The following is a 56953-nucleotide window of genomic DNA, read 5'->3' on the forward strand; positions in this document are numbered from 1 at the left end:
ATAATTCAAGTGAATTTGTTTGAAAGAAGAACTTTAAAAGCTTTATTTTCACCCGATAAAATACCCATAAAACAAGAGGAAGCTCATTTGAGCTTCCTCTTGTGAAAAATTGTGGGACAGCAATGGCGCCGTAGCGCTCTTTTTAAAGCTAAAACCTAAACTTTTGACTTAGTAATCAAAACTGAAGTGTTCTGCTGCCAGTGAAGTCATGGTTTTGGATGGATTCACCATTGCTTCAGCATGGCCTTGGGCACGTGGCAATAAACGCTCAAAGTAGAAATCAGCAGTTTTAATTTTCGCTTTGTAGAACTCTGGAACTTCTGCACCATCACCAGCAACCAGTTTCGCTGAAGCCACTGCAGCTTGTTGTGCCCAGAAGTAAGCCATCATTACATAGCCTGAGAACATCAGGAAGTCCACAGAAGCAGAGGATACGATGTCACGGTCTTTACGTGCTGCCAGCATGATACGTACAGTTAACGCATTCCACTGTGCACATAGCTTGGTCAGGTCCCAGGCAAAACGGCGCATGTATTTATTGCGTGCATGCTGTCCACAGAATTTCAGAATTTCAGCGGTGTAATCACGAATCACTTTACCTTTAGAGGTTAGCAGGACCTTACGACCAATCAGGTCAAGTGCCTGAACGCCAGTCGTTCCTTCGTACAGGGTAGAGATACGTGAATCACGAACGATTTGCTCCATGCCCCATTCTTTGATGTAACCATGACCACCAAATACTTGCATACCGTGGTTCGCTGCTTCATAACCCATTTCAGTCAGGAAGCCTTTCAGAATAGGGGTATAGAAACCTAAGTGATCATCCTGCTGTTCAAATTCAGCAGTATCACCACGCAGCAGGGCATCATTCATGTTATCTGCGATTTGTGCTGCATGATAGATCATGGCACGACCACCTTCAGCAATCGCTTTCTGGGTCAACAGCATACGGCGCACATCGGCATGGTGGATGATCGCATCCGCCACTTTTTCTGGATCTTTTTTACCAGACAGGGCACGCATCGACATACGTTCTTTGGCATATGGCAATGCACCCTGGAACGATAGTTCTGCATGACAGATACCTTGGATTGCGGTACCAATACGCGCGGTATTCATGAAGGTAAACATGGCATGCAAGCCTTTGTTTGGCTCGCCAATTAAATAACCCACTGCATTATCAAAGTTCAGTACAGCGGTTGCAGAGGCACGGATCCCCATCTTGTGTTCAATCGAACCACAGTTCACGGCATTACGTTCACCGATGCCGCCATCTTCAGTGGCAATGAATTTCGGTACGATAAACAGGGAAATGCCTTTGGTGCCTTGTGGTGCATCTGGAAGACGTGCCAAAACGATGTGTACGATGTTTTCAGTTAAATCGTGTTCACCCGCAGAAATGAAGATTTTAGTACCAGAAATCGCATAAGTACCATCAGCTTGTGGTTCTGCTTTAGTTTTTACCTGACCCAGATCGGTACCGCATTGTGGCTCAGTCAGGCACATGGTTCCTGACCAGGTACCTGCAACCAGATGCGGTAAATAGGTATTTTTCTGTTCATCAGTACCATACTGGATGATGGTATTGATACAGCCCACGCTCAAACCTGGATACATCTGGAAAGACCAGTTTGCTGTACCCATCATTTCGGATTTGATCAGGTTTAAAGACATCGGCAGGTTTTGACCGCCAAATTCTTCAGGATAAGACAGACCTTGCCAGCCACCTTGCACGAACTGATCATAAGCTTCCTTGAAGCCTTTAGGTGTGCGTACTTCGCCATTTTCAAAATGACAGCCTTCTGCATCGCCGGTCTGGTTCAGTGGAGAAAGTACATTTTCACAGAAATCTGCCGCACCTTCTAGAATCATGTCTACCGTATCTGCATCGGCATATTCGCCATTTGACAGTTTTTGGTAATGTGCAGGGTAATCAAGCACTTCATTCATTAAGAAGCGAATATCACGTAAAGGAGCTTTATATGCTGGCATGCGTTTAATCCTGATTAAAATAGTTTTGGATTATCTGTATCGATTCTATGATTATTCACATTGGGGATAAAAAAACATTGATAAAGACAACAAATAAAAATGTCAGAAAAGCGAATCGAGAAGATCAGACAAGTTTAAAGATTAAATAACGGAACTCTCCATCTTTAAATAAGGCACTTATATTGAAAAATGCTTATCTGTCTGGACTTTAATCAATATTTAGGGAGATTGTCTAGGGGTATTTTTGTATGAATTGTACACGAATGTTAGGGTCTAATCATTGGATAAATCATGTCATTAAATCCAATTTAATTTTATTATTTTTAATGAAAGGAAAAGAGTGAACGGATTAATGGCTAACCCGTTCACCTGAAAAATATTCAGAATTAAAGAAAATCTTTCAACTCAGGTTTTACTCCGTTCCAGATATAGAAAGATTCAATGGCCTGACCGACTAGCATGCCGAAACCTTCAGAAGTAGGGACGCCACGGGCTTGGGCTTGATCCAGAAAAGTGGACGGTTTGCCATAGGCCATTTCATAGGCATGTTTAAACTGTAGAGCTTCAGGTAGTACCAGCGCATCACCACTAAGACTGGCAGAAGTCGCATTAATTACAATATCAAACTCACCGGCTAAATCAGTTAAGGCAATGGCTTGTAACTCCGCTTGAGGCACAGCGTCTTTTAGATCGGCAACCAGTTGTTCTGTACGTGACAAGGTACGGTTAGCAATAACAATCTTCTTCACACCGGCCTGTAGCAATGGATAGATCACGCCGCGAGTCGCGCCACCAGCACCAATAATCAGGATGTCGGTATTTTCCAGAGTCCAGTCAAGAGCACGAATAGCCTCGACTAAGCCTTGTCCGTCAGTATTGTCACCATGCAGAATGCCATCTTTCATCCATAGGGTATTAACGGCTTTGGCGATTTTGGCACGTTCGGTAAGGACTTGGCATTGGGCAAAGGCCTGTTCTTTGAAGGGCACAGTCACATTCATGCCAATACCGCCCTGAGCAAAAAATTCCTGGATATTGGCTGTGAAACCATCCAGTGGGGCAAGGCGTTTGGTATAGGTCAGATTGACCCCGGTTTTGGCAGCGAAAGCCTGATGCAGTTCAGGAGAGCGTGATTGTTCGATGGGGTTGCCAATGACGGCAAATTGCTTGCTCATTTCACCATGTCCATGTGCGGAAATGGCCATTAATATACGTGAAAATGCAGGAGGGCTAAAGCCTGTCAGCAGTGAAAAGCAGGCTAAAGATTAAAGGTTTAGGAACTGCAAATCTCAATAATATGTTCGACAAATAGCAAGGCCATACTAAATAAGGTTCCGGCAATCGTGAGGACACTCACAGAAATGGCAACTACATCTAAAATCAGGTTATGACTGATAACAGCGGTACTAATCGCACTAATACCAAGCGCCAGAAATAGCCAAAAGGCCAACGTAGCAGGATTAAGGTGAAGCTTAAACATTGTTATTTTTACCTAGCAGAATTTATCTTTATCAGAGTCAAGATCAAGGAGTAGATCCTGAAATATCTTTCTGAATTGCAGTATAGAGGATTTATCCATTAAAAAAGCCCTCTATCTGAGGGCAATTTGTATTTAAATATTTTCTGAGGGCAATTTGTATTTAAATATTTTGATTGCTTTATTTTGTTTTTAATTCTGTTAACCAGTCATGCGGTTTAAGGTAGTAATCGGTCAAACGTTTTTCTGGTGATCCTTCAGCCCATTCTGGGCGGTATAACCAGCCGGTAAGAGGTGGCAGGCTGACTAGAATCGATTCAATCCGGCCGCCCGTCTGCAGGCCAAACAGTGTGCCACGGTCATATACCAGATTGTATTCCACATAACGGCCACGACGGTACAGCTGGAAATCACGTTGTGCTTCAGTATAAGACTTGTCTTGGTTACGCTGGAAAATTGGCAGAATGGCCTCTAAATAGCCATTGCCTACAGCCTGCATATACTGAAAACAGGTTTCAAAATCCCATTGATTCAGGTCATCAAAGAATAGACCGCCGACACCGCGCTGCTCATCACGATGTTTTAGATAGAAATAATCATCACACCATTTTTTATGTTCTGGATAAACCTCTTCGCCAAAAGGTGCACACAGGTCATATGCTGTCTGGTGCCATGACAGCACATCTTCATCATTTGGATAGAAAGGGGTGAGGTCAAAACCGCCACCAAACCACCAGATTGGATCCTGACCTTCTTTTTCCGCCACAAATAAACGTACATTGGCATGTGAGGTCGGGACATTCGGATTTTTAGGATGGATAACCAAAGATACACCCATGGCTTGAGCTTTAGCTCCGGCTATATTCGGATGGCGTTCAGTGGCAGAAGCGGGCAGTTTGGAAATATTGATGTGAGAGAACATCACACCGCCTTTTTCAATCACCATACCATTTTGCAGCACGCGTGAACGGCCGCCGCCACCTTCAGGACGTTCCCAGTCATCAATCACAAATTCGGCTGTACCGCCACCGGCACGTTCCTGCTGTTCCAGCGCGGCACAAATCCGGGCTTGCAGGTCGAGGAGAAAATCGCGAACGCGTTGAATATCTGCAGAGGTAGGATGCTGCATCAGAACCCTCATAGGGAAATAAAAAGACTGCTTACATCAAAGCATAAAATGGCCTAAAAATTAAGGTGTTTTTCTGGATGCTCACCATCTGTAACAACATTCAACCTAATGTTTTAGAAGGATGTGTAGAGCATTAAATCCGACCAGACTACTAGGTTGAATTCTTTTTTTGAGCTCCGCACAATAACCTCAACAGCGCTTATGCAGCGCATTAACCTGACTGATAAGGTGGTAGGCATTCATGACTGTGCAGGCAAATTCTCTCATTCAAAAATATAATGTCCCCGGTCCTCGCTACACCAGTTATCCAACCGTACCTTATTGGGAAGAGTCAGGATTTTCACTAGAGCTTTGGAAGCAGACACTAAAACGTTCTTTTCAGGAGTCGAATGCGACTGAAGGCATTAGCCTGTATATCCATCTGCCATTTTGTGAAAGTTTATGTACCTTTTGTGGCTGTCATAAACGGGTGACCAAACGTCATGAAGTCGAGCAACCTTATATACAAGCTGTGCTGAAAGAATGGGAGCTGTATTGTGAGTTATTAGAAGAAAAACCCATCATCAAAGAAATTCATCTTGGTGGTGGGACACCGACGTTCTTTTCCATTGAACATTTAACCCAGCTGATTCAAGGTATTTTGTCCAAAGCCAAGATTGCAGCAGAGCATGAATTCAGCTTCGAAGGTCATCCAAACAATACCACGCGTGAGCATTTGCAAGGCTTGTATGACCTGGGTTTTCGTCGGGTCAGTTATGGCGTGCAGGATTATAATGAAACCGTACAAAAAGCCATTCACCGGATTCAGCCTTATGAAAATGTTAAACAGGTGACTGAATGGGCACGTGAAATTGGTTATGAATCGATTTCGCATGATCTGGTTTTTGGTCTGCCGTTTCAAAGCCTGGAGGATGTCTTAAATACCATCGATCAGACCAATTCCCTATTACCAGACCGTCTGGCCTTATATAGCTATGCACATGTACCTTGGATTAAAGGGAATGGCCAGCGCGGTTTTAAAGATGCTGATGTACCCAAAGATGAGATCAAGCGTCAATGTTATGAAGAGGGTAAGAAAAAGCTCCTGGCGCATGGTTACCATGAAATTGGTATGGATCATTTTGCGCTAGAAAAAGACAGCATGTACCAGTCCTTTCAGTCTGGGACTTTGCACCGCAATTTTATGGGTTATACCGCGTCTAAAACTCAGGTGATGATCGGACTCGGAATTTCTTCGATTAGTGATAGCTGGTATAGCTTTGCGCAGAATGTGAAAACCATTGAAGAATATTATGAACTGCTAGAGCAGAATCAGATTCCAGTGGTGAAAGGCCATATCCTGACTCAGGAAGATCTGATTATTCGTAAACATATCCTGAATCTGATGTGTAGCTTTACTACTTCTTGGGCAAAACCTGACATGAAGTTTGCTGAAATTGATGAAGTTCTAAAGCAGTTGGTGGAAATGCAGCAGGATCAGTTGATCAAAATTGAAGACTCTTCAGTCACGATTTTGGAGAAAGGGAAACCATTTGTACGCAATATTTGCATGGCTTTTGATTTACGTTTAAAGCGTCGTATGCCAGAGAACCGGATTTTCTCGATGACGATCTGAATCTCCCCCTAACCCCCTCTTTTTCAAAGAGGGGGAAAAGCCTCCCTGAGCAAGACTTAAGCATGGCTTTAAGTCGATGCGCAAGAAGGGGAGGTTTGGAGGGGTTAAGTTAAAAGGTCGAAGAGATTTAAAAATAATTAAAAATCTTCCTTCTGATACATATGCGCCATACGCTCATGCTTGGTTTTGAGGTATTGCTCATTGAATGGATTCAGACCCACAGTGAGTGGTACACGGTCCACTACATTAATGCCTTGCTCTTTCAGTGCATCAATTTTTAAAGGGTTATTGGTGATCAAGCGGACGGCTTTTACACCTAAGTGATCCAGCATGATGCTGCACATATCATATTGACGTGCATCTGCCGGTAAATTCAGCATCAGATTGGCATCGACCGTATCATGGCCCTGGTCTTGCAAGGCATATGCACGGATTTTATTGGTCAAGCCAATTCCGCGTCCTTCCTGACGTAAATAAAGAATGACACCGCGACCCACTTCATTAATCAGTTTTTGTGTTGCCTGGAGTTGAGGGCCACAGTCGCATTTTAATGAAGCAAAGGCATCACCGGTTAAACATTCAGAATGTACACGGACCAGCACAGGTTCATCACTTGGTTCTTCTAAGCCTTTAGAAAGAGCGACATGTTCTTCGCCAGTTTTAGGGTCTTGAAAAACAGTAATTTTAAATTCACCATGAGCGGTCGGTAATCTTGAAGTTGCGACAAATTCGATAGGCACAGCTGAACCCGTAAAATCCTAATAAAGTAGCTAAAGTATAGCGTAATGCTTAAACATTAGTAGAATTGCTCAGCTGAATTTATGAAGAACATTTTCTTTTTTGTAGAAAGCGAACGATAATAGTTGATAAATAGTAAGATTATTCAGGATAATCGTAGCCTGCAAATTTTTCACCCCGACGAGATCGCTGTTTAATATTGCATCGCTAGAAGCGTAGCTGAATTGAAGCTGCTACAATTCAACTATATGATCGGTTATTCCCCATTGACCTAGCTTAAGATTTTGCCAGGCTTTAGAAGGCTTTGCCATATATGCTGTATACAGAAATACCAACTCAACGCCCTGTAACACCGTTGCTTGATGCGATCGATCATCCTGAGCAACTGCGTGCACTCGAGCAAAGCCAGCTCACACAAGTGGCGGATGAGTTACGTCAATTCATTTTGTATGCTGCGGGTCAGAGTGGTGGACACTTTGGGGCCAATCTGGGTGTGATTGAGCTCACTGTCGCTTTACATTACTGCTTTAATACGCCACATGATCGCCTGATCTGGGATGTGGGTCATCAGGCTTATCCGCATAAGGCGTTGACCGGACGTCGTGAACAGCTCACTACAATCCGTGCCAAAGATGGCCTGGCTGCATTTCCAGCGCGTGAAGAATCCGAATTTGATACTTTTGGGGTAGGGCATTCATCTACCGCAATTTCTGCTGGTCTCGGCATGGCTTTGGCACGCCGTTATCAGAACAATCCGTGTGAAGTCGTATCAATCATTGGTGATGGCGCCATGACAGCAGGTATGGCTTTTGAAGCGATGAATGATGCTGTGGCACATCAGGCTGACCTGATGGTGGTTCTGAATGACAATGATATGTCGATTTCATGTAGTACTGGTGGTTTTGCCAAGCATCTCGCTGCAATTTGGGAGCGTGGCGAATTCGTCAACGTGACTGAAGATGGTGAGGCTTATGTACAGCCGCATCCGGAATGGCTATATAACTCGCGTTTACATCAAGCTGCAACTGATGCCGCAGATAACCTTTTTAAAGCCATTGGTTTTGATTATTTTGGTCCTTATGATGGCCATGATGTCAAACAGCTGGTACACGTTTTTAAAGCCTTGAAAAAACGTAAAGGTCCACGTCTGATCCACATCTATACCAAAAAAGGTAAGGGCTTTGCGCCAGCAGAATGTGACCAGATTAAATACCATGCGATTAGTAAACTCAATGCAGTTACAGCCCCTAATCTAGCACCGAAATATTCAGATGTATTTGGACAATGGTTATGTGATGAAGCAGCACAGGATAAACGCCTATTGGCGATTACTCCGGCAATGTGTGAAGGTTCAGGCATGGTGCAGTTTGCCAAAGAGTATCCAGAGCGTTTCTTTGATGTTGCCATTGCAGAACAGCATGCAGTGACGCTGGCAGCAGGTATGGCTTGTGAAGGTTTAAAACCGGTCGTCGCAATTTATTCAACTTTCCTGCAACGGGGATATGACCAGTTGGTGCATGATGTAGCGCTGCAAAATCTGGATGTGACGTTTGGGATCGATCGTGCCGGTCTGGTTGGTGAAGATGGTCCAACGCATGCCGGCGCCTATGATTATGCCTATATGCGTACCATTCCGAATCTGGTGATCATGGCACCAAAAGATGAGAATGAATGCCGTCAGATGTTGCATACGGCTTATCTGTATCATGGTCCGGCAGCAGTGCGTTATCCGCGCGGGAATGGACTGGGTGTGGAAATCCAGAAAACCATGACCGAGATGCAGATCGGTCAGGCAGAATTGTTGCTCAGTCTGAACGAACAATATGATGAATATGTTTCGATTCTAGCATTCGGTAGTCGGGTTCAAGCTGCAGTTGAAGCTGCTCAAGTATTTGCCAGCAAGCATGATGTGGGTGTACGCGTGGTAAATATGCGTTTCATCAAACCACTGGATACCAAAATGTTAAACCAACTGGCCCATTCAACCAGCCTGTTTGTTACTGTTGAAGAACATGCAGTCATGGGCGGCGCAGGAAGTGCAGTGAATGAGTATCTGGCTGAAGCTCAAATTGTTAAACCAATCCTGAATCTAGGTTTAGCGGATAGCTTTATGGCACAAGCAACACATAGCCAGATGTTGCAGCAGGCAGGACTTGATAGCCAAGGCATTGAAAAATCAATCAATGAAGCCTGGTCAAAGCTAGGTCAAAGCGTCCTGTTATAAACTCTTAAAAAGTTTCGACACATTTTTTCCCAAAAAGCCCGGATATTTGCTAAAATATGCGGGCTTTTATGCATTATTCTTTATCAGTATCTTCAAATTTGTAGTGGGTGTTCAATGGAACCTATGGTGGTGATGGCTGCGCGTGCGGCTCAATTAGTTGGTCAAGAGCTTTTAAAAGCGCATCAAAATCGTCATAAACTCGATCTGCAAGTCGAAGAAAAAGGCATTGATGGTCCGGTAACGCGTGTAGATCGTTATCTGGAACAGTTGACCATCGATACTCTACGTAAAAGCTATAAAAATCACAGTTTCCTTGGTGAAGAATTTGGTCTGCAAGAAGGTAAAGGTCACGACGCTGATTGGTGTTGGGTGATCGATCCACTTGATGGCACACTAAACTTTATCAACGGTTTTCCGCATTTCTGTATCTCTATCGCAGTTCAGCACAAAGGTGTAACTCAACACGGTGTTATTTATGACCCGGTGAAAGATGAGCTATTCTCTGCGAGCCGTGGTCGTGGTGCGATGCTGAACCAGCGCCGTATCCGTGTAAATGTTAAAGACAGTCTGAACAATACTTTCCTGGCAGTAGGTCATGCTTACCGTACTAAACGTAATGGTGAAGTAGTCTCTTATGCCAAGAATCATTTTGATGCATTGCTCAATGTGACTGAAGCAGGTGCACAATTCCGTCGTGGTGGTTCAGCTGCCTTGGATCTGGCTTATGTCGCTGCTGGTCGTCTTGATGGTTACTTCGAGCTTGGCTTGAAACCTTGGGATATTGCAGCAGGCGAGTTAATCGTGAAAGAAGCGGGCGGTACTGTGGTTGATGCGCGTGGTGGTAGCGATTCTATGGAAAATGGTCAAGTTTTGGCTTGTTCAATGAAAATGCTGAAACCTCTTATGCAAGCAGTTGTTCCTGCTTGGGGTGAGGCAGCGAAATAATCGGGTTTAACGCCGTAAATCGAATATTAAAAAGGTATCTCTCGGGATGCCTTTTTTATTTTTTGAAAATAATTACGGGATAAATATCTTCATATTTAGATGATTCACAGCCTTGATAAAAAGAAAATTGACCAGCTGGAGAATTAATTACATTTCTTTTCTTGTTTAAGTCTTAGAAATTGATGAAGAAATTAGCAGTTAAACAAAATAATCTGAAAAGCGGATGACTTTATGAATAATCCTGCTATAATCTGCGCACGCACTTAATTTCTGTTCGTCACCTGAACATTTCTCTTCTTATCATTGTGTATGCGCGTGCGGTCCAAAGAGAGGACGATATCTCGCGCCCCAATCGCTAAAGCGATTCCTTCAGGTTATGCCGTAATCATGCGTGCGTTATATCACATCGTCGTTACTCGGATCGCCGCTGAATCATCTCTTTTCAGCGTTTAATTGCTGTACCGCTTTTTGTCGATGTCCATTTGACTTTATTTTTAATGGAGCACCCAATTTCCGGGTGGAATACTCTATGAGCAAAACTTTTGCTGAATTTTCTTTGCATGAATCGTTACAACAAGCCCTTCAAGGCTTAGGTTTTACTACTCCGACTCCTGTACAAGAACAATCTATCCCTGCTGCACTAGAAGGTAAAGACCTTTTAGTATCTAGCCAGACAGGTTCGGGTAAAACCGCTGCGTTCCTTCTCCCAACTTTGAACGCACTTGCTAACCAAGATACTTTCGTACCATTTAAAGAACGTATGAAAGCGGTGACTCAACCGACTATTCTGGTGATTTCACCAACTCGTGAATTGGCACAACAAGTATGCCAAGACGCGATTGCATTTGTACGTCACATGAAAGGTGTTCGTATTGCTGCAATTATGGGTGGTATGCCATTTGGTAAACAAATCCAGCAGTTAAAAGGTGCACAGGTTGTTGTAGCAACTCCAGGCCGTTTACTTGACCTTGTTAACCGTCGTCAAATCAAACTTGACAAAGTTGACTCGCTGATCGTCGACGAAGCTGACCGCATGCTAGACCTTGGCTTCTCTGAAGACCTGGAAGCAATCGGTGACTTGGCTGCAAACCGTAAACAAACACTGATGTTCTCTGCAACTTTCGCTCCACGTATCATTACCCTTGCTGAACGCATGATGAATGAGCCAGAGCGTATTGCAATTGAAACTGGTCACTCTACCAATACTGACATTACCCAGACTTTACACTGGACTGATGGCTTTGAGCACAAGAAAAAACTTCTTACTCACTGGTTAAACGAAGAAGATGTTGATCAGGCAGTGGTCTTTGCTTCTACTCAAGAAGATACAGATATGCTGGCTGAAGAACTTACTGAAGCAGGTTTATCAGTTGTTGCTCTGCATGGTGCGATGCCACAAACCGTTCGTAACCGTCGTCTGCGCAGTATCCGTGAAGGTCGTGCAAAAATCCTGGTTGCAACTGACGTTGCAGCACGTGGTCTAGACGTACCGACAATCTCTCACGTGATCAACTTTGGTCTTCCTATGAAGAACGAAGACTATGTACACCGTATCGGTCGTACAGGTCGTGCGGGCCGTACCGGTAAAGCAATTACTTTAGCGACTTATCGTGAACGCGGTAAAATCCGTGCACTAGAAGACTTCCTTGAAGCTCGTCTAAATGTATCTGAAATTGAAGGTCTTGAGCCATCTCCACCTCCTGCACGCGGTAGCCGTGATGGCGCTGGTCGTGGTCGTGGCGGTCGTCGTGATGGCGGTCGTGGCTTCGGTGGTGGTCGTCGTTTCGAAGGCGAGAGCAATTTCAAACGTCGTGAAGGTGGTGATGACCGTCCACGTCGTAGCTTCGATGACAAACCTCGTGGCGAACGTCCTGCGTTCGGTGGCGAAGATCGTCCACGTCGTGACTTCAACAGCGATCGTCCACGTCGTGAAGGCGGTTTCGGTGATCGTCCACGTCGTGACTTCAATGAAGACCGTCCACGTCGCGAGTTTAACAATGATCGCCCACGTCGTGACTTCGGTGACCGTCCTCGTTTCGAAGGTAATGATGACAACCGCGGTAACCGTGTAGATTACAAACCACGTCGTGAAGGTTCTTTCGGTGACCGTCCTAAACGTGATTTTGGTGATCGTCCTGCTCCACGTCGTGAAGGTGGTTTCGGTGACCGTCCTAAACGTGATTTCGGTGATCGTCCAGCACGTCGCGAAGGTGGTTTCGGTGATCGTCCAGCACGTTCATTCGGTGATGACCGTCCAAAACGTGACTTTGGTGACCGTCCAGCGCGTCGCAACTTTGATGACAAGCCACGTGGCGAGCGTTCATTCGGTGAAGATCGTCCACGTCGTAAATTCAATGACTAATTGAATAACGTCTGAAAAAAAACCAGCCTGAGTGCTGGTTTTTTTTATGCATTGATTTTTTGTTTTTTCAGCATAAAATGCCTAATTCATTAACTTTTTCTAGGTTTATGATGATCCGTAATCTGAAAGTGTCTTTTTATAGTCTTTCATATTATTGAGGGGTACATGTCCTACATTGCGGTAACTTTGCTTTTGTTCAATCTGATTTATTATGTATATCGTTTTTTAAATGGATCATAGTCTGTTAAAATCGCGTCGAAATAAAATTTTTGATTACTAGAAATATATGGCCAGGCATGGAGCATTATGTTTTCCATGAACTTGACCCTTCATTTTCAAATGCTAACATGTTGAACTTCGTTCTTTTGTCATATGCATGCTGAAAAAATGCAGGAATAAACTCAGCTATGAATAATCAAACAGCGCAGGATCCTCAGTCTTTGATTGAAGTCAAGAATTTGAGTTTCAAGCGGGGTGAGCGTGTAATTTATGACGATGTCAGTTTAAACATTCGTCGTGGGCAGATTACCGCCATTATGGGACCTTCCGGAACTGGTAAAACCACTTTATTAAGATTGATCGGCGGGCAACTGACGCCTGAACAGGGTCAGGTTTTACTGGACGGTAAAGATATTGCCAAGATGTCCCGTTCCGAGCTTTTTTCTGCACGTGCACGTATGGGGATGCTGTTCCAAAGTGGCGCTCTGTTTACCGACATGAGCGTCTATGAAAATGTTGCCTTTCCGATTCGTGCGCATACCAAATTGCCTGAACATTTGATTGCTGAAATCGTGGCTTTGAAACTCGAATCAGTAGGACTGCGTGGGGCAGAGCAGATGATGCCTTCAGAGCTGTCTGGCGGGATGAATCGCCGGGTGGCTTTGGCTCGGGCGATTGCACTGGACCCTGAACTGATCATGTACGATGAACCTTTTGCCGGGCAGGATCCGATTGTGATGGGGGTTTTAACTCGACTAATCCGCTCTCTACGTGAAGCACTGGATTTAACAACCATTATTGTTTCGCATGATGTGGCAGAGACTTTATCGATTGCCGATTACATTTATGTAGTCGCAGAAGGCAAAATCCAGGGTGAGGGCACAGCAGAAGAATTGAAAAATCATCCTTCAGCCTTTGTGCAGCAGTTCCTAACCGGTTCGGTTGAAGGCCCGGTAGATTATCAGTTTAGTCATCAGGCTTATTTAAGTGATGAGGTACGTTCATGAATGCCATTGCTGCCTTAGGTAGACGCGTTATTGAACGTGTTCAGGGGATTGGTGTTGCAACACTGATGCTGTTGCAGATTCTCTTTTCCATGCCGACCTGGCTTGGAGTAAAGCTGTTTGTTTATCAGATGTATCGGGTCGGGGTGCTGTCCCTCTTGATCATTGCGGTATCTGGCCTGTTTATTGGTTCGGTACTCGGTTTGCAGATGTATACCATCCTGTCGACATTCGGTAGTGAAGCGATGCTTGGTACTGCAGTAGCTTTAACCTTGTTACGTGAATTGGCACCTGTGGTTGCTGCCTTACTATTTGCGGGTCGTGCCGGTTCTGCCTTAACTGCCGAAATTGGTCTGATGAAAGCGACCGAGCAATTGTCCAGTATGGAAATGATCGGGGTAGATCCCTTAAAACGGGTGATTTCGCCACGCCTTTGGGCCGGTATTTTTAGCTTGCCCATGCTCTCTGTAATCTTTGCTGCGGTCGGGATTATGGGCGGAAAAATGGTAGGCGTTGATTTTCTGGGTGCAGATGAAGGCGCATATTGGAGTGGCATGGAAAGTACCGTGCGATTCTATAAAGATGTCCTGAATGGCACCATTATCAAGAGTTTTGTTTTCGCATTAATTTGTACCTGGATCGCGGTTTATCAGGGTTATGCCTGTGAACCAACATCAGAAGGTATCGCAACTTCTACAACACGTACGGTCGTCTATTCTTCGCTGTGCGTATTAGGTTTTGATTTCGTGTTGACTGCGGTCATGTTCGGAGGTATTTAATGAAATCACGTACTAGTGAGCTGGCCGTTGGTGTTTTTGTCATTCTTTTCGGTATCGCCCTGTTTTTTTTGGCGATGCGTGTCAGCGGTTTGGTAGGCACCAATATTTCTGATAGCTATCAGATGACAGCGACTTTTGAAAATGTAAATGGCATCAAGCCACGCGCTAAAGTTGCTTTAAGTGGGGTGAAAGTCGGTCAGGTTGATAAAATTACGCTGGATCCGGTGACCCGTTTAGCCACTGTCCATATGACGCTGGATGGCTCTCTGACTTCTTTTAATGCCGAGCAGCTCAAGCAGGTTCAGCAGGAAGCATTGGAAGAGTTACGTTATAGTTCAGACTATACCGCAGCCGATCTTGCGCAACAAAAAACAATGGAAAAACAACTATTAGATAACATGAAATCCATCACCAATATTGATGAAGATGCTTACATTATGGTAGCAACAAATGGTTTATTGGGTGAAAAGTATCTGAAAATTATTCCAGGTGGCGGTCTGACTTACTTGAAACGTGGTGAGCAGATTGCGAACACTCAAGGCACCATGGAAATTGAAGATTTAGTGACGAAATTTATTACCGGTGGTGCCGGAAAATCTTCAGATAGTCAGGAAAGTGCCTCAGAAGAAGCTGCATTTTCAGAAACAACAAATGCAGAACCGGCATTTGTTGAATAACAGATTGAGGAGATTTGAGTGAAGACTTTAGTAAAACAAACGCTTGCTGCAAGCATTCTTTCAACAATGGTTGCTGGTACAGTGTTTGCTGCACCGTCTGAAGCCCCACCTGCTTTTATTAAAAGAGTTGCAGACAATTTGATTGATCGTCTTAAAACCGATCATGCCAAATTGCAGAATAATCCTGCGCTTGTGAAAACGATTGTCCGTCAGAACCTTGACCCGTATATCGATTCACAATCGTTTACCCGGATTGTGATGGGGACTTATGCGACCAATCAGTATAGTACTGCGGCGCAGCGTGCACAGTTTGAAAAGAACTTCCGTGAAACCCTGATTGAAAATTATGGTACGGCTTTCTCTAAGTTCAGTAACCAGACTTACAGCGTTCGTCCTTATAAGGCGACTAACAGCAAAAATCCTGTAGTGACCATCGACTTTAATAACAAAGGCGAGAAAATTCCGGTTGCCTTCCAGCTGGTTGATAAAGGTTCACAATGGAAAATCCGTAACATCAATGTTTCTGGTATTAACCTAGGCCTGCAGTTCCGTAACCAGTTTGCGGCTACAGTAAAACGTAATGGTGGTAACTTGGATAAAGCCATTGCTAACTTCAAGCCAGATGCAGAAGCGGCGATTGACAAGAAAAAATAAGATAGGTGAGCTGTGATTCAATTCAATAATCAGGAACTGCAGGTTTCAGGCAAGATTGACGCTGACAATGCGCAGAACTATTACCTAGATGGTCTGCGTGTTATTCACTCACAGGGCAAGTTTCCTGTGGTAGTTAATTTGGCTGGACTTGAGCAGGGTAGTACTTTGGCTTTGGCAGTTCTGGTGCGCTGGTTGCGCCAAACTCCGCAAGCACGAGGGCTACAGTTTAAAGCGGTTCCTGAGAAAATGATGAAGATTATTCAGGCCTGTCATTTGCAGGATGATTTACAGATCATTCAGTAAATAAAAAAGCACCGAAAGGTGCTTTTTTATTTACCGGTATGTTTTAAAAAAAGTTCCTCCTTTTCTCAAAGGAAGCTTAGGAGGGATTAGTTAATTAATCTCTCCCTAACCCTCTCCTGAAAGGAGAGGGAACTTGTATTTTAAAAAAGTGGAGAATTGGGCCTGGACTCGAACTTTAAGCAAATATTGGAAGTCTTTTCTCTCTGAGCGAGATTTAAAGCACTGCCTTAAATCTAAGCACAAGAGAGTTAATTCTCACCTCACCCTTGAGCAGCAGTGCTGCACATCACCTGAAAAGAGAGGGAGCTTCCTCCCTAAGGAGAAATTAGGAGGGATTCTAAATCCACTTCTTCCATCTAAAGTAAATCAATGGCCCAATCAGGAAGCCCATAATAATAATGTTCACCATCACAAAGCTCATCGAACCTTGAGCGAAGGGCAAGACATCAGTGTTCATCCCGTAAATACTGGCAATCAGCATGGGTGGCGCAAGCATACTCGGTAAAATCGAGAAGCGACGGATCGTATCATTCTGTTCAGTGTTAATGAATCCGGACGTGGTATCCAGCAAGAATCGGACTTTTTGGAACAGGAAGGCATCATGCTCGACCAGTGAGCGGACGTCTTCACTGAGTTCTCGAATATCTGCATCATAAATATGACTGCCTAAGGCTCGTGGACGTGACAGGAAGGTAAGTACCCGTCGTAAATCGATCAGACACAGCTGAGCTTTTCCGAGCATATCTTCCAGTTGAGCCAGACGGGTAATCATGTCGTCCAGATCCAGGATCTGTTCACGATGCCGGTTATTCAGAACTTCGGTTGAGTATTTTTCCAGATCCTTATGTACGTCTTCCAGAATATCGGCCAACTCATCCAATTTAGCTTCGAGCAAACCCAGCAGAATCCAAGTTGGATCTTTATAGTCAATATCATAATCATTGCGACGCGCACGGGCACGAAAGGCCCGGAAAGCTACCAGCTTTTCACCACGCAGGGTAAAGAGCCGGTCCTTATGCAAAATGAAAGCGACTGTCTGAACCGTCGCGAGGATGCTGGCATCATCCTCATGTTCACTTTCGACCTGATAATTTTTATTTTTCGTTAAGAAATAGGTACTGATGTGCAAAATACCGTCATCATCACGGTAAAATCGGGCACTCGAAGAAATATCTTCCAGAGATTTTAAGGTGGGCAGGTTTTGCTCATAGGCATCCAGAATCCATTGCTGTTCTTCCTGTGAAGGCGCAATTAAATCTATCCAAACCAGTTCCGGATGCAGGTCGAAATCACCATTGATGGTGGCATCTTCTAGGCTACCGCGCTCTGTGGCGTAAAAGGCTTCAAGCATGCTGTCTTTTCTCCCTTGCGCAGTAAGTTAATCTAAATGCGTGTATTTTAGACAAGGAATTGAATAAAAACACTGATTGTGCAGTTATTTTTGAAAAAAAACTCTCAGGCGCTGCCTGCGTACTATATACCGGCAATGCAATGGTGAAAATGATGAATTCTATCGCAATTTTCTGTGGCTCAGCGCTAGGTTCTGAACCTGGTTATAAACAAATTGCTGAAAAGGTAGGCCAAACTCTGGCAAAAAGACAGCAAACACTGATTTATGGTGGTGGTCGTTCCGGATTAATGGGCATTGTAGCGGATAGTGCCTTGGCTGCAGGGGGCGAGGTTATTGGTGTTATTCCAAGACCCTTGGTGAATCGTGAACTGGCACATCCACATATTACCAAGCTGTATGTGGTCGATAATATGCATGAGCGTAAGACCAAAATGTCAGAACTCTCCGATGGTTTTATTGCCATTCCGGGTGGGGCGGGAACGCTCGAGGAAATTTTTGAGCAATGGACTTGGGCTCAGCTCGGGATTCATAAAAAACCTTGTGCTTTTCTCAATATCGATGGCTTTTATGATGATTTGCTGAAATTTATTCAGATGACCACGGACAAGGGTTTTACCAAGCCACGTTTTACTGAATCCCTGATCGTGAGTGATGACTTCGAAGAAATTTTACAGAAATTTCAAGACTACCAGCCGCCTGAAGCAAAATGGGGTATGGTCGATCAGGAAGATCTCGTAAAATAAGTGTTTTCCACTTGATCGTTCCGAATTCATGAAAATTATTACCGTCGCAGCTGCCATTATTTTGAATTCAGATCAGCAGCTGCTGGTGGTTCGTAAGAAAAATACTGACTGTTTTATGCAAGTGGGTGGCAAGCTGGAACCGGATGAAGCACCTGAACGCACCCTGCTACGTGAAATTAAGGAAGAAATTGGTTGTCAGGCTGAGATTCAGCAATTTATCGGGTGTTTTGAAACTCAAACTGCCAATGAACCGGATCATCAACTGGTTAGTTATGTTTATCTGGTGCAGTTAGATGGCGAACCACATATTGAAGCTGAGATTGCCGAGATGAAATGGGTGGATCTGGATCAGAAAGATGTGAAACTTGCACCTTTAACTACAGAAATTGTCATACCTTGGGTTAAAAAGAACTTACTGGCCCAAGCCTGATTTAAAGTTTGGCTCCCGCCAGACAGGCGGCATAAATCTGCTGACAGCCCAGTTTTTCCAGTTGCTGGCTCAAAGCTCGAATTGAGCTGCCAGTCGTAACCACATCATCAATAATTAAAACCTTACGATAACGGACTTTTGAAGAGATAGTGACCCTGAACTGGGCTTCAATATCTTCGATACGTTCCAGACGGCTTAAGCCTTTTTGTGAATGTTGCTTGAGTCGTTCAATTGGTTGCCAGACGGGAACTTGCAAGTGTTTAGCTACATGCTTGGCCAGCAACAAAGATTGATTATAGCCACGTTCAACCAGTCGTTCGGTTGAAATCGGCATAGGAACCACTGCACTGACTTTAGGAAATTTTAAGGTTAGTAATGCACCTGCCAATAATGGTTCCAGATGCAGCTTCTGCTCATATTTAAATAATTGAATCAGGCGATCCATCGGGTAGGCATAGTCACAAGCCACCTGAAACTGCATTTCCTGACGCTGAATAGTCTGATGTGCCCAAGGTAACTGTTGCCAGCAATCCTGACAGACAGAATGCAGGTTTTGATAATCTGTCTGGCACAGCTGACAAGGCTGTAAACGATTCAGCCAGAGTTTACCCTGTTGTAACAGCTTAAACATAGGCATAGCGTGGAGCCTCAGGTAGCCAGCGTTTTAATAATGCATCCGCCTGTTTCGGATAATCTTTTAACATCTGCTGGGCGACATAATGCGCCTGATTCAGCAAGTGATCATCACGTGCCAGTTTGGCTACACGGAAACCCATATCACCGGTCTGTTTGGTTCCTAACAATTCACCCGGACCACGTAATTCCAGGTCTTTCTCGGCAATGATAAAGCCATCATTGGTTTCGCGCATGATACGCAGACGTTCCTGACCATTTTGTGACAATGGATTTTTATAGAGCAGGGCACAGAAACTGGCTTTGGCACCACGACCCACCCGACCACGCAGCTGATGTAGTTGTGACAGGCCAAGCCGTTCGGCATTTTCAATCACCATAATCGAAGCATTCGGGACATCAACACCGACTTCGATCACAGTTGTAGCAATGAGTAGCTGCAGTTTATTGTCTTTGAATTCCTGCATGACTGCCTGTTTTTCATCGGCTTTCATTTTGCCATGTACCAGACCGATATTCAGTTCAGGGAAGCGTTCCTTGATCTCGGCAAAGGTTGCTTCTGCGGCTTGAGCATCCAGAGTTTCCGACTGTTCCACCAAAGTACAGACCCAATAAGCCTGTTTACCTTCAGCACAATTCGTGGCAATCCGTTGCAGAACCTCTTCGCGACGATCCAGCGGAATGGTCACAGTCTGGATCGGAGTACGACCCGGTGGCAATTCATCAATAATTGACGTATCCAGATCGCCATACGCCGACATAGCAAGCGTGCGTGGAATCGGGGTTGCGGTCATCACCAATTGATGCGGCGACATGCCATCCAAGCCTTTATTTCTCAAGGCTAAGCGTTGATCGACCCCAAAACGATGCTGCTCATCAATAATTACTAAGCCCAGTTTGGCAAACTCGACATTTTCCTGAAACAGGGCATGTGTGCCCACCACCAGATGCGCGCTACCATCACGGATCACTTGCTCTGCTGTAGTACGCGCTTTACCTTTCTGCTTGCCGGAAAGCCAGGCGACATTTAAACCGAGTGGTTCGAACCAGCGCTTGAAGTTGAGGTAATGCTGTTCGGCCAGAATTTCAGTTGGCGCCATCAGCGCGACTTGCCAGCCTTCTTCTAGGGCATGACAGGCTGCTACGCCGGCAACCAAGGTTTTTCCTGCACCCACATCACCCTGCACCAGACGTAGCATCGGTTTATTCTGTTTCAGGTCTATAGCAATTTCCTTAGATACGCGTTTTTGCGCACCGGTCATTTCGAAAGGCAAACCGGCCAAAAGCTGTTTGGCATAGGTCTTACTTGGAGAAAATGAAGGGGCTTCAATCTGCTGAATAAAAGCACGCCGGGTCAGCAAACTGATTTGATGTGCCACCAGTTCCTCAAAAATCAGACGCTGCTGTGCCGGATGTGAGCCTTGAGTGAGCTGCAACATATTGGCGTCCAATGGCGGATGATGAATATATTCCAGTGCCTGCTTCAGGCCATAACCATTGCTAAATTTTTGTGGCAACAGTTCAGGCAAATCATCACTGTGCAGTTCTAGTGCCTGTTTAATATATTCCCGCAGCTTGGGCTGAGTCAGTCCTTCGGTTGCCGGATAGATCGAGGTGAGTTGGGTATGAGGCAGAGGCGTATGTTCAGTAATGACTTGCAGCTCTGGATGATACATTTCCAGACCACGGGCACCGACTCGCACTTCACCAAAGACTCTTAAACGGTTACCGAGCTTGCAGCGATCGGTAATGCCTTTATAAATATGATAAAAACGCAACGTTACTTTGCCAGAATTATCATCCAGTAAAACTGCCATGGACTTACGTTTACCAGGTGGGAAGTCAATTCCTTTCACGACACCTTCCAGCAAATAGCTGCGTCCCACTGTCAATTGATTCATGGGAATGATCGTGCTACGGTCTTCATAGTCACGTGGTAGATGAAAAAGCAAATCATCAGTATTAAAGATATTTAGTTTTTCGAGTAAAGCAGCGGCGGCATTGCCAACGCCTTGTAACTGATGGACTGCAGCCATGTCCCCTCAACCAGGTCTGTGATTCGGTGTCGAATGCATATTTTATTTATTGGTTATGGTAAAACATCCGAGCGGGTAGCTAAACAATTATTTGAGCAAGGTCATCAAATTAGCACAATTAGCCAAAGTCCCAAAACAGATTCATTCGCAACTCATCTGATTCAGGATGTGCATACTCTAGATTTAAGTGCAGTCGCTTCGATTGATTGGGTCTATGTGTTACTCAGTCCCAAACAGAGTGGTGTCGAAGCCTATCAGCACATTTATCTGGATTCGGTTCAGCCAATCGTCACTGCCTTGAAATCCCATCCGGTAAAAAGAATTGTGGTGGTTTCATCAACCCGGGTTTATGGACAGAATGCAGGTGAAAGCGTGGATGATGAAACTGAAATTCATCCGAATGATGCTCAAGGTGAAATTCTGCATCACATGGAACAGGCGTATCTCGCGGCTTATCCTGATCAATGTACCATTATCCGCCCAAGTGGGATTTATGGGACTTCTGTGGCACGTATGCAGAAAATGGCAACCTCAATGATCAGTTATCCAAATCTGCACTGGTCGAATCGTATTCATATTGAAGACTTATCACGTTTTCTAGCTCATATGATTCACGTGGAACATCCTGATTCTTCATATATTTTGACTAATAATCAGCCACAACTTTTGCATGAAGTCTTGCAATGGTTTCAGCAGCAGATGGGTTTATTTATATTGAAAGTGGAAAGTGACAGGGTGGCGGGTAAAAAGCTGTATGCCACAAGAATGGAAAAGATAGGCTTTGAGTTAGAGCATCAGGATTGTTTTCAGGATTATTTAGAGTTGATGAATAAGACTGATTTATAAATTTGGAAGTTCCTCCTCCCTCTGGGAGGAGGTTAGGAGGAGGGTTTTTTTAAAATCACCTCTCCCTTGCGCAGCAGTGCTGCTCATCTCCTAAAAGGAGAGGGAATATTTATCATTTTTATTAATTCTCAAGCAAAAAAAGAGAGGCCAAAACCTCTCTTTTTCTTTAAGTAAACTTTACTTTTTCTTGCGTTTCGCACGTTTCTTGGCTTGTTCAGCCGCAACCGCATCTAGTGCTTCTTTCAACTCTTCATCGGTAAAGGAGGTGATGTGATGCAGCATTTGCAGCTTCACTTCATCCAGTACCAGATCTGCATACTGCGCAACATTGGTCAGCTGCTCATCATAGACAATGGCATTGTCTTCGTTGGTACAAATATAGCCTTTTTGCGTCAGAACTTTGATAAAGCTTTGGAACAAGGCCTTGTCAAAGAATTCTGGCGAGTTGAATTCATACAGTACAGAAAGACGTTGCCCCACCAGATGACTCAGCTCTTCCACCTGACGGGTTGAAATATTGCCTGGGCCACGCTGGGTGATCAAAGCCAGTGTCATGTAATAGCGTTCCAGACTTTGGGTCACTGGAGCAGCCAGAACTTCAAGCTGGTGATGCGCTTCAGTATTCGGTGCTGGCGCTACCAGGTTTTCACCATCTGCACTGATCAGATTGGTTGCAAGTAAAGCATCGATATAAGCATCAACATGTTGCTGAATTTCGTCTTCTTTCCATTTCAGGAATAGCTCAGCTTTCAGGAATGGATAGAGTGTACTGCTAGCGTTGATCGCATCTTCACGGCGAATCATGCCATTGTGTTCTACCAGTGCCGCAATCAGGGACGGCAATACAAAGCTATGCACGATGTTATTACGGAAATAAGTCAGCAATACGGCCTGATTATCTTCAATGGCAATGATATCGCCCAGAACGTGTTTCACCCGTTTAATCAGCTTGAGCTTCATTGCATAGGCAATAATCTCTTTACCTGAAAGTGAGGTAATTTGCATACGCTCATCATAAGGTAAAGCCACCAGCAGATTACGGTAGGTATCCAGCTGCTTGATACAGATTTCTTCGTCCAGCGTATGTTTCGGTGTTGCCAATAAAATAAGTGACAGCAGTGAAACCGGATTCACCACGACTGCACGGTTGATATTTTCCAGAATGGCTTGGGCAGAACTGTTGACTGCGTCGGATACTGGCTGCGGAATCGGATCATCATTCTTTTCAATTTTGATATGTTCTGCACCATGCTGTTTCAGGATGTCATCCAGAAATACCGGTTCACCGAAGTTCAGATGGACCTTGCCAAAAATACGTTCAATTTTGCGCAAGGTTTTCAGGATGCCAAAAATAGATTCTGCTTCTTTCGGCTTGCCATTCATCTCACCGACATAAGTACCACCTTCCATCAGGCGTTCATAGCCGATATAAGTCGGAACAAAGACAATTGGCTTAGCTTTGCCACGTAAATGACCATGTACGGTCATCGCCAGCATGCCGGTTTTTGGTGGCAGCAGACGACCAGTACGTGAACGGCCACCTTCGATAAAGTATTCCAGTGGAGTATTACGTGACAACACGCTATACAGATATTCTTTAAATACGGTGGTATAGAGTGCATTACCGCGGAAGGTACGACGGATAAAGAAAGCACCACCACCCCGTAAGATCTGACCCACAAATGGCATGTTCAGGTTATCGCCTGCCGCAATATAAGGCACCATCAGACCACGACGATAAATCACATAAGACAATAATAAATAGTCGATATGACTGCGGTGACATGGCGTATAGACAATTTCATAATCTTTGGCCAGTTCACGCACGGTACTGAAATTATGTACTTCCACGCCGTCATAGAGCTGGGTCCATAAACGGGTCAGGGCTTTATCGGCGAAACGTACGGTAGAGTGAGAGTAGTCCGATACAATTTCATTCAGATAGCCAATCGCACGACGTTCTGCTTCCAGCATACTGATTTTGCTGCGGATGCTTTCATTACGAATAGCCGCCTGTACATCCGGAGATTTAATCAGGCCATGCATCACATTACGGCGGTCTGACAGGTCAGGGCCGAGGATCACTTCACGCTGTGCATCCAAATAGTCATTCAGACGGCTGACAATATAGGTCGCTGGCGCTGAATTTGGATAAGTTTCTTTGGCAAATTCCATGAGGGTGCGCAAAGATTGTGGCTCATGAAACTCCAGATAAGACTGGCGACCATGCAGACCGATATTGACCAGCTGTTTGACCCGGCTTGGCGTAGACCAGGTATCGGTAAATAAAAGCTTGAACCAAGAATCTTCTTTTTCAGGATCACGACCCCAAAGTACAGTCACCGGTACCAGTTCCACATCCAGTTCGGGATTTTTTTCTAGGACTTCAATCAGGCGTAACAGGCGTGGAGGAAAAGCATGTGGTGGTGAGCTAAGCAGATTATTCTCATCATGATGCTGCAGGAACAGAACCGAAGCCTTTTCCTTGCTGTCACCAATCTGTAGAGGGTCGAGCGCAGGCGGCATGTTTAAACGGCGAGTTTCCGCATCGACTACCAATGCATTACTGCGTGAATGATTCTGCAAAATATAGCAGACGATTTTCTGCTGCGCTGCCGGAGTCTGGTCAGCAGTAGGAGCTGTCACTTCACTTGGTACTTCCCCAAGAACATGCGGGGTGACCACAAGATCAAGTAGCTTACTTGAAAGCTTGCGATACATTTGACCAAAGCCACTCTTGGACATAGTTACTCCTAATTTTACTGACCAAAACTACAGAATTTCTGAGGGAATTTATTTTGATTGATTATAAAAACAAACAATATGTCATTTTCTGACAAATTCAATCGAAGTGGTTCAATTTTAGCGCGAAAGCAGATGTTTTTCCTAGTAAGTTGCAAGAGCAATTGACAGAACAGTCAATCAATCTTTAGAAGATTGCTTGGATTTTATGGCAGAATATTCAGAATAAATTGTATAGATTTATTTCTACACTTCTGGATCTTGCCAATATCACACAGGTTGCTTATGAATGCCTTAACACAGGAACTGGTCGAGCTGCTCAGTTTAGAAAAGTTAGAAGAAAATATTTTCCGGGGAATTAGCCGTAATCTGGTAGGCAAGCGCGTATTTGGTGGGCAGGTTCTGGGACAGGCCCTGCGTGCTGCGTCTTATACCACAGATCGTCCTGCACATTCATTGCATGCCTATTTCCTGTTTGGTGGCGATGTCAATGCACCGATCATTTATGAAGTGGATCGTATCCGTGATGGAAAAAGCTTTGTCAGCCGTCAGGTTCGTGCCATTCAGCATGGCCGTACTATCTTCATGTGTATGGTTTCCTTTGCGCATCAGGAAGAAGGTCTGAACTATCAGATTTCAGAACCTGAGTATCCACCAGCAGAAAGCCTGAAAAATGAAGCAGAGCTCACCCGGCAGATTATTGAATTTATTCCGGAAAATGTGCGTGCTTCTTTCATGCGTGACCGTCATGTCGAAATTCGCCCTGTAATGCCAGTGAATCCATTCCAGCCGCAACCGGAAGCGCCAAATTATGCGCACTATATTCGTACTCATGGAAAGATTGCTGCAGAAGTGGATGAGATTTCCCTGCATCAGGCGATTGCTGCTTTCTATTCGGACTTTACCCTAATGACCACAGCGCTGCGTCCGCATGGTTTAAGTTATCTGTCTCCAAGCTTGCAATGTGCCAGTATTGATCATGCCATGTATTTCCATAAACCATTCCGGGTAGATGAATGGATGTTATACGACATGGATGCTACTCAAAGTGCCAGTTCACGTGGTCTGAACTTTGGCCGCATGTGGCAAAATGGTGAGCTGGTCTGCAGTACCACACAAGAAGGCCTGATCCGTTTACGTGAAATTGAAACCCAGTAAAGCATACTTTTAATTTAAATAAAGCCGGATCCCAGATCCGGCTTTATACATTTTTAAGCACGGCTCTTTATAAAAAATTACTCGATTCTCCAGCACTTGCATGGCATAGTGCCCTTAAGATCAATATTAAAAATGCATGTGAAATGAGCTTAAATACGCAGATTTTAATTGCCGCCGTATTGGGGGTACTGTTTGGATTTTTACTGACTTTATTTCCGCAAAGCACATTTTTTGATGTCGGCCTGTACGGGATTGGAATTGCCAGCAGCCTTTTTATTGGCCTGCTGAAAATGATTTTGATTCCCCTGATTTTTACCTCAATTGTGGTTGGGGTCTCTAATCTGCAGGCGGGGGGGCAGCTGAGTCGAACCTGGAAAATTACTTTGCTGTGCTGTGTGACCACCACCTCATTGGCACTGATTTTAGGGCTAACCTGTGCGCATCTGTTTAATGTGGGGAGAGGTGTGGATGTGGTGATGTTTCAGGATGCTATGGCTCAGCATCAGACTCCTGATACTTTAACGCCGTCGTCTTTCTTTACCAATTTTATTCAGAATACCCTGATCAATCCCTTTAAAGCCTTTGCTGATGGCAATGTTTTGGCCGTTGTGATTTTTGCTCTGTTTATCGGTGTGGCGCTGGTCGCAGGTGGAGACAGCTTCCGTACTGTGCGTAAGCTGAGTCACCAGTTTTTTGACATCATGATGTTGATGATTGGCTGGATCATGAAACTGGCACCGATTGGGATTTTTGCATTACTCGCCAAGTTAATTGCCACTGAAGATATTTCAGTGCTGAGCCGTCTGGCCGAGTTTGCGGCAGTGGTGACAGGCACTACAATTTTCCACGGAATAGTGGTGTTGCCGTTATTGCTATGGATCTTCGGAAAAATGAATCCGCTGACCTTTTTTAAAGGCACCCGTAGTGCATTAATTACTGCCTTTGCCACCAGCTCCAGTTCGGCAACCATGCCGATTTCTTTAAAATGCGCGCAGGAAAATCTGGGCGTACGTCCGCAAACAGCTGGTTTTGTGATTCCTCTTGGCACGCAGCTGAATATGGATGGAACGGCACTTTATGAAGCTGCAGCAGCTTTGTTTATTGCCAATTTGATGGGACTGGATTTAACCTTAGGTCAGCAGCTGGTGGTTTGTGCCACGGCAATGATTGCGTCCCTAGGTGCACCGGGCATTCCAAGCGCCGGCATGGTCACCATGATCATGGTACTGCAATCAGTGGGTTTACCTGCTGAAGCGATTGCGATTCTACTTCCGATTGACCGTCTGCTGGATACCGTACGTACAGTAGTAAACGTGCAGGGCGATATGATGATTAGTGTGGTGGTAGATCGACATACCCGCGAGCCTGAAGTGCCGGTTTAATCTTTGTCTAATTCAGCTTTATCTAAGTCCGGATTCCAGACAATTTCCCAGAGATGACCATTGGGATCCTGAAAATAACCTGCATATCCGCCATAAAAAGTCGTGTGTGCAGGTTTAATAATTTTAGCGCCGGCACGTTCAGCCTGTGCCATTGCCTGGTCGACTTCTAAGGGACTATAGACATTATGCCCCAGAGTCATTTGCGTCGGACAGATTGGGCTTGGCTCCAGACCGGTATCTTGCTGGATACTACGCTGTGGCCATAAGGCAAGCTTAAGACCAGGTTGTAATTGAATAAAAGCCACCGCGCCATATTCAAACTCTTCACCCATAATTCCTTCACTGGGAAAACCCAGTCCATCACGGTAAAAGCGTAGTGAAGCTTCCAGATCGAGCACACCGAGGGTAATCACAGAAATCCGTGCTTGCATAAGTCCCTCCTGATTATGATTGTTATATTTCTATCTTAGGACAAATAAAAAGCAGGGAAGCGATCCCTGCTGTTAGAAATTGTAATAACAGGCAAGCTTAAGCGACTTTGAGAGTAGCGCGTTTGGCTGCCTGTGAATGGTTGAGATAATGCAGCGCATCATCGGTACTGCCTTCATGCACCGGATCATACCAAGGCATTAAATAACCGAGCTGTTGGGATACTAACCACAGCGGGTTAGGCAGAAGGCGGTTATCTGACTGGGAAATACGCAACCATTCTTTCCAGATCCAGGGTTTATATACGGCTGGCTTATACTGCTTGAAACGTGAATCCTGCGATAACAGATGTGCAGCACCATCCACCCAAAGGCCAATTACACCAATAATGACCACCACACTTAGATAATAACGGGCAATATAGCCGCCGCCCAGGTGACGATATAAATCAAAAGCCACACTACGATGTTCAATTTCTTCAGCACCATGCCATTTCACCAGATCCAGCATATTCGGATCAGCACCCAGACGTTCCCATTCAGTATTGTAGAGTGCGTATTTACCCAGGACACAGGTCATGTGTTCTATCGTCGCAATGATACCGAGACGGAACAGATCCCATTGGTGTTCTAAGATTTTAGGAATTTTGAGACCGAATGGATGATCGGCTAGGAGCTTGTTAAATAGGAAATGCATGATGTGCAGATTGCGCTGGATATCAATCTGACGTTCAGATAAATATTCTTTATTGGCCGAATTATGCGCTTGGGCATGCATGGCTTCCTGACGGATAAATGCCTGCACATCATGCTTTAATTTTTCGTCAGTGATCTGGGGGAGGACTTTGTTATATAAACGGCAGAACCAGAGTTCACCCGCGGGCAGAATATTGTTAATTTCATTGACGAAGTAACTGGCAAAGGGCTGATCAGGAATCCAGTCGACTGGAGTGTCTTGCCATTCAAAGCTGACTTTGCGAGGCTGGATAAAATAGGAAATGGAAGAGCCAATTCTTGTTGTTTTGAAGCGCGAAAGTAAAGACATGGTGTGAATCCATCACTGCTTGATCAAGACAGTATGAAAAAAATATCCCGAATTGCAGCAGGCAATACGGGACATTCTTTTATCCGATGAAACACATTCGGCTTATTTTTGTGGATCCTGTTCGACAATCTTTGTTGGATCGACTTCCACAGGCGCGTCCAGATCATTCAGTTCACTGGCACTGACTTCATGAGCGCTGTTGGTCTCATCTTCATCTTCTAATAATTCAATTGGTTCATCAGCTTCGTTTAAATCATGCATTGAAGCTTCAGGAATGCTGTCCAGATCAAATTCAGGTGCTTGATTCAAAGTGAAGTTCAAACGCCCGCCCATCACACTGGCCAGTTCTTCCAGACCTTGCTTGTTTAGAGAAGAAAACAGTTGAATCGAGAAATCCAGCTTCATCTTTTTCAGTTTGGCTTTCACTTCTTGTAGCGCTTTCGAAGCAGGGCCACGGTTCAGCTTGTCGGCTTTGGTCAGCAGCACATGTACGAATAATTTACGTGAATACGCCCATTCCAGCATCATCACATCAAAGTGTTGTAGCGGATGACGGATATCCATCAGCAACACCAGACCTTGCAGGCTCTTGCGGTGAATCAGATAGTTTTCCAGTTCTTTCTGCCAGACAATTTTCATGGCTTCTGGGACCGCTGCATAGCCATAACCCGGTAAATCGACCAGACGCTGATCCGGATTGCCAAGGCTAAAGAAGTTGATCATCTGGGTACGGCCTGGTTTTTTGGACGCACGGGCCAACTGTTTCTGATTGGTCAGGGCATTGATGGCACTCGATTTACCCGCATTGGAACGGCCAGCAAAAGCCACCTCATAACCGGTATCTTCTACACACAAGCTGAGCTTGGGTGCACTCATCAGGAACTCAGCTTTGCGTAACCAGTTGAGGGCTTGTACCGAATATTCAGTAATGGCTGGATCGACCTTTTTTTCATAGCTGATCTTTTGCTTTGGGGCATTTGATGCCTTACTGTTTTTCGACTTTCCTCTGCTGTGATGCATGGCTCAACTTCAATGACTAATTATACAAGAAGCTATTATAAAGGAAGTCGGGCGGGCAAGCGAACTTTAGAATTGCCCAATAGAATAAGGGTATTAGAGATTGATCAGACTAATCGGCGACTGGATACTAAAATGTTCCTTGGTCGGTTCAACGACATCACCCAGAATATATTGATCCAGACTGGTATAGAACTGCTCCACAGCCTGATCCAGAATGCCTTTTAATCCGCAATTGGTACGTAATACACAAGGTGGATCATTACATTCCACAATCTGGTTATCACGTTGCAGAATATGCACAATCTGTCCTAGCTGAACTTTCAAGGCAGCCGGATTAAGACGGATTCCACCGCCTTTACCGCGAGAGGTAATGAGCCAGTCCTGTTTCGCCATAAAGTAGACGATTTTCATGGCATGGTTCTGTGAAATCTGTAAGCGCTCCGCCAACTCGGCAATTGTATAAGGCAGATCACGGGGTTGCGCAACATACATCAGTATGCGCAGCGCATAGTCAGTAAATTTATTCAGTTGCATGATAATACTGATGTTTTTGATGAAAAAAATTAGGGTTAGTCTAGCATACCAGACTAACCCTCTGTTTTTATTTTAAGCTGAAGAAGCAGTTAGTGGCGTACACCACCTGTGCCAAAGGCTTCGCTATGAATGTTCTCAGCAGGAATTCCGCGAGCGACAAGTGCCTTTTGCTGTTCAGCCATAAATGGCATTGGGCCACAGAGATAGTAGTCTGCATTGGCTGGTAATAATGCGCTATCTACAGTGCTTAAGTCCAGTCGACCGGCAACATCATAATCCTCACCCAGTTTATCGCTTGGGTGCGGAAATTCATAAGCAGTCATTGTGCTTAAACGTGGATATTTGGCTTTCAAGTCATGAATATGCTGTTTCATCGCATGAACCTGTTTGCTACGGCAGGCATGGATGAAAGTCACAGGCTGCGGCATATCCAGAGTCACCAGCTGGTTCAGCATGGCTACCATTGGAGTTAGACCTACACCGCCACTGATGAACACATTACGTTTATTCGGATCAATCAGGTAGAAGTTACCTGTCGGTGCAGAGACTTCAATTTCTGAACCTTCTGGCAGGCTATGTAAAGTATTCGATACCCAACCTGGAACCATGTCGCCTTTCTGGTCTTCACGTTTCACCGAGATACGCAGGTAGTCTGCTTGTGGGCAAGTCGACAGGGTATATTGGCGTGGTTGTCTCAGATTTAACTCAGGTACAAACACACGTACAGAGATATATTGGCCAGCTTCATATTTCGGTAATGGACCGCCGTCGACTGGAGCCAGGTAGAAAGAAGTGATTTCGTCACTTTCCACGACTTTCTTGGCAATCTTGAAGTTGCGCCAGCCTAACCAGCTGCCTTTAGTCTGTTCATGCTGGTCGTAAATCGCTTTTTCAGTTGCAATGAACAGATCCGCCAGTTGACCGTACGCTGCAGCCCAAGCATCAATCAATGGATCATCCATCGAAATGTTCAATACTTCACTGATCGAATGCAACAGGTTTTCCCCAACAATACCGTAATCCGGTGCCTTAATGTTTAAGCTCACGTGTTTATGTGCGATCAGCTCAACCACGGGTAACAGCACAGATGGATCTTCGATATTTTCAGCATAAGCCAGAACCGCACCTGCCAAGGCTTGTGCTTGAGCTCCACTGCGTTGATGTCCCATGTTAAAGGTTTCTTTCAAATCAGGATTATTGCCTAGCATGCGGTTATAGAAATAACCGGTCAGGGCAACCCCATTTTCACGAAGTACAGGAACAGTGGCTTTTACAAGGTCAATTTGCTGTGGAGTCATAGCTGATCTCTCATGGCTGTTATTTATAAGATGTATTTAGAATACATCTTATAAAATGCTTTTACAATATAGTAAAAGCATAAAACCATAAAAAAATTATGGGATATAAAAATATCCCATAAAAATGATGTTTTCGATCGGAGAAAGGAAGGTTATTTGCGCCCGAAGAGGGAACCTAATAGACCACGCACAATTTTCTGTCCGGTACTACCACCAAGACTACGTGCTGCACTTTTGGCAAAGGTACCCACAATATCCTGAGTAAGTTTTTCACGTTGCTTGGCTGCACGCTCAGCTTCTTTTTGCTGTTCACGTGCCAAACGTTCCTGTTCTTTAATTTGCTGCTTGGCAAGAGCTTCCTGTTCCTTGCTTTGCTGTTTGGCAAGTTCGGCGGCCTGAGCCTGTTGCTGGCGTTCTGCGACCTTGTTTTGCAGCAATTTCATGGGCGCTGTCCCGATCGACTGGCTGCTCATAAATACCGGCGACAATACTTTGCTGCATGAGAGCCTTGCGTTCTTCAAGCGAGATCGGTGTAAAGGATGAATGCGGCGGCATGACCCAGCCACGCTCTACTATTTGCGGAATGCCTTTTTCATCCAGACAGCTAATCAGCGCTTCACCTACAGCAAGTTCAGTAATCGCTTCCTGTACTTTAAATTCTGGATTGGCACGGAAGGTATCCGCCGCCGTTTTGACTGCCTTCTGATCTTTAGGAGTAAAAGCGCGTAAGGCATGCTGAACCCGGTTGCCGAGTTGACTGAGGACGCTTTCTGGTAAATCCAGTGGATTCTGGGTGACAAAGTAAATCCCGACACCTTTGGAGCGGATCAAGCGTACCACCTGTTCAATCTTTTCCTGTAGGGCAGGGCTGGCATTGTCAAAGAGTAAATGCGCTTCATCAAAGAAGAACATCAGTTTCGGTTTGTCCAGATCACCCACTTCCGGTAACTGTTCAAATAACTCTGACAGCATCCATAATAGGAAAGTGGCGTACAACTTCGGTGTGTTCATCAGCTTGTCAGCAGCCAGCAAATTGATATTGCCGCGGCCTTGGCTATCCGTTTGCAGGAAATCCATCAGGTCGAGTGCTGGCTCGCCAAAGAATTTATCCCCGCCTTGATCTGCAAGTGCCAATAAATTGCGTTGAATCGCACCGAGGCTGGCGGGGGAGAGATTGCCATATTCCGCTTTAAAGTCTGCAGCATGTTCGCTGACATAGCTGAGCATGGCTTTCAGGTCTTTAAAATCGATCAGTAACAAGCCCTGATCGTCGGCAATTCGGAAGACTGCCGAGAGAACGCCTTCTTGCGTGTCATTCAGGTTCAGGATACGGGCAAGCAGAAGTGGTCCAATTTCAGAAATCGTAGTACGGATCGGATGGCCTTGTTCACCAAACAGATCCCAGAATACGACCGGCGAAGCTTCAAAAGGAATCGAGTCAATATTCAGGCTTTTAATGCGTTCATCGAACTTAGGATTACTTTCCCCCGGCTTGGCTAGGCTGGAAACATCTCCCTTGGCATCGGCTAGGAACACGGGTACACCAATGCGAGAAAAGCTTTCTGCCAAAACTTTCAAAGTTACCGTTTTGCCAGTTCCGGTCGCGCCGGCAATTAGCCCGTGACGGTTGGCAAGCTGTGAGTGCAGCACAATATTTTGCGTGGTATCACTGGTTTTTTTAGCAATAATAATTGGTGTACCCATAGATTTTCCTGTTGTTATTTACTCATTTTTAAGTTTTTTCATGTTTTGTAGTGCGTGCTGAATATCTTCAATCAGATCTTTCGGATGTTCTAGACCAATACAGAAACGAACCAGAAAACCCTCTTTCAAATGTGAATGTTCAAGCACACGTATTTCTTTTAAGTTATATAGCATGACCAGACTCACAGGGCCACCCCAGCTAAATCCAAGCTTAAACAGTTTTAAGCTGTCACAGAAATTTCGAATATCTTGCAACTTGTAGTTATTGTCAAAAATCACGCTGACCAGTCCGGCACTATGTCCTTGCTTGCAAATTTCTTTCCAGTTTTCATGGCCAGCATTGTCAGTATCAGCCGGATGTAAGACCTGAACAAATTCTGGTTGTTGTTTGAGCCAGTCTAATAAGGTTAAGCAGCTTTGTGATTGATGTTCATATCGGAGTTGCATTGAAGCCAGACTACGTTGTACCTGAGCGACATCATCACCTGATACTGAAATACCCTGAATGGCATGGGCACGGAACAATTTATGATGTAATTCTTTATCGCGGGTAACCACTGAACCCATCAGAATATCACCGCCACCACTTGGATATTTAGTCAGGGCATGCACGGTCATATCGACACTTAAATGATCCTCACCAAAATCAAATGCATTAAAGGCGAGACCTGCGCCCCAAGTATTGTCCAGCGCAGTGAGGATATTGTTGGCTTGAGCCTTCTTGACCAAGCGACTCAAATCGGGAAATTCTAAAGTCACGGAACCCGCCGCTTCCAGCCAAAGCAGTTTGGCTTTTTCCGAGGGCTGAAAAGTATCCGTGTCTATCGCATTATAGACTTTGACCTGAATACCATAGCGGGTTTCCAGATTACGTAAATGTTCCATGTTTGGACCATAGATATTATCTGCAACCCACACTTCATCGCCTTGGCTTAAAAAACAAGAATTCACGAGATTAATCGCGGATAAACCACTCGGTGCCAGCAAGCAATATTGACCGCCTTCGATCTGGGCAATGCTATCGCCTAAGGTAAATGTCGTCGGTGTACCATGCGTGCCATAGCTATAGTCATAGTCATCAGTCCAGTGGCGATTAAATAGGGCATCAGTATTGTTAAAGATGATGGTGGATGCACGAAACAGGGGAGGTTGAATACTGGAAATATATTGCGGGGCCTTTCGTGGTGCATGAATCAGCGCTGTTTGAGGATTTTTTTTCACGTGAATGCTCTTAAATGTAATCAAATATTGCTTTAGCTTAAGAGAATCTCATTATTGCTGCCAGTTATGTTGTGAAATGTTGAAAAAATTGACATTGCTAAAAAGTTGGCTTCATTTTTGCAAAACCTAAAATCAGAGAGCTACAACAAAAGGTTTAGGCGCATGAAGTCGCAGTTAAAAGTACATTATTTTCAGCATATTGCTGGCGAGGGTTTTGGTAGTTGTATTGATTTTTTAAAGCAGCATCAGGCGCAAATTACTGCGACTGAATTCTTTGCTTTACCCGTCGATCGTCCACTCGATATAGAAGCTTTACCAGCAGTTGAAGAAGTTGATTTGCTGATCATCATGGGAGGCACCATGAGTGTCAATGATGAGGCAAATTATCCATGGCTCAAGATCGAAAAACGCTGGTTACGCCGTTATCTTTCTCAAGGCAAACCGGCGATTGGCCTATGTTTAGGTGGGCAGCTGATTGCCAATGCCTTGGGTGCGGCCGTCAGCCGTAACCAGGAGCAGGAGTTAGGCTGGACCACGGTACGCAAAGTCGCGCATGTACCCGAGGATTGTTTTATTTTACCTGAACAGTTTGAAATTATGCAGTGGCATAGTGAAACCTTTGAACTACCTAAAGGGGCAATTCATCTGGCAGAAAATGAAGCCTGTCGTAATCAGATGTATCAACTCGGCAAGAATGTCTTGGGGTTCCAGTTTCATCCGGAAATCACCCCGGAAACTTTAAAGCTGTTTTTGGAAAATGAAGAAGAAATTTCACAATTTTCTGGAAAATATGTACAGGACATCCAACAACTGAAAAGAACAACCAAAAATAATTTTATCCAAGGAAATCAAATACTAAATCAAGCTATTCAGTATGTTTTGGAAAAAACAGCCTAGTGAGTAAAAAATAAACAATTGATTTCCCGAATAAATTGAAATACAGCAAGAAAAACCGTAAAAGGGATTTGCTTATGCAATAAACAATGGCTATAATAAGCGACCCTTCGAGAGGAAGGGGGTTAACTGCGAAGAAAGTAGTTAACTATCGTTACAGTCGTGGCATCGATCACGACCTTAGTGATATTTCACTGCTCTTGACACTTGCCTTAAAATAGTGGGGTGAGATGCGTCAAGAGTGATTCTTTATATATTTGGCTTGGAGTTAACTGGTATGTCTAACCAGAGAATTCGTATCCGTCTTAAGTCTTTTGATCACCGTCTTATTGATCAATCAGCTCAAGAAATCGTAGAAACAGCAAAACGTACTGGCGCACAAGTTTGTGGTCCAATTCCAATGCCTACACGCATTGAACGTTTTAACGTTTTAACATCACCACACGTTAACAAAGATGCGCGTGACCAATACGAGATCCGCACTTACAAACGTTTGATCGACATCGTTCAACCTACAGACAAAACTGTAGATGCATTGATGAAGTTAGATCTTGCAGCTGGTGTTGATGTTCAGATCGCATTGGGTTAAGGCTTTCGGGTTAATTAACGCTCTAAGTTAATTAGGCCGCTTTTTTAGAGGTTTATGCACATGGCTATTGGTTTAGTCGGTCGCAAGTGCGGTATGACACGTATCTTTACAGATGCTGGTGTTTCTGTGCCTGTTACAGTGATTGAGGTTGATCCTAACCGCATCACTCAAATCAAAACGCTTGAAACTGATGGTTATCAAGCGATTCAAATCACTACTGGTGAACGTCGCGAATCTCGCGTAACTAACGCTCAGAAAGGTCACTTCGCGAAAGCTGGTGTTGCTGCTGGTCGTCTGGTTCAAGAATTCCGCGTTTCAGAAGCTGAGCTTGAAGGTCGTGAAGTTGGCGCTACTATCGGTGTAGATCTGTTCACAGTGGGTCAAATTGTTGACGTAACTGGTCAGTCTAAAGGTAAAGGTTTCCAGGGTGGTGTTAAGCGTTGGAACTTCCGTACTCAAGACGCTACTCACGGTAACTCTGTTTCTCACCGTGTTCTAGGTTCTACAGGTCAAAACCAGACTCCTGGTCGCGTGTTCAAAGGCAAAAAAATGGCTGGCCATTTAGGTGCTGAACGCGTAACTGTACAGGGTCTTGAAATTGTATCTATCGACGCAGAACGTTCAGTTCTAGTAGTTAAAGGTGCGATTCCTGGCGCTACTGGTGGCGACGTAACTGTTCGTCCTACGATCAAGGCCTGAGGGGAAATAACGTGAATTTAAATACTGTTTCCGGCTCTGCTGTTGAATTATCAGAAGTTGCGTTCGGTCGTGAATTTAATGAAGCTCTTGTACACCAAGTTGTTACAGCTTACTTAGCTGGTGGTCGTCAAGGTTCTAAAGCTCAGAAATCACGTGCAGACGTTTCTGGCGGTGGTAAAAAACCATTCCGTCAAAAAGGTACTGGCCGCGCTCGTGCTGGTTCTATTCGTAGCCCAATCTGGGTTGGCGGTGGTAAAACTTTTGCTGCTCGTCCACAAGACTGGTCTCAAAAAGTAAACCGTAAAATGTACCGCGGTGCTATGCAATGCATCCTGGCTGAACTTGTTCGTCAAGATCGCTTAGTTCTAGTTGAAGAGTTTGCTGTTGCAGCTCCAAAAACTAAAGAATTGCTTGCAAAACTTAACGACTTGAATGCTACTCGTGCATTGATCGTTACTGATGCTGTTGATGAGAACTTGTATCTAGCTGCTCGTAACCTTCCACACGTTGATGTGGTTGATGCGACTGCAATCGATCCTGTTAGCTTGATCGCGTTCGATAAAGTTGTTATGTCTGTAGCTGCTGCTAAGAAAATTGAGGTAGAACTCGGATGAACAACGAACGTTTATATCAAGTCCTGCAAGGACCTGTTTTCTCAGAAAAAGCACAAGTTTTAGGTGAAACTGCTGGTGTTCAAGTATTCAAAGTTGCACTTGATGCAAACAAGCTTGAAATCAAAAAAGCAGTGGAACAATTGTTTGGTGTAGAAGTTGTTAAAGTTAACACTACGATCACTAAAGGTAAAACTAAACGCTTTGGTAAAACATTAGGACGTCGTTCTGATGTTAAAAAAGCATACGTCACCCTGAAAGCTGGCCAAGATGTTGAAATGGCTGACTTGGGCGATGCCGCTGAAAGCGCAGCGGAATAAGGACGAAAACTATGCCTATTCAAAAATGTAAGCCAACGTCTCCAGGACGTCGCTTTGTAGAGAAAGTGGTTCATGATCACCTTCACAAAGGCGCGCCTTATGCTCCACTAGTTGAAGCTAAAAAACGTACTGGCGGCCGTAATAACAACGGTCACATTACGACTCGTCACGTTGGTGGCGGTCACAAACAACACTACCGTTTAATCGACTTCAAACGTAACAAAGACGGCATCCCAGCTGTAGTTGAGCGTATTGAATACGATCCAAACCGTACTGCGCACATTGCGTTGTTGAAGTATGCTGACGGTGAACGTCGCTACATCATCGCGCCTAAAGGTTTACGCGCTGGTGATTCAGTTCAATCTGGTAACGATGCTCCAATCCGTCCAGGTAACTGCTTGCCACTTCGCAACATGCCTATCGGTTCTACTCTTCACAACATCGAACTTAAAATCGGTAAAGGCGCGCAGTTAGCTCGTTCAGCTGGTACTTCTGTTCAGTTGTTGGGTCGTGACGGTTCCTACGCTATCGTTCGTCTTCGTTCAGGCGAGATGCGTAAAATTCATGTTGAATGCCGCGCTGTGTTAGGTGAAGTATCTAACTCAGAAAGCAACCTTCGCTCACTAGGTAAAGCTGGTGCATCACGCTGGCGTGGTGTTCGTCCTACCGTTCGTGGTATGGCGATGAACCCAGTTGATCACCCACACGGTGGTGGTGAAGGGCGTAACAAAGGTATTCAACCTGTAAGCCCATGGGGTCAAAAAGCTAAAGGGTACAAAACACGTACCAACAAGCGTACGACTAAGATGATTATTCGCGACCGTCGCGTTAAGTAACAAGTAAAGGAATCTGACAATGCCTCGTTCTCTGAAAAAAGGCCCATTCGTCGATGCGCACTTGTTCGCTAAGGTTGAAGCGGCTATCGCGGCTAATAACCGTAAGCCGATCAAAACTTGGTCGCGTCGTTCGATGATCCTCCCGGATTTTGTTGGTTTAACAATTTCTGTACACAATGGCCGTAACCATGTTCCAGTGATCATCTCTGAACATATGGTTGGACACAAGCTTGGTGAATTTGCACCGACTCGTACCTACCGTGGTCACGGTGTTGACAAGAAATCTAAACGTTAATAGGTGCTATGATGGAAGTAACTGCTAAATTACGCGGTGCCGCTATCTCGGCACAAAAAGCTCGTTTGGTTGCAGATCTTATCCGCGGCAAATCTGTTGCGCACGCTCTTAACATCTTAAACTTCAGCAACAAAAAAGCTGCAGTATTGGTTAAGAAAGCGTTGGAATCTGCAATTGCAAACGCTGAACATAATAACAGTTTAGATGTAGACGACCTTAAAGTTTCTACGATCTACGTTGATGAAGGCATGAGCCTGAAACGTATTATGCCACGTGCTAAAGGCCGTGCAGATCGTATTACTAAGCGTACTTGTCACATCACCGTTAAGGTAGGGGTTTGATATGGGTCAGAAGGTTCATCCAATCGGTATCCGCCTAGGTGTTGTGAAACGTCATAACGCTAACTGGTATGCGAGTCCGAAACAATACGCTGAATACTTGCTTAAAGATTTGCAAGTTCGTGAGTTTTTAACTAAAAAACTTAAGAATGCAATGATCAGCAATATTCTTATCGAACGTCCAACAGGCGCTGCTAAAGTAACTATTAGCACTGCTCGTCCTGGTATCGTAATCGGTAAAAAAGGCGAAGACATTGAGAAATTACAACGCGAATTAACATCTATTATGGGTGTTCCTGCGCAAGTAAGTATCAACGAAATTGATCGTCCAGACTTAGACGCGCGTCTAGTTGCTGAAGCTATCGCTTCTCAATTGGAAAAACGTGTAATGTTCCGTCGTGCTATGAAGCGTGCGGTTCAAAACACTATGCGTGCTGGTGCGAAAGGTATCAAAGTAGAAGTTTCAGGCCGTTTAGGTGGTGCTGAGATTGCTCGTACTGAATGGTATCGTGAAGGTCGTGTACCTCTACATACTCTTCGTGCAGATATCGACTACGCGACTATGCGTGCTGAGACTACTTACGGTACGATTGGTGTTAAAGTTTGGATCTTCCGTGGCGAGATCTTGGGTGGCATGAAACAAGTCATGAACCCAGCTCCAGCTGAAGAACGTCCAGCTAAACGCGGTCGCGGTCGTGGTGAAGGTCAAGAGCGTCGTGGTCGTCGCAATGATCGTTCTGCTGAAAAAGGAGAATAATCCATGTTGCAACCTAAACGTACTAAATTCCGTAAGGTGCAAAAAGGCCGTAACACTGGTCTAGCTCACCGCGGTAGCTCAGTATCTTTTGGTACTATCGCACTTAAATCAATCGAACGTGGTCAAATGACTGCACGTCAAATTGAAGCAGCGCGTCGTACAATTAGCCGTCGTATTAAACGTGGTGGTAAAATCTTTATCCGTGTATTCCCGGACAAGCCAATTACTTCTAAACCACTTGAAGTGCGTATGGGTAAAGGTAAAGGTTCTGTGGAATACTGGGTTTGCCAAATCAAACCAGGTAAAGTCTTGTACGAAATTGATGGTGTTAACGAAGACCTAGCTCGCGAAGCGTTCACGCTTGCTGCTGCTAAACTTCCGTTTAAAACCACTATCGTGACTCGGACGGTAATGTAATGAAAACTAAAGATCTACGTGAAAAGTCGGTAGAAGAGTTGACAGCTTTGCTTGATGAGCAACAGCTAAACCAATTCCGTCTTCGTATGGCGAAAGCAACTGGTCAATTGGGTAAATCGCACGAAGTGCAATTGACTCGCAAGACTATTGCTCGTATCAAGACCCTCCTTACCGAAAAACAGGGGAACGGACAATGAGTGAAAATACAGTCCGCACGTTAACAGGCAAAGTAGTAAGCGACAAGATGGAAAAATCTATCGTTGTTCTTATCGAACGCCGTGTTCAACACCCGTTGTATGGCAAATCAATCCGCCGTTCAACAAAATTACATGCTCATGATGAGAACAACACAGCTAAAGTTGGCGACGTTGTAACCATTAAAGAAAGCCGCCCAATGTCTAAAACTAAGTCATGGACTTTAGTTGAAGTTGTTGAAGCAGCTGCTGAGTAATTAACGTTCTTGTTGCATCATCGGTCAATTTCGAGTACTCTTTGAGCCTTTCGAAATTGTGACCGGTGATGCTCGGTTTTGGAGTAGGGCAATGATTCAGACCGAAACTATGCTCGACGTAGCAGACAACAGTGGTGCTCGCCGCGTACAATGTATTAAAGTACTTGGTGGTTCACATCGTCGTTATGCTTCTGTTGGCGACATTATTAAAGTTACTGTAAAAGAAGCAATTCCACGCGCACGTGTTAAAAAAGGTGACGTGATGAATGCAGTAGTTGTACGTACAAAATTCGGTATCCGTCGTCCAGACGGTTCAGTGATTCGTTTCGACGATAACGCTGCTGTTATTTTGAACAACAACAAAGCGCCGATTGCAACTCGTATTTTCGGACCAGTGACTCGTGAACTTCGTACTGAACAGTTCATGAAAATTATTTCATTGGCTCCTGAAGTTCTATAAGAGGCGATCATGGCTAAGATTAAAAAAGGCGATCAAGTAATTGTGATCGCAGGTAAAGAAAAAGGCAAACAGGGTACTGTTCTGTCTGTTTCTAATGACCGCGTTAAGGTTGAAGGCCTTAACTTGGTGAAGAAGCATCAAAAGCCGAACCGTGTTACTGGCGCTGAAGGCGGCATCGTAACTCAAGAAGCTTCGCTTCACATTTCAAACGTGGCAATTTTTAATGCTACAACCCAAAAGGCTGACCGTGTTGGTTACCAAACGATTGACGGCGTGAAAACTCGCGTATTCAAATCTAATGGTGAATCAGTGGCGGTAGCGAAGTAATAGGTTGAAAAAGGCAATGGCCAGACTTAAAGCACGTTACAACGACGAACTTAAAGCTCAATTAAAAGAACAATTGGGAATTAAGAATGTGATGGAGATCCCTCGCATCACTAAAATCACTATCAACATGGGTGTTGGTGCAGCTTCTGCTGACAAGAAACTCCTTGATGGTGCTCTTTCTGATATGCAAGCTATCGCTGGTCAAAAACCAGTTCTTACGTTAGCTCGTAAATCTATCGCTGGTTTCAAAATCCGTGATGGTTGGCCGATTGGTTGTAAAGTTACTTTACGCGGCGAACGTATGTACGAATTCTTAGACCGTCTGATCTCGATTGCGATTCCTCGTATCCGTGACTTCCGTGGTTTCTCTGCGAAATCATTTGATGGTCGTGGTAACTACTCAATGGGTCTTAAAGAACAGATCATGTTCCCTGAGATCGATTTTGACAAGATTGACCGTATTCGTGGTATGGACATTACCATCACTACGACTGCTCGCACCGATGACGAAGGCCGTGCGCTAATGCGTGCATTCGGCTTCCCGTTCAAATAAGAGGTCGAAATGGCTAAGAAAAGTATGATTAATCGCGAATTGAAACGCGAAGCTACTGTTGCTAAATACGCTGCAAAACGTGCTGAATTAAAAGCAATCATTGCAAACGTAAATGCTTCAGATGAAGAACGTTTCGATGCGATGATGAAATTACAGGCATTACCACGTAATGCATCTCCAGTACGTCTACGTAACCGTTGTGGTTTAACTGGTCGTCCTCATGGTTACTTCCGTAAGTTCGGCTTAAGCCGTAACATGGTACGCGATAAAGTAATGCAAGGTGATGTACCTGGCGTTGTTAAGGCAAGCTGGTAAGGAGCACTATAAATGAGTATGCAAGATACCGTTGCCGACATGCTAACACGTGTTCGTAACGCACAAATGGCAAAGAAACAAACTGTTTCTATGCCTAATTCTAAGTTGAAAGTTGCGATTGCTAACGTACTTCAACAAGAAGGTTATATTTCAAACGTAGAAGTTGCTGAAGTTGAAGGCAAAGCAACTCTTACTTTGACTTTAAAATATTTTGAAGGCAAGCCAGTTATCGAAACTGTGAAACGCGTAAGCCGTCCAGGTCTACGTCAGTATCGCGGTAAAGATGCACTTCCAAGCGTTAAGCAAGGTTTAGGTATTGCAATTGTTTCTACAAGCAAAGGCATCATGACTGATCGCGCTGCACGTGCTGCAGGCGTTGGTGGTGAAGTTATTGCTTTTGTTTCTTAATAGGTGATTCCTCATGTCTCGTGTGGCTAAAGCCCCAGTAACTGTACCTAACGGTGTAACAGTTACTCAGAACGGCCGGCAGGTCGAAGTGAAAGGCAGCAAAGGTACATTGTCTTTCAACCTGCATGCGCTGGTCGAGCTAAAACAGGAAGACGGTACTCTAGTTATTGCTCCTAAAGCTGAATCTAAAGACGCTTGGATGCAAGCTGGTACTGCTCGCGCTGTGCTTAACAACCTTGTAAAAGGTGTAAGCGAAGGTTTCGAACGTAAGTTACAACTTATCGGTGTTGGTTATAAAGCTGCGGTTAAAGGTAACGTTGTTAACCTTAACCTTGGTTTCTCTCACCCGATCGACTATACGCTTCCTGAAGGTGTAACTGCTGAAACTCCAACTGCAACTGAAATCGTACTTAAATCTGCTGATAAAGCAGTTCTAGGTCAAGTCGCTGCAGATATCCGTGGTTACCGTCCACCAGAGCCTTATAAAGGTAAAGGTGTTCGTTATTCTGACGAAGTTGTACTTCGTAAAGAAGCTAAGAAGAAATAAGGCGCGAGGTTCTTATGAACGAAAAGAAACAATCCCGTTTGCGTCGTGCGAAAAGCACACGCTTGCACATCCGTGCATTGGGTGCGACTCGTTTGTGTGTAAACCGCACTCCGCGTCACATCTATGCTCAAGTTATCTCAGCAGATGGTGGCAAAGTATTAGCGCAAGCTTCTACTCTAGACGCTACTTTACGTGCGGGTACTACTGGTAACGTTGAAGCAGCTCAAAAAGTAGGTGCTTTAATCGCAGAACGCGCTAAAGCAGCTGGTGTTACTAAAGTTGCATTTGACCGTTCTGGTTTCAAATATCATGGTCGTATCAAAGCCTTGGCTGATGCTGCCCGTGAAAACGGCTTGGAGTTCTAATCATGGCTAAAGTTGAACAAAACGAAGGTCTTGTTGAAAAGCTGGTTGCCGTTGATCGTGTAGCCAAAGTTGTTAAGGGTGGTCGTATCTTCTCTTTCACAGCATTAACTGTTGTGGGTGATGGTAATGGTCGCGTAGGTTTTGGTCGTGGTAAAGCGCGTGAAGTTCCAGCTGCTATTTCTAAAGCACTTGAAGCTGCTCGTCGTAACATGATTACTGTTGACCTTGTTGATGGTACTGTTCAGCACCCTATCAATGCTCGTCACGGTGCAAGCCGCGTTTACATGCAACCTGCTTCTGAAGGTACTGGTGTAATTGCTGGTGGCGCGATGCGTGCAGTTTTAGAAGCTGTTGGCGTACGTAATGTATTAACTAAATGTTATGGCTCTACAAACGCTGCTAACGTAGTAAACGCAACTTTTAACGGTTTGCGTGATATGACTTCTCCTGAGAAAGTTGCTGCGAAACGTGGTTTAACAGTAGAACAAATTCAAGGGTAATCAATCATGAAAACGATTAAAGTTACCCAGACTAAATCTGCATCGCACCGCTTGAAAAATCACAAGCTGAGCCTGAAAGGTTTAGGTCTGCGTCGTATTGGTCATACTGTAGAAGTGCAAGATACGCCTTCTAACCGTGGTATGATCAACCAAGTCTACTATATGGTTAGTGTAGAGGAATAAGCCATGACTCTGCGTTTAAATACAATTGCACCTGCAGAAGGTGCTAAGCGTGACAACCTTCGTCTAGGTCGTGGTATCGGTTCTGGCGTTGGTAAGACTGGTGGTCGTGGTATCAAAGGTCAAAACTCACGTAAGAGCGGTGGTACTCGTCCAGGTTTCGAAGGTGGTCAAACTGCACTTTATCGTCGTTTGCCTAAATTCGGTTTCACTAGCCAATTGGCTTTGAAAACTGCTGAAGTACGTTTATCTGAGCTTGCTAAAGTTGAAGGCGACATCGTGTCTCTTGAAACTTTAAAAGCTGCGAACGTTGTACGTAAAGACATGACTCGTGCTCGTATCGTACTTTCTGGTGAAATTACTCGTGCATTCACTGTACAAGGTGTTGCATTGACTAAAGGCGCTAAAGCTGCTGTTGAAGCTGCTGGCGGTAAAGTCGAGGAGTAATCCCCAGTGTCTATGACTCCTAGTTCTTCAGGTCATGTCAACATGATGAAAGGCCAACCATTTCATGTGAAATACCGTGAAATTATTCGTCGAATGATGTTTCTCATTGGTGCGTTGTTGGTGTTTCGACTAGGAGCGCATATTCCAGTACCAGGGATTAATAATGCCGCACTAGAAAATCTGTTTAATGCAAACCAAGGTACCATCCTTGGTTTGTTTAACATGTTTTCGGGTGGTGCATTAGAGCGAATGTCGATTCTTGCTTTAGGGATCATGCCATACATCTCTGCATCGATTATCGTGCAGTTAATGTCTACTGTGGTTCCTCAGCTCGAAGCTTTGAAAAAAGAAGGCGAGCAGGGCAAACGTAAGATTAACCAATACACACGACAAGGCACGCTGTTCCTTGCACTTGTGCAAGCAATTGGTATGTGTGCTGGCCTGATCAGCCAGGGAATTACCCTGACCTCTGGTCTGGCTTTTTATGTTCCTGCGGTAACCTCTTTGGTTGCGGGGACCATGTTCTTGATGTGGCTGGGTGAACAGATTACCGAGCGTGGGGTGGGCAATGGTATTTCCATGATCATCTTCGCAGGTATCGTTGCAGGATTGCCGACTTTAGTTATGCAGTCTCTAACTTCAGTTGATAATGGCCAGTCTAGTCTAATTGGATTAGCAATTTTTGGTCTGTTATCGATTGCTGTACTTGCAGCGATTGTGTTTATCGAGAAGGCGCAACGTCGTATTCCGGTGAACTATGCTCAAAAGCAGCAGGGACGTCGTGTATTTACTGCACAGCAAACGCACTTGCCATTAAAAATTAATATGGCGGGTGTAATTCCGGCAATTTTTGCCAGCTCTTTACTTTTGTTCCCAGCGAGCTTAGGTCAGTGGGTTGGTAGTTCGGATCCAAGTGCAGGAATTATCAAGCGTAGTCTACAAGACTTGGCATTGGTGTTATCGCCTGGTCAGCCGTTGTATTTGGTGCTCTTTGGTGCGTTAATTATCTTTTTCTGTTACTTCTATACAGCACTGGTATTTAGTCCTAAAGAAGTGTCAGAGAACTTGAAACGCAGCGGAGCTTACGTGCCTGGTATTCGTCCAGGTGAGCAAACTGCTCGTTACTTAGATCATATTCTCAATCGTTTGACCTTTATCGGCGCGATATACATCACTGTCATCTGTTTAATGCCGATGATTCTGCAAAGCTCTTTTGGTATTCCATTTAGCTTGGGCGGAACATCGTTGCTGATCGTGGTAGTGGTGGTGATGGACTTTATGGCTCAGCTTCAAGCACATCTCACCTCGCACCAGTATGACAATCAAACGTTAATGAGAAAAACGACTGCTCATCCTAAGGGATAAGCGCACTTAGAGGTTTCATCATGAAAGTACAAGCTTCTGTAAAGAAAATTTGTGGTAGCTGCAAAGTTATCCGTCGTAATGGGGTTATTCGCGTAATTTGTAGCGCAGAACCTCGTCATAAGCAGCGTCAAGGTTAATCTGATCAAGACCTGTTGATTTCAGTAGGCGAATTGGGTTATTATCCGCCCCTCAAGATTTTTGTGGGGCGGTTGATTATCTCTACTGCCTTTTTGGAGAAAATTGAATGGCTCGTATTGCCGGTGTAAACATTCCGGATAACAAGCATGCTGTTATCTCTCTAACGTACATCTTTGGTATTGGTCGCCACACTGCTAAGTCAATCTTAGCTGCTGCGGGTATCCCAACTACTACTAAGATCCGTGAATTAGATGACGCTCAGCTTGATGCGATTCGTGCAGAAATTGCCAAGGTTCCGACCGAAGGTGATTTACGTCGCGAAATTTCCATGAACATTAAACGTTTAATGGATTTAGGCTGCTACCGCGGTCTTCGTCATCGTCGCAGCTTGCCTGTCCGTGGTCAACGCACCAAAACTAACGCACGTACCCGTAAAGGTCCGCGCAAACCAATTAAGAAATAAGATTTCTGGAAGCTAAAAGATGGCTAAAGATACTCGCACACGCAAGAAGGTCACTCGTACCGTCTCTGAAGGTGTTGCACACATTCACGCTTCTTTTAATAACACCATTGTGACTATTACCGATCGTCAAGGTAATGCACTGGCTTGGGCCACTTCAGGTGGACAAGGCTTCCGTGGATCACGTAAATCAACTCCGTTTGCTGCTCAGGTAGCTGCTGAAGTTGCTGGTAAAGCTGCTTTAGATTACGGTTTGAAAAACTTGGACGTCCTTGTGAAAGGTCCTGGTCCAGGTCGTGAGTCTGCGGTTCGTGCATTAGGTGCAGTGGGTTATAAAATTAACAGCATTACCGATGTGACTCCAATCCCTCACAACGGTTGCCGTCCACCTAAAAAACGTCGCGTGTAAGGAGAAACATTCATGGCTCGTTATATTGGTCCAAAATGCAAACTCTCTCGCCGCGAAGGGACAGACCTGCAATTAAAATCTGGCGTTAAACCATTTGACGTCAAAACTAAAAAACACGCTAAAGCTCCTGGTCAACATGGTGGAGCTCGTGGCGGTAAACAATCTGAGTACTCACTACAATTACGTGAAAAACAAAAAGTACGTCGTATGTACGGTGTTTTAGAGCGTCAATTTAGTAACTACTACAAAGAAGCTGCTCGTGTTAAAGGCGCAACTGGTGAAAACCTGTTGAAATTGCTCGAAAGCCGTCTTGATAACGTTGTTTATCGCATGGGTTTTGGTTCTACACGTGCAGAAGCTCGTCAGTTAGTATCTCACCGTTCAATCACTTTAAATGGCCGCCGCGTTAACATCGCGTCTATCCAAGTTAAAGCTGGTGACGTGATTGCAGTTCACGAAGGCGCTAAACAACAATTACGTATCAAAAACGCAATTGAATTAGCTGCTCAACGTGGCATTCCTTCTTGGATGGAAGTAGATCATTCTAAACTAGAAGGTACGTTCAAAGCTGCACCGGATCGTTCTGATTTACCTGCTGAAATCAACGAAAGCTTGATTGTAGAATTGTATTCTAAATAATCCTTGAGGTAGCAATATGACGCGTACTGCAAATGAGTTTCTAACTCCGCAAGCGATCAAGGTCGAAGCGGCAAGCGGGACCTCGGCAAAAGTTATTCTAGAACCCTTAGAGCGTGGCTTTGGTCATACTCTGGGCAATGCTTTACGTCGCATCCTTCTTTCTTCTTTACCTGGCGCTGCTGTGGTAGAAGTTGAGATTGAAGGTGTTGAGCACGAGTACAGTACTTTGGAAGGCTTGCAGCAGGACATCGTCGAGCTCTTGCTGAACCTAAAAGGATTGTCTATTAAGCTGTTCGATCAAAATGAAGCTTATTTAACATTAGAGAAACAAGGTCCAGGCGACGTAACTGCGGCTGACCTTCGTTTACCTCATAATGTTGAAGTGGTTAACCCTGAACACTTGATCGGCACATTAAGTGCATCAGGCAATCTTAAGATGCGCCTGAAAGTGGCTCAAGGCCGTGGCTATGAGACTTCTGACTCACGTTTCCCAGAAGGCGAGACTCGCCCAGTGGGTCGTTTACAGTTAGATGCATCTTACAGCCCGATCAAACGTGTATCTTACACAGTGGAAAACGCTCGTGTAGAACAACGTACTGACCTTGATAAACTGGTCATTGATCTTGAAACCAACGGTACAGTTGATCCTGAAGAAGCAATCCGCAAAGCGGCAACAATCTTGCAACAACAAATTGCAATCTTTGTTGATCTTCAGAAAGATCAAGCTCCTGTGGCTCAAGAACCTCGTGAAGAAGTTGATCCAATTTTGCTTCGTCCAGTAGATGATCTAGAGCTAACTGTTCGTTCTGCTAACTGTTTGAAAGCAGAAAACATTTACTACATTGGTGATCTTGTACAGCGTACTGAGGTTGAGTTACTTAAAACTCCTAACCTTGGTAAAAAATCGCTTACTGAGATCAAAGATGTTCTGGCTTCCAAAGGCTTACAACTCGGCATGCGTTTAGAGAACTGGCCACCAGCTAGTCTCCGTATGGACGATCGTTTCGCCTATCGTAGCCGTTAATTAAGTAGGACTATCACCATGCGTCATCGTAATAGTGGTGTGAAATTAGGCCGTACAAGCAGTCATCGTAAAGCGATGTTCCAAAACATGGCTAACTCTTTGTTCGAGCACGAGTTGATCAAAACAACTGTGCCTAAAGCAAAAGAATTACGTCGTGTTGCTGAGCCTTTAATCACTTTAGCTAAAGTCGATACAGTAGCAAACCGTCGTTTGGCGTTTGCTCGTACTCGTTCAGCTGCAACTGTTGGTAAATTATTTACCGTTCTTGGCCCTCGTTACAAAGAGCGTAACGGCGGTTATCTACGTGTTCTTAAAGCGGGCTTCCGTGCAGGTGATGCTGCACCGATGGCTTACGTTGAGCTAGTAGATCGCGAAGTTAACTAATTTCGTGTAGAGCAGCAAACGTTGTTCGAAAAGGTCGGTTGAATAAACCGGCCTTTTTTATTGTCTTGCATTTACCCATTATCAGGCAGTTTAGAAATTTGTCCTGAAAAGATAAGAAAATAATCACTTTTATTCAAACTTGACATTGTGTATTGTCAATTTTGTGATTTAATAAAATATATGACAATGCTCAGGAAAAAGAAGAATATGGAAAAGCAAGTTGATATTTTAATTGTAGGCGCGGGGATCTCGGGAATTGGTCTGGCGGCCCATCTTTCTAAACATAGTCCTCAACGCTCATTCGAAATTATTGAACGTCGCGAAAGCTTTGGCGGTACGTGGGACCTGTTTAAATATCCTGGTATCCGTTCAGATTCGGACATGTCGACTTTTGGCTTCAACTTTAAGCCTTGGAAAAAAGAAAGTGTATTGGCTTCTGGCTCGGCAATTAAAAATTATCTTGCAGAAGTGGTTCAGGAATTTAACTTGAGCTCAAAAATTCATTTTCAACATCGCGTCGTTAGTGCCAATTATGATTCAGCGACACGTAAATGGTCAGTCGTAGCTGAAAACGCTCAGGGCAAAAAGCAGACCTGGATCGCTAACTTTGTTCTTGGCTGTACGGGTTACTACAATTATGATCAAGGCTTCCAGCCGGAATTCCCGCATCAGGAAGCATTCAAAGGTACATTTATTCACCCGCAGCATTGGCCTGAAAATCTGGACTATAGCGGAAAAAAAGTAGTGATTATTGGCAGTGGTGCGACAGCAATAACATTAGTTCCAGCCATGGTGAAAGGCGGTGCAGGGCATGTGACCATGTTACAACGCTCTCCCACCTATATCGCCTCAGTTCCTTCGATCGACATGATTTACTCAAAAATGCGTAAATTATTGCCAGAAGATGTGGCTTATAAGCTGACCCGTGCGCGTAATATTGGCATGCAGCGTGGTATCTATGCACTCGCACAAAAACAGCCAAAACTACTGAAAACCTTATTATTGAAATCTGTACAGTTTCAGTTGAAAGGGAAAGTGGATATGAAACACTTTACCCCGAATTATGAACCTTGGGATCAGCGCCTATGTGTAGTGCCAGATGGGGATTTATTCAAAATCCTGCGTGAAGGTCATGCATCTGTAGAAACAGATCATATCGAGAAATTTACTGAAACTGGGATTCAGCTGAAATCAGGTAAATATCTGGATGCGGATATTATTGTGTCTGCTACTGGTTTAAATATTCAGATTCTGGGTGGTATTCAGGCCACGATGGATGGCAAGCCTTTGGATACGTCGAAGCATATGCTGTATCAAGGGGTCATGCTCAGTGATGTGCCAAATATGGCGCTGATTATTGGTTATATCAATGCTTCCTGGACCTTGAAAGTGGATATTGCCGCAGAATATATCTGCCGTCTGCTCAATTATATGGATCAGCATGGTTATGATGAAGTGATTCCAGAAGGGGATGCTACGGAATTACTTGAAGATACGGTGATGGGTAGTTTAACTTCAGGCTATATTGCCCGTGCCGCAGATGTGATGCCGAAACAGGGTAAGCATGCACCTTGGAAAGTATCCAATAATTATCTGGCAGACCGTAAAGAGCTTAAAACGGCATCTTTTGAAGATGGAGTATTGAAATTCAAATCGAAATCCAGTGCTGTGCCAGCCAAGCCAAGATTGGTGTCTTAAGTATAGACATAGATAAAAGGAGTACCTGATGTACTCCTTTTTCATATTTCAAATTAGAGTGATCTGGAAATCAGTTCCTTCATGATTTCATTGGTTCCTGCATAAATGCGGTTCGCGCGATTATCCAGGTACGCTCGTGCAATCGGATATTCCAGCATATAGCCATAACCGCCATGCAGTTGTAGGCATTCATCCACCACTTTGCTATACAGTTCAGAAATTTTGTATTTAGCAGCTGCGGCGGCATCAACTCCCAATTTTTGAATAAGCTGTAGTTGCATACAACGGTCCAGATAAGCTCGGCAGATTTCAATTTCGGTACGCAGTTCTGCCAGTTTAAAACGGGTATTTTGAAAAGCGCTGATCGGTTTGCCAAAGGCTTGACGTTCTTTGGTGTATTTTACCGTATGTGCGAATGCCGCTTCTGCCCCTGCCTGACATATGATGGCCACAATTAACCGCTCCCAAGCCAGTTCTTTCATCAGCATCATAAAACCCATGCCTTCCTGACCTAGCAGGTTTTCTTTAGGCACACGGACATTGTCAAAGAACAGTTCACAGGTATCCTGACCTTTCATGCCGATTTTATTTAAGGGTTTACCTTTACTAAATCCTGCACGATCTGCTTCGACCATAATCAAAGAAAGATTGGCAGAGCCTTTCTCACTATGACCCGTCTTACATACCGCAATTGCCGTATCACAAAGATAGCCATTGGTAATGAATATCTTGGAACCATTAATCACATACTCATCACCCTCTAATACCGCACTGGTGCGTACTGCCTGCAGGTCTGAGCCAGTTCCAGGTTCGGTCATCGCAATTGCCGTGACCACTTCACCTGTAGCCATTTTCGGGAGCCATTGCTGCTTTTGTGTTTCATTGCCAAAGTTCAGAATATAATTGGCCACGATATCGGAGTGCAGTGAAAATCCTGTCGCAGAGTCGCCTGCATAGGCCTGTTCCTCGATCAGGATCATACTGTATAAACGATCCACCCCTGAACCGCCATAAGCTTCAGGCATCGTGGCACAGAGAAGGCCAAGTTCACCGGCTTTATTCCAGAGCTCACGATCGATATGCTGTTGCTGTTCATATTTTTCTGTATGAGGAATCACTTCCTTTTCATAGAATTTACGGACCATCTCCCGAAAGGCTTCATGTTCATCATTGAAAAGCTGACGTGGCAGCATGCTGGCCAATGGACGGATCGCGCTCGAATGCATCTTATAATTCCCTTATTGTGATGTTTTATTTAACTTAAGATAGAGCAGATGAGGGAACAATGAGCTGAATGTTCAAATCTGGGGAATCTACTGATGCTTTTGGTCATTTGTATGAAATACCTCGAAATTCAGCAATGGCTTAAGGTAAACTACTCAGGTTTGTAACGAGTTGGGAAAATTCGATGACTGATGACATCACCTTAGAAGAGCGCAAAGTGATTTATCGCGCGCGTCGTGGCTTGAAAGAGATCGATGTATATTTTGATCCCTACGTGAAAAACTATTATCTCACTGCTGATCCCTTCGAAAAACAGATGTTTGCTGAGCTGGTTGCACAGGAAGATCCAGACCTGCTGGACTGGTTTATGGAAGTGTCTGAACCCCCACGCCCTGAATTAAAAGATTTTATCAAGAAGCTTAAATTTTACGTTCATGGATAATCGTTGTTTCAAGCTGAAACGCAGCAAGTGTGCGCTGGTGTTTCAGCTTTTTATTTTCGCTGTATTAATGTTCCTGCTGTATCAGTTATTGCCTGTGATAATTTGGCTGGTTTGTGGCGTCATCGGAGTGGTCATCTACCAGTTGTTTTATCGTAAGACACCGCACATTGAGCAGTTTGAATATCTGGATGGACGTGAATGGTCACTGACAGCAGCTGCGCAAGGCACACGGCGAGTGTTGATCAGTCACGTGATTGATCACCAAGCTTATATCGTGGTGTATTTCCAGCATGCAAAAGCACGTCCGTTGCTCATCTGGTGTGACCAGTTGCCTTTTAAACAATGGAAGTCTTTGAAAGTTTTGACAAAAATACTTTAATTGTCCGACAAATGATATTCCGAAATTTTAAATAAATTGATTAAAAATAAAGATTTATCCGCTAACCCCGCTTGAATTGTCAGACAAAAAATCACATTTCTCTGTAAAAACAATGAATTGTCTGACAATTTTTCAGCTGCTTTTTTTATAAGCAGGTACATTTAAGTCACCAACAGCGAACACAGGAGATCATGATGGAATTTCCAATGTGGATGTTTTTGATCGTTGCGATTGTGATGGCCCTAGTCATAGGACGGCTGGGAACGGTGCTGAAGGACAGATTTTCACCTAAATAACAGAATTAAGCTCGAGAACCTATTTTCTTCTCGGCTTGCCAAGTTGATAAGTAGCATGTGCTGAACCGTCGCAATGCTACTTTTTTTTGCCCAAAATTTGGGATTTTATCTACTACAGTCAATTGCAGCTGGGAAATTTAATGGCAAAGTGTCTGGTCTAAATTAGAGTAAATACTCTTTTATTCGTTATATGCTTCTGATATGTTTAGCAGAATAATGGACATAATCACAATTATAGAGGACAGGAAAATGTCGAGCGTCCGAAAAATATGCCAAGGTATGGCGACCATTGCAATAACAACAACAGTTCTAACAGGATGTTCTCAGGTCATTAAAACCGGTGCCAATGTGGCGCTGGGCTTCACTGAAAAGCATATTGTTCCACCAATCCTGGCGATGGATGATGCCGAGATGGTGTGTAATTCCGGGAATTCTTTAACACCAGCCATCATGTCGACCAAGGAAATGGGGGCTGATCCGACTCGTGTTGCGGTACTGATGTACTCCGCAGCGGGGATTTGTGCCGAGCAGAAAGCGCTGGATGCAGAGCTACGGTATCTGCGTGCTTCTAAAGTCAATCAGGTGACTGAAGCTCAGGATGCGCGGATTGAGCAGAAACGCTGGGCTGCACTGGCCGCACAACGTCAGTACACGGGCTATCAGTTATTCCAGACCCGTTATGAGAAAAAATATAAAAAAGCGCTGGGTGAAGGCTGTCCACGCATGAACAGTGATATTGAACAGACAGTTTATCTGCTGGGCATGCTGAGTGGCTTACAAGCCATGACCAATGACATTAACTCGGGTGGGGCCGTACAAGTACCTAAAGATATTGCGGCTGTGGTTGAGCGTGGCATGACCTGTCTGGATAATACCAAATTCTGGGGCGCGCCAAATGCAACCCGTGCTGTGATCTGGACTTTATTGCCAGGGGCAGGTGATGGAAAACCTGATCCTTACCAAACTCTGAAACAGTCAGTACAAATCGGTGAGCAAAAAGGTGTACGTTTATCACATGCCTTATATGCTGTAGCGGCACAGGCCAGTGGGGATGATGCCAAAATTCGTGATGCGTTAAGAACCTTTGATCAGGCACGTAGTGATGAAAAGCCAGTCAATCCTCAGTTCAAGCTGATCGACAGTATGGCTGCCATTATGGTGAATGGTATTTCTGACCGTTACTGGACTGAAAATACCGGTATTCGTAGTGCAGATGATGGCATGCAGACTTTCTGGGATGAAACAGATAATTCTTCAGAACTGGATGATCTGTTTAGCGCTGACCTATAATTTAATGAAAAATTAAGTGAATGATGCTCATAGAGGTCATTTTCAATATGCTGAAAGGAGTTCAAGGAGCCGATGCAAGATCAACATCTTCGACGAAAAATTATTTTTCTGGCGGCTTTTGTCTCTCTTTCAGCGAGTTTGCAAATCTTTAACGATGCTTTCATCTACTGGCAGGAAAGCCTGCTCGGGGAGTTTTGGCGGCTCTGGACCGCGCACTGGGTGCATGTCGGCTGGGCCCATTATTTTCTGAATATTCTTGCCTTTATCTGTCTACCTTTCATTTTCCCCCGTGCATCTGTGTGGCATTTCGTCTCGATTCTTTTGATTCTGCCGCCGTTGATCAGCCTGAGTTTTTATTTTTTCCTGCCAAATATTGAAGCATATGCAGGACTATCCGGGGTATTACATGGGGCCTATGTCGCAGTCGCCTGTGTGCATTTGCTTTATCAACGCGAACGTGGATTTGCCGTACTGGTGTTATTTTTAATCTTTGCCAAACTGATTTGGGAAAATACCATTGGAAATCAGGAAACTGCACAACTTATCGGCAGTCCGGTACTGGTCGAAGCGCATTTATTAGGGGTGATCTGGGGAGTGGTAGTCGCATTGCTCTATATCTTGGGCAATTATGTCCAGGATAGCTGAAACTGTTGGCAGAAAAGACAAAAAGAAAAGATAAACTGTCATTTTTATTCTGCTGATTTTCATGCAGAGTCAAAATAGAAAATAATGATACTGACCCTTGTAAAGGAATTTTCGGGGCAGACAGGAAGACCAGCGCTTAAAAGAATGTAAGGCGCGAAAACAAGAATAGGAAAATACATGCACAACGATAATCAAAACAGATCGGGATTAGGTCTGTTACGTTATATCTGGACAGAGTGGATCTCGACCTTTGTCGTGCTCATCTTGCTCTTACTGACCTTAGTGATTGGAACCGGGGAAATGATTCATGGTCAGTTACTGCGTATGGGCGAGCGTCTGTATGGTGATCCGGCGACAGGCATGCAATATTCGTTTTTGCGTGCTGAACCGAAAGCACCACAATGTGATCGTAATATTAATGTCGATCAAAAAGTTCAGGAGCAGATGAAAGCAGATGCCGCCGATGAATATGCCGATTTCTTCGGTGTACGTTCTGAAGCGGATGTGCGTGCTGCAGTGATGCAGGCACAACAGGTTTGTGAAGAGTCTTACCAATTCTATGACAAGGCGATAACGCATATTGAAGCGCATCCAAGTATTCGTGCCTATCGCAGTTTTGAAACTTCATTCTTTGGCATTTTCAAGTTCGGGACTGAAAACCGTGCCTTGCTGCTCATCATTATGGTGGTATTTGCTGCAATCAGCGCGACATTGAAAACCCATCATATTGGTCTACGTAGTCCAGCCACCCGTATCGATTTCAAAGTCTATTCTGTGGCGATGCTGATCGCGAACAGTTTCCTGGTCTATTCTTCCTACAGCCAATATATGTCGGTGCTGAATTCCGGGGTGCCGATGGGAGACATGAAGTATGTCTACTGGCTATGGATGATTCTCTTTGGGACATTGACCCTGATCAGTCTGTACCAAGTCATTAAGCCACCTCAGGCGACCCGAGAAGGGGGTAGTTTCGGACTGGCTTTCTTAAGCGTGCCACTTTATGCCTATATGGCTATCAGTACCGGGTTTAACTTTGTCTTCTTGATGGATTACCCGATGGGTCAGGGCATCTATCTGGGGCAACTGGTTGAGTTTTCGAGCATCTTCCTGAATCTGGCCTTATTTATCTGGGCCGGTATGTTGCTGAAACAAACCCGTGTCGTAGACATGTTCCTGAATATCCTGCGTCCATGGAATCTGGCGCCAGAAACCTTGACCTGGTTAATCCTGCTGGCAGCTGCATTACCAACCGCTTATACCGGTGCATCCGGGATTTTCGTGATTGCTGCAGGTGCGATCATTTATAAGGAAGTGTGGAATGCCGGTGGTCGCCGTCAGTTTGCCTTGGCAGCAACCGCCATGTCGGGTTCACTCGGTGTGGTATTACGTCCATGTCTATTAATTGTTGTGGTGGCTTCACTGAACAAGGAAGTGACGACAGATATGCTGTATCACTACGGTGTCTACGTCTTCTTGCTCAGTTCAACATTGTTCCTGATCATTTCGCTATTCTTTGCTGAAAGCAAGTTCCGTATTGCTGCACCTGGTCTGGCTGCACCACA

Annotated in this window: 65 protein-coding genes and 1 pseudogene (1 of these 66 cut by a window edge); 49 read left to right on the forward strand and 17 right to left on the reverse strand. The window is 44.6% G+C overall.

The genetic code is table 11. From position 1 onward, the window contains the following. Positions 1-168 precede the first annotated feature (168 nt). From FTU03_RS08640 to hemF, 4 genes are all read right to left on the reverse strand, one after another. Positions 169-1992, reverse strand: coding sequence for an acyl-CoA dehydrogenase C-terminal domain-containing protein (locus FTU03_RS08640; RefSeq protein ID WP_166135889.1), 1824 nt, complete (start codon positions 1990-1992; stop codon positions 169-171). A 386-nt stretch (positions 1993-2378) separates the two neighbouring features. Continuing rightward, entirely contained in the window at positions 2379-3167 is a 789-nt protein-coding gene (aroE, locus tag FTU03_RS08645; RefSeq protein WP_179992757.1) for a shikimate dehydrogenase, read from the reverse strand. A 98-nt stretch (positions 3168-3265) separates the two neighbouring features. Continuing rightward, positions 3266-3472, reverse strand: coding sequence for a hypothetical protein (locus tag FTU03_RS08650; protein ID WP_004786985.1), 207 nt, complete (start codon positions 3470-3472; stop codon positions 3266-3268). Between the two features lie 178 nt (positions 3473-3650). Beyond that, positions 3651-4598 (reverse strand): oxygen-dependent coproporphyrinogen oxidase, encoded by a 948-nt coding sequence (gene hemF, locus FTU03_RS08655; RefSeq protein ID WP_179992758.1) that lies wholly within the window; start codon positions 4596-4598, stop codon positions 3651-3653. 241 nt (positions 4599-4839) lie between these two features. Between hemF and hemN the strand changes: the two genes are divergently transcribed. Further along, complete coding sequence (gene hemN, locus FTU03_RS08660) at positions 4840-6213, forward strand: oxygen-independent coproporphyrinogen III oxidase (RefSeq protein WP_179992759.1); 1374 nt, start codon at positions 4840-4842, stop codon at positions 6211-6213. 137 nt (positions 6214-6350) lie between these two features. On the opposite strand, the gene ribA is transcribed toward hemN, so the two are convergent. After that, positions 6351-6953, reverse strand: coding sequence for a GTP cyclohydrolase II (gene ribA, locus FTU03_RS08665; protein WP_004786979.1), 603 nt, complete (start codon positions 6951-6953; stop codon positions 6351-6353). Between the two features lie 311 nt (positions 6954-7264). Here ribA and dxs point away from each other — a divergent pair, with 311 nt between their 5' ends. From dxs to FTU03_RS08705, 8 genes are all read left to right on the forward strand, one after another. Then, positions 7265-9175 carry a 1-deoxy-D-xylulose-5-phosphate synthase gene (gene dxs, locus FTU03_RS08670; protein ID WP_179992760.1) on the forward strand — a complete coding sequence of 637 codons (1911 nt, stop codon included), beginning with the start codon at positions 7265-7267 and terminating at the stop codon, positions 9173-9175. 114 nt (positions 9176-9289) lie between these two features. Continuing rightward, positions 9290-10120 carry an inositol monophosphatase family protein gene (locus FTU03_RS08675; protein WP_004786976.1) on the forward strand — a complete coding sequence of 277 codons (831 nt, stop codon included), beginning with the start codon at positions 9290-9292 and terminating at the stop codon, positions 10118-10120. Positions 10121-10649: 529 nt separating this feature from the next. Continuing rightward, positions 10650-12482 (forward strand): DEAD/DEAH box helicase, encoded by a 1833-nt coding sequence (locus FTU03_RS08680; protein WP_179992761.1) that lies wholly within the window; start codon positions 10650-10652, stop codon positions 12480-12482. Between the two features lie 407 nt (positions 12483-12889). Continuing rightward, complete coding sequence (locus FTU03_RS08685) at positions 12890-13708, forward strand: ABC transporter ATP-binding protein (RefSeq protein WP_179992762.1); 819 nt, start codon at positions 12890-12892, stop codon at positions 13706-13708. Further along, positions 13705-14484, forward strand: coding sequence for a lipid asymmetry maintenance ABC transporter permease subunit MlaE (gene mlaE / locus FTU03_RS08690; protein ID WP_004786970.1), 780 nt, complete (start codon positions 13705-13707; stop codon positions 14482-14484). The genes FTU03_RS08685 and mlaE overlap by 4 nt, the downstream gene beginning before the upstream one ends. After that, positions 14484-15161: an outer membrane lipid asymmetry maintenance protein MlaD gene (locus tag FTU03_RS08695; protein WP_179992763.1), complete on the forward strand. Its 678-nt coding sequence runs from the start codon at positions 14484-14486 to the stop codon at positions 15159-15161. The genes mlaE and FTU03_RS08695 overlap by 1 nt, the downstream gene beginning before the upstream one ends. An 18-nt stretch (positions 15162-15179) precedes the next feature. After that, a complete protein-coding gene (locus FTU03_RS08700) occupies positions 15180-15815 on the forward strand; it encodes an ABC transporter substrate-binding protein (RefSeq protein ID WP_179992764.1) in 636 nt (211 codons plus the stop codon). 12 nt (positions 15816-15827) lie between these two features. After that, positions 15828-16118: a lipid asymmetry maintenance protein MlaB gene (locus FTU03_RS08705; RefSeq protein WP_159122637.1), complete on the forward strand. Its 291-nt coding sequence runs from the start codon at positions 15828-15830 to the stop codon at positions 16116-16118. Positions 16119-16455: 337 nt separating this feature from the next. Here FTU03_RS08705 and FTU03_RS08710 read toward each other — a convergent pair whose 3' ends face one another. Beyond that, positions 16456-17469, reverse strand: coding sequence for a CorA family divalent cation transporter (locus tag FTU03_RS08710; protein WP_159122636.1), 1014 nt, complete (start codon positions 17467-17469; stop codon positions 16456-16458). A 152-nt stretch (positions 17470-17621) separates the two neighbouring features. Here FTU03_RS08710 and FTU03_RS08715 point away from each other — a divergent pair, with 152 nt between their 5' ends. Together FTU03_RS08715 and FTU03_RS08720 are read left to right on the forward strand one after the other, a co-directional pair. Beyond that, positions 17622-18212 (forward strand): TIGR00730 family Rossman fold protein, encoded by a 591-nt coding sequence (locus tag FTU03_RS08715; RefSeq protein WP_179992765.1) that lies wholly within the window; start codon positions 17622-17624, stop codon positions 18210-18212. 28 nt (positions 18213-18240) lie between these two features. Beyond that, complete coding sequence (locus tag FTU03_RS08720; RefSeq protein ID WP_166135917.1) at positions 18241-18642, forward strand: NUDIX domain-containing protein; 402 nt, start codon at positions 18241-18243, stop codon at positions 18640-18642. A 1-nt stretch (position 18643) separates the two neighbouring features. Here FTU03_RS08720 and FTU03_RS08725 read toward each other — a convergent pair whose 3' ends face one another. Beyond that, positions 18644-19279 carry a ComF family protein gene (locus FTU03_RS08725; RefSeq protein ID WP_034701455.1) on the reverse strand — a complete coding sequence of 212 codons (636 nt, stop codon included), beginning with the start codon at positions 19277-19279 and terminating at the stop codon, positions 18644-18646. Continuing rightward, entirely contained in the window at positions 19266-21311 is a 2046-nt protein-coding gene (gene recG, locus FTU03_RS08730; RefSeq protein WP_179992766.1) for an ATP-dependent DNA helicase RecG, read from the reverse strand. Before recG ends, FTU03_RS08725 begins: the two co-directional genes overlap by 14 nt. Before the next feature lie 33 nt (positions 21312-21344). On the opposite strand from recG, the gene FTU03_RS08735 reads away from it, so the two are divergent. Next, positions 21345-22157 carry an NAD-dependent epimerase/dehydratase family protein gene (locus tag FTU03_RS08735; protein ID WP_179992767.1) on the forward strand — a complete coding sequence of 271 codons (813 nt, stop codon included), beginning with the start codon at positions 21345-21347 and terminating at the stop codon, positions 22155-22157. Between the two features lie 177 nt (positions 22158-22334). Here FTU03_RS08735 and plsB read toward each other — a convergent pair whose 3' ends face one another. Beyond that, positions 22335-24902 (reverse strand): glycerol-3-phosphate 1-O-acyltransferase PlsB, encoded by a 2568-nt coding sequence (gene plsB / locus FTU03_RS08740; protein ID WP_179992768.1) that lies wholly within the window; start codon positions 24900-24902, stop codon positions 22335-22337. A 282-nt stretch (positions 24903-25184) separates the two neighbouring features. Here plsB and FTU03_RS08745 point away from each other — a divergent pair, with 282 nt between their 5' ends. Further along, positions 25185-26057: an acyl-CoA thioesterase II gene (locus tag FTU03_RS08745; protein WP_004786947.1), complete on the forward strand. Its 873-nt coding sequence runs from the start codon at positions 25185-25187 to the stop codon at positions 26055-26057. Between the two features lie 143 nt (positions 26058-26200). Beyond that, a complete protein-coding gene (locus FTU03_RS08750; protein WP_004786945.1) occupies positions 26201-27439 on the forward strand; it encodes a dicarboxylate/amino acid:cation symporter in 1239 nt (412 codons plus the stop codon). Here FTU03_RS08750 and FTU03_RS08755 read toward each other — a convergent pair. The 7 genes and pseudogenes from FTU03_RS08755 to FTU03_RS08785 all read right to left on the reverse strand — a co-directional run bounded on the left by FTU03_RS08755 (position 27436) and on the right by FTU03_RS08785 (position 34689). After that, the gene (locus FTU03_RS08755; RefSeq protein ID WP_179992769.1) at positions 27436-27870 is read right to left on the reverse strand and encodes a VOC family protein; all 435 of its coding nucleotides are present in this window, start codon (positions 27868-27870) and stop codon (positions 27436-27438) included. The two genes, FTU03_RS08750 and FTU03_RS08755, sit on opposite strands and share 4 nt — an antisense overlap. Before the next feature lie 97 nt (positions 27871-27967). After that, positions 27968-28912 (reverse strand): metal-dependent hydrolase, encoded by a 945-nt coding sequence (locus FTU03_RS08760; RefSeq protein ID WP_166135540.1) that lies wholly within the window; start codon positions 28910-28912, stop codon positions 27968-27970. 102 nt (positions 28913-29014) lie between these two features. Beyond that, positions 29015-29932: a ribosome biogenesis GTP-binding protein YihA/YsxC gene (gene yihA, locus FTU03_RS08765; protein WP_125278969.1), complete on the reverse strand. Its 918-nt coding sequence runs from the start codon at positions 29930-29932 to the stop codon at positions 29015-29017. Positions 29933-30025: 93 nt separating this feature from the next. Beyond that, a complete protein-coding gene (locus FTU03_RS08770) occupies positions 30026-30466 on the reverse strand; it encodes an Rrf2 family transcriptional regulator (protein WP_179992770.1) in 441 nt (146 codons plus the stop codon). 89 nt (positions 30467-30555) lie between these two features. Then, positions 30556-31764, reverse strand: coding sequence for an NO-inducible flavohemoprotein (gene hmpA / locus FTU03_RS08775; RefSeq protein WP_004786935.1), 1209 nt, complete (start codon positions 31762-31764; stop codon positions 30556-30558). Positions 31765-31916: 152 nt separating this feature from the next. Beyond that, positions 31917-33468, reverse strand: a pseudogene (locus tag FTU03_RS08780) (helicase HerA-like domain-containing protein). A gap of 18 nt (positions 33469-33486) precedes the next feature. Next, on the reverse strand, positions 33487-34689 hold the full coding sequence (locus tag FTU03_RS08785) for a PLP-dependent transferase (protein ID WP_179992771.1): 1203 nt from the start codon (positions 34687-34689) through the stop codon (positions 33487-33489). Between the two features lie 162 nt (positions 34690-34851). Here FTU03_RS08785 and FTU03_RS08790 point away from each other — a divergent pair, with 162 nt between their 5' ends. The 30 genes from FTU03_RS08790 (at position 34852) to FTU03_RS08935 (ending at position 51115) form a co-directional block, all read left to right on the forward strand. Next, positions 34852-35586 (forward strand): type 1 glutamine amidotransferase, encoded by a 735-nt coding sequence (locus FTU03_RS08790; RefSeq protein ID WP_179992772.1) that lies wholly within the window; start codon positions 34852-34854, stop codon positions 35584-35586. Between the two features lie 274 nt (positions 35587-35860). Beyond that, positions 35861-36172 carry a 30S ribosomal protein S10 gene (gene rpsJ, locus FTU03_RS08795; RefSeq protein ID WP_000070912.1) on the forward strand — a complete coding sequence of 104 codons (312 nt, stop codon included), beginning with the start codon at positions 35861-35863 and terminating at the stop codon, positions 36170-36172. Positions 36173-36232: 60 nt separating this feature from the next. Beyond that, positions 36233-36871, forward strand: a complete 639-nt coding sequence (gene rplC / locus FTU03_RS08800; protein WP_005233737.1) for a 50S ribosomal protein L3 — start codon at positions 36233-36235, stop codon at positions 36869-36871. Positions 36872-36882: 11 nt separating this feature from the next. Beyond that, positions 36883-37485 (forward strand): 50S ribosomal protein L4, encoded by a 603-nt coding sequence (gene rplD / locus FTU03_RS08805; protein WP_004786925.1) that lies wholly within the window; start codon positions 36883-36885, stop codon positions 37483-37485. Beyond that, positions 37482-37802 (forward strand): 50S ribosomal protein L23, encoded by a 321-nt coding sequence (gene rplW, locus FTU03_RS08810; protein WP_004786923.1) that lies wholly within the window; start codon positions 37482-37484, stop codon positions 37800-37802. Before rplD ends, rplW begins: the two co-directional genes overlap by 4 nt. Positions 37803-37813: 11 nt before the next feature. Next, on the forward strand, positions 37814-38638 hold the full coding sequence (gene rplB / locus FTU03_RS08815; protein WP_005233738.1) for a 50S ribosomal protein L2: 825 nt from the start codon (positions 37814-37816) through the stop codon (positions 38636-38638). A 19-nt stretch (positions 38639-38657) separates the two neighbouring features. Further along, complete coding sequence (gene rpsS, locus FTU03_RS08820) at positions 38658-38933, forward strand: 30S ribosomal protein S19 (RefSeq protein WP_004673001.1); 276 nt, start codon at positions 38658-38660, stop codon at positions 38931-38933. Between the two features lie 11 nt (positions 38934-38944). Continuing rightward, positions 38945-39274, forward strand: a complete 330-nt coding sequence (gene rplV, locus FTU03_RS08825; RefSeq protein WP_001982638.1) for a 50S ribosomal protein L22 — start codon at positions 38945-38947, stop codon at positions 39272-39274. A 1-nt stretch (position 39275) separates the two neighbouring features. Further along, on the forward strand, positions 39276-40028 hold the full coding sequence (gene rpsC / locus FTU03_RS08830; protein ID WP_004786918.1) for a 30S ribosomal protein S3: 753 nt from the start codon (positions 39276-39278) through the stop codon (positions 40026-40028). Between the two features lie 3 nt (positions 40029-40031). After that, entirely contained in the window at positions 40032-40445 is a 414-nt protein-coding gene (rplP, locus tag FTU03_RS08835; RefSeq protein ID WP_004786917.1) for a 50S ribosomal protein L16, read from the forward strand. Beyond that, the gene (gene rpmC, locus FTU03_RS08840; RefSeq protein ID WP_004786915.1) at positions 40445-40642 is read left to right on the forward strand and encodes a 50S ribosomal protein L29; all 198 of its coding nucleotides are present in this window, start codon (positions 40445-40447) and stop codon (positions 40640-40642) included. Before rplP ends, rpmC begins: the two co-directional genes overlap by 1 nt. Further along, positions 40639-40896: a 30S ribosomal protein S17 gene (gene rpsQ / locus FTU03_RS08845; RefSeq protein WP_004786913.1), complete on the forward strand. Its 258-nt coding sequence runs from the start codon at positions 40639-40641 to the stop codon at positions 40894-40896. The genes rpmC and rpsQ overlap by 4 nt, the downstream gene beginning before the upstream one ends. 91 nt (positions 40897-40987) lie before the next feature. Then, positions 40988-41356, forward strand: a complete 369-nt coding sequence (gene rplN, locus FTU03_RS08850; RefSeq protein WP_001982634.1) for a 50S ribosomal protein L14 — start codon at positions 40988-40990, stop codon at positions 41354-41356. A gap of 9 nt (positions 41357-41365) precedes the next feature. Beyond that, positions 41366-41683: a 50S ribosomal protein L24 gene (gene rplX, locus FTU03_RS08855; RefSeq protein ID WP_004786911.1), complete on the forward strand. Its 318-nt coding sequence runs from the start codon at positions 41366-41368 to the stop codon at positions 41681-41683. 16 nt (positions 41684-41699) lie between these two features. Beyond that, entirely contained in the window at positions 41700-42236 is a 537-nt protein-coding gene (rplE, locus tag FTU03_RS08860) for a 50S ribosomal protein L5 (protein WP_004786908.1), read from the forward strand. Between the two features lie 9 nt (positions 42237-42245). Continuing rightward, positions 42246-42551 (forward strand): 30S ribosomal protein S14, encoded by a 306-nt coding sequence (gene rpsN / locus FTU03_RS08865; RefSeq protein WP_004786907.1) that lies wholly within the window; start codon positions 42246-42248, stop codon positions 42549-42551. Between the two features lie 12 nt (positions 42552-42563). Continuing rightward, a complete protein-coding gene (rpsH, locus tag FTU03_RS08870; protein WP_004786905.1) occupies positions 42564-42959 on the forward strand; it encodes a 30S ribosomal protein S8 in 396 nt (131 codons plus the stop codon). Positions 42960-42972: 13 nt separating this feature from the next. Next, positions 42973-43506, forward strand: coding sequence for a 50S ribosomal protein L6 (rplF, locus tag FTU03_RS08875; RefSeq protein ID WP_004786903.1), 534 nt, complete (start codon positions 42973-42975; stop codon positions 43504-43506). A gap of 14 nt (positions 43507-43520) precedes the next feature. Continuing rightward, positions 43521-43871, forward strand: a complete 351-nt coding sequence (gene rplR / locus FTU03_RS08880; protein ID WP_004281497.1) for a 50S ribosomal protein L18 — start codon at positions 43521-43523, stop codon at positions 43869-43871. A gap of 2 nt (positions 43872-43873) precedes the next feature. Beyond that, positions 43874-44371 carry a 30S ribosomal protein S5 gene (gene rpsE / locus FTU03_RS08885; RefSeq protein WP_004786901.1) on the forward strand — a complete coding sequence of 166 codons (498 nt, stop codon included), beginning with the start codon at positions 43874-43876 and terminating at the stop codon, positions 44369-44371. Between the two features lie 6 nt (positions 44372-44377). Further along, the gene (rpmD, locus tag FTU03_RS08890) at positions 44378-44554 is read left to right on the forward strand and encodes a 50S ribosomal protein L30 (RefSeq protein ID WP_004786899.1); all 177 of its coding nucleotides are present in this window, start codon (positions 44378-44380) and stop codon (positions 44552-44554) included. Between the two features lie 3 nt (positions 44555-44557). Next, on the forward strand, positions 44558-44998 hold the full coding sequence (gene rplO, locus FTU03_RS08895) for a 50S ribosomal protein L15 (protein WP_004786897.1): 441 nt from the start codon (positions 44558-44560) through the stop codon (positions 44996-44998). A 45-nt stretch (positions 44999-45043) separates the two neighbouring features. After that, positions 45044-46363, forward strand: coding sequence for a preprotein translocase subunit SecY (gene secY / locus FTU03_RS08900; RefSeq protein WP_171065444.1), 1320 nt, complete (start codon positions 45044-45046; stop codon positions 46361-46363). A gap of 20 nt (positions 46364-46383) precedes the next feature. Then, positions 46384-46500 carry a 50S ribosomal protein L36 gene (gene rpmJ / locus FTU03_RS08905; RefSeq protein WP_000867907.1) on the forward strand — a complete coding sequence of 39 codons (117 nt, stop codon included), beginning with the start codon at positions 46384-46386 and terminating at the stop codon, positions 46498-46500. A 107-nt stretch (positions 46501-46607) separates the two neighbouring features. Further along, a complete protein-coding gene (rpsM, locus tag FTU03_RS08910; protein WP_004786893.1) occupies positions 46608-46964 on the forward strand; it encodes a 30S ribosomal protein S13 in 357 nt (118 codons plus the stop codon). Between the two features lie 19 nt (positions 46965-46983). Next, on the forward strand, positions 46984-47370 hold the full coding sequence (gene rpsK, locus FTU03_RS08915) for a 30S ribosomal protein S11 (protein ID WP_001040166.1): 387 nt from the start codon (positions 46984-46986) through the stop codon (positions 47368-47370). Between the two features lie 12 nt (positions 47371-47382). After that, positions 47383-48009 (forward strand): 30S ribosomal protein S4, encoded by a 627-nt coding sequence (gene rpsD, locus FTU03_RS08920; RefSeq protein ID WP_004786890.1) that lies wholly within the window; start codon positions 47383-47385, stop codon positions 48007-48009. 16 nt (positions 48010-48025) lie between these two features. Next, on the forward strand, positions 48026-49033 hold the full coding sequence (locus tag FTU03_RS08925) for a DNA-directed RNA polymerase subunit alpha (protein WP_004786889.1): 1008 nt from the start codon (positions 48026-48028) through the stop codon (positions 49031-49033). Positions 49034-49051: 18 nt separating this feature from the next. Then, positions 49052-49417 carry a 50S ribosomal protein L17 gene (gene rplQ, locus FTU03_RS08930; protein WP_004786886.1) on the forward strand — a complete coding sequence of 122 codons (366 nt, stop codon included), beginning with the start codon at positions 49052-49054 and terminating at the stop codon, positions 49415-49417. Between the two features lie 207 nt (positions 49418-49624). Next, positions 49625-51115 carry an NAD(P)/FAD-dependent oxidoreductase gene (locus FTU03_RS08935; RefSeq protein WP_159122625.1) on the forward strand — a complete coding sequence of 497 codons (1491 nt, stop codon included), beginning with the start codon at positions 49625-49627 and terminating at the stop codon, positions 51113-51115. A gap of 53 nt (positions 51116-51168) precedes the next feature. Here FTU03_RS08935 and FTU03_RS08940 read toward each other — a convergent pair whose 3' ends face one another. Continuing rightward, complete coding sequence (locus tag FTU03_RS08940; protein ID WP_166135560.1) at positions 51169-52341, reverse strand: acyl-CoA dehydrogenase family protein; 1173 nt, start codon at positions 52339-52341, stop codon at positions 51169-51171. Between the two features lie 182 nt (positions 52342-52523). Here FTU03_RS08940 and FTU03_RS08945 point away from each other — a divergent pair, with 182 nt between their 5' ends. The 5 genes from FTU03_RS08945 to FTU03_RS08965 all read left to right on the forward strand — a co-directional run. After that, positions 52524-52781, forward strand: coding sequence for a succinate dehydrogenase assembly factor 2 (locus FTU03_RS08945; RefSeq protein ID WP_034590267.1), 258 nt, complete (start codon positions 52524-52526; stop codon positions 52779-52781). Continuing rightward, complete coding sequence (locus tag FTU03_RS08950) at positions 52774-53160, forward strand: hypothetical protein (RefSeq protein ID WP_159122623.1); 387 nt, start codon at positions 52774-52776, stop codon at positions 53158-53160. The genes FTU03_RS08945 and FTU03_RS08950 overlap by 8 nt, the downstream gene beginning before the upstream one ends. Positions 53161-53705: 545 nt before the next feature. Next, positions 53706-54746, forward strand: coding sequence for a hypothetical protein (locus tag FTU03_RS08955; RefSeq protein WP_004786877.1), 1041 nt, complete (start codon positions 53706-53708; stop codon positions 54744-54746). A 72-nt stretch (positions 54747-54818) separates the two neighbouring features. Further along, entirely contained in the window at positions 54819-55391 is a 573-nt protein-coding gene (rrtA, locus tag FTU03_RS08960; RefSeq protein WP_104425691.1) for a rhombosortase, read from the forward strand. A 177-nt stretch (positions 55392-55568) separates the two neighbouring features. After that, on the forward strand, positions 55569-56953 hold the 5' portion of the coding sequence (locus FTU03_RS08965; protein WP_179992773.1) for a TRAP transporter large permease subunit. It continues 898 nt past the right edge of the window; 1385 of the gene's 2283 nt are visible here — the first part of the coding sequence; its start codon is at positions 55569-55571; its stop codon lies off the right edge, out of view.

It is taken from the genome of Acinetobacter sp. YH12046, from assembly GCF_013419905.1.
GTDB lineage: Bacteria > Pseudomonadota > Gammaproteobacteria > Pseudomonadales > Moraxellaceae > Acinetobacter.

Coding starts and splice junctions, on each gene's coding strand:
- FTU03_RS08640 (WP_166135889.1), bottom strand. CDS start 1,992: ATGCCAGCATATAAAGCTCCTTTACGTGATATTCGCTTCTTAATGAAT.
- aroE (WP_179992757.1), bottom strand. CDS start 3,167: ATGAGCAAGCAATTTGCCGTCATTGGCAACCCCATCGAACAATCACGC.
- FTU03_RS08650 (WP_004786985.1), bottom strand. CDS start 3,472: ATGTTTAAGCTTCACCTTAATCCTGCTACGTTGGCCTTTTGGCTATTT.
- hemF (WP_179992758.1), bottom strand. CDS start 4,598: ATGCAGCATCCTACCTCTGCAGATATTCAACGCGTTCGCGATTTTCTC.
- hemN (WP_179992759.1), top strand. CDS start 4,840: ATGACTGTGCAGGCAAATTCTCTCATTCAAAAATATAATGTCCCCGGT.
- dxs (WP_179992760.1), top strand. CDS start 7,265: ATGCTGTATACAGAAATACCAACTCAACGCCCTGTAACACCGTTGCTT.
- FTU03_RS08675 (WP_004786976.1), top strand. CDS start 9,290: ATGGAACCTATGGTGGTGATGGCTGCGCGTGCGGCTCAATTAGTTGGT.
- FTU03_RS08680 (WP_179992761.1), top strand. CDS start 10,650: ATGAGCAAAACTTTTGCTGAATTTTCTTTGCATGAATCGTTACAACAA.
- FTU03_RS08685 (WP_179992762.1), top strand. CDS start 12,890: ATGAATAATCAAACAGCGCAGGATCCTCAGTCTTTGATTGAAGTCAAG.
- mlaE (WP_004786970.1), top strand. CDS start 13,705: ATGAATGCCATTGCTGCCTTAGGTAGACGCGTTATTGAACGTGTTCAG.
- FTU03_RS08695 (WP_179992763.1), top strand. CDS start 14,484: ATGAAATCACGTACTAGTGAGCTGGCCGTTGGTGTTTTTGTCATTCTT.
- FTU03_RS08710 (WP_159122636.1), bottom strand. CDS start 17,469: ATGCTTGAAGCCTTTTACGCCACAGAGCGCGGTAGCCTAGAAGATGCC.
- FTU03_RS08715 (WP_179992765.1), top strand. CDS start 17,622: ATGAATTCTATCGCAATTTTCTGTGGCTCAGCGCTAGGTTCTGAACCT.
- FTU03_RS08720 (WP_166135917.1), top strand. CDS start 18,241: ATGAAAATTATTACCGTCGCAGCTGCCATTATTTTGAATTCAGATCAG.
- FTU03_RS08725 (WP_034701455.1), bottom strand. CDS start 19,279: ATGCCTATGTTTAAGCTGTTACAACAGGGTAAACTCTGGCTGAATCGT.
- recG (WP_179992766.1), bottom strand. CDS start 21,311: ATGGCTGCAGTCCATCAGTTACAAGGCGTTGGCAATGCCGCCGCTGCT.
- FTU03_RS08735 (WP_179992767.1), top strand. CDS start 21,345: ATGCATATTTTATTTATTGGTTATGGTAAAACATCCGAGCGGGTAGCT.
- plsB (WP_179992768.1), bottom strand. CDS start 24,902: ATGTCCAAGAGTGGCTTTGGTCAAATGTATCGCAAGCTTTCAAGTAAG.
- FTU03_RS08745 (WP_004786947.1), top strand. CDS start 25,185: ATGAATGCCTTAACACAGGAACTGGTCGAGCTGCTCAGTTTAGAAAAG.
- FTU03_RS08750 (WP_004786945.1), top strand. CDS start 26,201: ATGAGCTTAAATACGCAGATTTTAATTGCCGCCGTATTGGGGGTACTG.
- FTU03_RS08755 (WP_179992769.1), bottom strand. CDS start 27,870: ATGCAAGCACGGATTTCTGTGATTACCCTCGGTGTGCTCGATCTGGAA.
- FTU03_RS08760 (WP_166135540.1), bottom strand. CDS start 28,912: ATGTCTTTACTTTCGCGCTTCAAAACAACAAGAATTGGCTCTTCCATT.
- yihA (WP_125278969.1), bottom strand. CDS start 29,932: ATGCATCACAGCAGAGGAAAGTCGAAAAACAGTAAGGCATCAAATGCC.
- FTU03_RS08770 (WP_179992770.1), bottom strand. CDS start 30,466: ATGCAACTGAATAAATTTACTGACTATGCGCTGCGCATACTGATGTAT.
- hmpA (WP_004786935.1), bottom strand. CDS start 31,764: ATGACTCCACAGCAAATTGACCTTGTAAAAGCCACTGTTCCTGTACTT.
- FTU03_RS08790 (WP_179992772.1), top strand. CDS start 34,852: ATGAAGTCGCAGTTAAAAGTACATTATTTTCAGCATATTGCTGGCGAG.
- rpsJ (WP_000070912.1), top strand. CDS start 35,861: ATGTCTAACCAGAGAATTCGTATCCGTCTTAAGTCTTTTGATCACCGT.
- rplC (WP_005233737.1), top strand. CDS start 36,233: ATGGCTATTGGTTTAGTCGGTCGCAAGTGCGGTATGACACGTATCTTT.
- rplW (WP_004786923.1), top strand. CDS start 37,482: ATGAACAACGAACGTTTATATCAAGTCCTGCAAGGACCTGTTTTCTCA.
- rplB (WP_005233738.1), top strand. CDS start 37,814: ATGCCTATTCAAAAATGTAAGCCAACGTCTCCAGGACGTCGCTTTGTA.
- rpsS (WP_004673001.1), top strand. CDS start 38,658: ATGCCTCGTTCTCTGAAAAAAGGCCCATTCGTCGATGCGCACTTGTTC.
- rplV (WP_001982638.1), top strand. CDS start 38,945: ATGGAAGTAACTGCTAAATTACGCGGTGCCGCTATCTCGGCACAAAAA.
- rpsC (WP_004786918.1), top strand. CDS start 39,276: ATGGGTCAGAAGGTTCATCCAATCGGTATCCGCCTAGGTGTTGTGAAA.
- rplP (WP_004786917.1), top strand. CDS start 40,032: ATGTTGCAACCTAAACGTACTAAATTCCGTAAGGTGCAAAAAGGCCGT.
- rpmC (WP_004786915.1), top strand. CDS start 40,445: ATGAAAACTAAAGATCTACGTGAAAAGTCGGTAGAAGAGTTGACAGCT.
- rpsQ (WP_004786913.1), top strand. CDS start 40,639: ATGAGTGAAAATACAGTCCGCACGTTAACAGGCAAAGTAGTAAGCGAC.
- rplN (WP_001982634.1), top strand. CDS start 40,988: ATGATTCAGACCGAAACTATGCTCGACGTAGCAGACAACAGTGGTGCT.
- rplX (WP_004786911.1), top strand. CDS start 41,366: ATGGCTAAGATTAAAAAAGGCGATCAAGTAATTGTGATCGCAGGTAAA.
- rplE (WP_004786908.1), top strand. CDS start 41,700: ATGGCCAGACTTAAAGCACGTTACAACGACGAACTTAAAGCTCAATTA.
- rpsN (WP_004786907.1), top strand. CDS start 42,246: ATGGCTAAGAAAAGTATGATTAATCGCGAATTGAAACGCGAAGCTACT.
- rpsH (WP_004786905.1), top strand. CDS start 42,564: ATGAGTATGCAAGATACCGTTGCCGACATGCTAACACGTGTTCGTAAC.
- rplF (WP_004786903.1), top strand. CDS start 42,973: ATGTCTCGTGTGGCTAAAGCCCCAGTAACTGTACCTAACGGTGTAACA.
- rplR (WP_004281497.1), top strand. CDS start 43,521: ATGAACGAAAAGAAACAATCCCGTTTGCGTCGTGCGAAAAGCACACGC.
- rpsE (WP_004786901.1), top strand. CDS start 43,874: ATGGCTAAAGTTGAACAAAACGAAGGTCTTGTTGAAAAGCTGGTTGCC.
- rpmD (WP_004786899.1), top strand. CDS start 44,378: ATGAAAACGATTAAAGTTACCCAGACTAAATCTGCATCGCACCGCTTG.
- rplO (WP_004786897.1), top strand. CDS start 44,558: ATGACTCTGCGTTTAAATACAATTGCACCTGCAGAAGGTGCTAAGCGT.
- secY (WP_171065444.1), top strand. CDS start 45,044: ATGAAAGGCCAACCATTTCATGTGAAATACCGTGAAATTATTCGTCGA.
- rpmJ (WP_000867907.1), top strand. CDS start 46,384: ATGAAAGTACAAGCTTCTGTAAAGAAAATTTGTGGTAGCTGCAAAGTT.
- rpsM (WP_004786893.1), top strand. CDS start 46,608: ATGGCTCGTATTGCCGGTGTAAACATTCCGGATAACAAGCATGCTGTT.
- rpsK (WP_001040166.1), top strand. CDS start 46,984: ATGGCTAAAGATACTCGCACACGCAAGAAGGTCACTCGTACCGTCTCT.
- rpsD (WP_004786890.1), top strand. CDS start 47,383: ATGGCTCGTTATATTGGTCCAAAATGCAAACTCTCTCGCCGCGAAGGG.
- FTU03_RS08925 (WP_004786889.1), top strand. CDS start 48,026: ATGACGCGTACTGCAAATGAGTTTCTAACTCCGCAAGCGATCAAGGTC.
- rplQ (WP_004786886.1), top strand. CDS start 49,052: ATGCGTCATCGTAATAGTGGTGTGAAATTAGGCCGTACAAGCAGTCAT.
- FTU03_RS08935 (WP_159122625.1), top strand. CDS start 49,625: ATGGAAAAGCAAGTTGATATTTTAATTGTAGGCGCGGGGATCTCGGGA.
- FTU03_RS08940 (WP_166135560.1), bottom strand. CDS start 52,341: ATGCATTCGAGCGCGATCCGTCCATTGGCCAGCATGCTGCCACGTCAG.
- FTU03_RS08945 (WP_034590267.1), top strand. CDS start 52,524: ATGACTGATGACATCACCTTAGAAGAGCGCAAAGTGATTTATCGCGCG.
- FTU03_RS08950 (WP_159122623.1), top strand. CDS start 52,774: ATGGATAATCGTTGTTTCAAGCTGAAACGCAGCAAGTGTGCGCTGGTG.
- FTU03_RS08955 (WP_004786877.1), top strand. CDS start 53,706: ATGTCGAGCGTCCGAAAAATATGCCAAGGTATGGCGACCATTGCAATA.
- rrtA (WP_104425691.1), top strand. CDS start 54,819: ATGCAAGATCAACATCTTCGACGAAAAATTATTTTTCTGGCGGCTTTT.